Source organism: Microbacterium sp. CFH 31415, assembly GCF_022538185.1.
Classification (GTDB): domain Bacteria; phylum Actinomycetota; class Actinomycetes; order Actinomycetales; family Microbacteriaceae; genus Microbacterium.
In genome coordinates, this window is sequence record NZ_JAKYXC010000017.1 from 56,127 (window position 1) to 111,259 (window position 55,133).

At 70.4% G+C, this 55,133-nt stretch carries 57 protein-coding genes (2 of these 57 cut by a window edge); 20 read left to right on the forward strand and 37 right to left on the reverse strand.

The features are described from left to right. The 5 genes from MK786_RS15230 to MK786_RS15250 all read right to left on the reverse strand — a co-directional run. Nucleotides 1-1,211 carry the 5' portion of a ribonuclease J gene (locus tag MK786_RS15230; protein WP_241113087.1) on the reverse strand. Its footprint begins 466 nt before the window's first position, so only the first 1,211 of its 1,677 coding nucleotides appear in the window; it begins with the start codon at nt 1,209-1,211; its stop codon lies off the left edge, out of view. Between the two features lie 79 nt (nt 1,212-1,290). Continuing rightward, a complete protein-coding gene (gene dapA / locus MK786_RS15235; protein ID WP_191763084.1) occupies nt 1,291-2,268 on the reverse strand; it encodes a 4-hydroxy-tetrahydrodipicolinate synthase in 978 nt (325 codons plus the stop codon). Nucleotides 2,269-2,308: 40 nt separating this feature from the next. Further along, on the reverse strand, nt 2,309-3,073 hold the full coding sequence (locus MK786_RS15240; RefSeq protein WP_241113088.1) for an SDR family oxidoreductase: 765 nt from the start codon (nt 3,071-3,073) through the stop codon (nt 2,309-2,311). 10 nt (nt 3,074-3,083) lie between these two features. Then, complete coding sequence (locus MK786_RS15245; RefSeq protein WP_241113089.1) at nt 3,084-3,596, reverse strand: dihydrofolate reductase; 513 nt, start codon at nt 3,594-3,596, stop codon at nt 3,084-3,086. Further along, entirely contained in the window at nt 3,593-4,402 is an 810-nt protein-coding gene (locus tag MK786_RS15250; RefSeq protein ID WP_241113090.1) for a thymidylate synthase, read from the reverse strand. Before MK786_RS15250 ends, MK786_RS15245 begins: the two co-directional genes overlap by 4 nt. Nucleotides 4,403-4,510: 108 nt before the next feature. Here MK786_RS15250 and MK786_RS15255 point away from each other — a divergent pair, with 108 nt between their 5' ends. The 4 genes from MK786_RS15255 (at nt 4,511) to MK786_RS15270 (ending at nt 6,977) form a co-directional block, all read left to right on the forward strand. Continuing rightward, nucleotides 4,511-4,948, forward strand: coding sequence for a thioredoxin family protein (locus tag MK786_RS15255; protein ID WP_241113091.1), 438 nt, complete (start codon nt 4,511-4,513; stop codon nt 4,946-4,948). Next, complete coding sequence (locus MK786_RS15260; protein WP_241113092.1) at nt 4,941-5,537, forward strand: DUF4395 domain-containing protein; 597 nt, start codon at nt 4,941-4,943, stop codon at nt 5,535-5,537. Before MK786_RS15255 ends, MK786_RS15260 begins: the two co-directional genes overlap by 8 nt. A 92-nt stretch (nt 5,538-5,629) precedes the next feature. Then, complete coding sequence (locus MK786_RS15265) at nt 5,630-6,055, forward strand: OsmC family peroxiredoxin (RefSeq protein ID WP_191763096.1); 426 nt, start codon at nt 5,630-5,632, stop codon at nt 6,053-6,055. Then, nucleotides 6,048-6,977, forward strand: a complete 930-nt coding sequence (locus MK786_RS15270) for a TIGR01777 family oxidoreductase (RefSeq protein ID WP_241113093.1) — start codon at nt 6,048-6,050, stop codon at nt 6,975-6,977. The genes MK786_RS15265 and MK786_RS15270 overlap by 8 nt, the downstream gene beginning before the upstream one ends. A gap of 3 nt (nt 6,978-6,980) precedes the next feature. Here the strand turns inward: MK786_RS15270 and MK786_RS15275 are convergent, their stop codons facing one another. Next, entirely contained in the window at nt 6,981-7,430 is a 450-nt protein-coding gene (locus tag MK786_RS15275; protein WP_241113094.1) for a tetratricopeptide repeat protein, read from the reverse strand. Then, on the reverse strand, nt 7,427-8,245 hold the full coding sequence (dapB, locus tag MK786_RS15280) for a 4-hydroxy-tetrahydrodipicolinate reductase (RefSeq protein ID WP_241113095.1): 819 nt from the start codon (nt 8,243-8,245) through the stop codon (nt 7,427-7,429). The genes MK786_RS15275 and dapB overlap by 4 nt, the downstream gene beginning before the upstream one ends. Before the next feature lie 95 nt (nt 8,246-8,340). On the opposite strand from dapB, the gene MK786_RS15285 reads away from it, so the two are divergent. After that, nucleotides 8,341-8,847, forward strand: coding sequence for a GNAT family N-acetyltransferase (locus MK786_RS15285; protein ID WP_241113096.1), 507 nt, complete (start codon nt 8,341-8,343; stop codon nt 8,845-8,847). Here the strand turns inward: MK786_RS15285 and MK786_RS15290 are convergent. The 3 genes from MK786_RS15290 to MK786_RS15300 all read right to left on the reverse strand — a co-directional run bounded on the left by MK786_RS15290 (nt 8,835) and on the right by MK786_RS15300 (nt 13,132). Next, nucleotides 8,835-9,437 carry a histidine phosphatase family protein gene (locus MK786_RS15290; protein ID WP_241113097.1) on the reverse strand — a complete coding sequence of 201 codons (603 nt, stop codon included), beginning with the start codon at nt 9,435-9,437 and terminating at the stop codon, nt 8,835-8,837. The two genes, MK786_RS15285 and MK786_RS15290, sit on opposite strands and share 13 nt — an antisense overlap. 98 nt (nt 9,438-9,535) lie before the next feature. Then, the gene (locus MK786_RS15295; RefSeq protein WP_241113098.1) at nt 9,536-10,576 is read right to left on the reverse strand and encodes an aldo/keto reductase; all 1,041 of its coding nucleotides are present in this window, start codon (nt 10,574-10,576) and stop codon (nt 9,536-9,538) included. Nucleotides 10,577-10,852: 276 nt separating this feature from the next. Beyond that, complete coding sequence (locus MK786_RS15300) at nt 10,853-13,132, reverse strand: polyribonucleotide nucleotidyltransferase (protein ID WP_241113099.1); 2,280 nt, start codon at nt 13,130-13,132, stop codon at nt 10,853-10,855. A gap of 314 nt (nt 13,133-13,446) precedes the next feature. Here MK786_RS15300 and MK786_RS15305 point away from each other — a divergent pair, with 314 nt between their 5' ends. From MK786_RS15305 to MK786_RS15320, 4 genes are all read left to right on the forward strand, one after another. Continuing rightward, nucleotides 13,447-13,629: a DUF5302 domain-containing protein gene (locus MK786_RS15305; protein ID WP_191763112.1), complete on the forward strand. Its 183-nt coding sequence runs from the start codon at nt 13,447-13,449 to the stop codon at nt 13,627-13,629. A gap of 13 nt (nt 13,630-13,642) precedes the next feature. Then, a complete protein-coding gene (locus MK786_RS15310) occupies nt 13,643-13,828 on the forward strand; it encodes a hypothetical protein (RefSeq protein WP_191763114.1) in 186 nt (61 codons plus the stop codon). After that, a complete protein-coding gene (locus MK786_RS15315) occupies nt 13,825-14,508 on the forward strand; it encodes a YrhK family protein (RefSeq protein ID WP_241113100.1) in 684 nt (227 codons plus the stop codon). Before MK786_RS15310 ends, MK786_RS15315 begins: the two co-directional genes overlap by 4 nt. A 388-nt stretch (nt 14,509-14,896) precedes the next feature. After that, nucleotides 14,897-15,727 carry a DNA/RNA non-specific endonuclease gene (locus MK786_RS15320; RefSeq protein ID WP_241113138.1) on the forward strand — a complete coding sequence of 277 codons (831 nt, stop codon included), beginning with the start codon at nt 14,897-14,899 and terminating at the stop codon, nt 15,725-15,727. Nucleotides 15,728-15,730: 3 nt separating this feature from the next. Here the strand turns inward: MK786_RS15320 and MK786_RS15325 are convergent, their stop codons facing one another. From MK786_RS15325 to MK786_RS15335, 3 genes are all read right to left on the reverse strand, one after another. After that, nucleotides 15,731-16,405: an FMN reductase gene (locus MK786_RS15325; RefSeq protein ID WP_241113101.1), complete on the reverse strand. Its 675-nt coding sequence runs from the start codon at nt 16,403-16,405 to the stop codon at nt 15,731-15,733. A gap of 1 nt (nt 16,406) precedes the next feature. Continuing rightward, nucleotides 16,407-17,606: an LLM class flavin-dependent oxidoreductase gene (locus tag MK786_RS15330; protein WP_241113139.1), complete on the reverse strand. Its 1,200-nt coding sequence runs from the start codon at nt 17,604-17,606 to the stop codon at nt 16,407-16,409. A gap of 156 nt (nt 17,607-17,762) precedes the next feature. Then, a complete protein-coding gene (locus MK786_RS15335) occupies nt 17,763-18,644 on the reverse strand; it encodes an alpha/beta fold hydrolase (protein WP_241113102.1) in 882 nt (293 codons plus the stop codon). A gap of 103 nt (nt 18,645-18,747) precedes the next feature. On the opposite strand from MK786_RS15335, the gene MK786_RS15340 reads away from it, so the two are divergent. From MK786_RS15340 to MK786_RS15350, 3 genes are all read left to right on the forward strand, one after another. After that, nucleotides 18,748-19,947, forward strand: coding sequence for an acyltransferase family protein (locus tag MK786_RS15340; RefSeq protein WP_241113103.1), 1,200 nt, complete (start codon nt 18,748-18,750; stop codon nt 19,945-19,947). Between the two features lie 64 nt (nt 19,948-20,011). Next, complete coding sequence (locus MK786_RS15345; RefSeq protein ID WP_241113104.1) at nt 20,012-22,135, forward strand: RecQ family ATP-dependent DNA helicase; 2,124 nt, start codon at nt 20,012-20,014, stop codon at nt 22,133-22,135. Between the two features lie 133 nt (nt 22,136-22,268). Further along, nucleotides 22,269-23,303, forward strand: a complete 1,035-nt coding sequence (locus MK786_RS15350; protein ID WP_241113140.1) for an isopenicillin N synthase family oxygenase — start codon at nt 22,269-22,271, stop codon at nt 23,301-23,303. A gap of 236 nt (nt 23,304-23,539) precedes the next feature. On the opposite strand, the gene rpsO is transcribed toward MK786_RS15350, so the two are convergent. Beyond that, nucleotides 23,540-23,809 carry a 30S ribosomal protein S15 gene (rpsO, locus tag MK786_RS15355; protein WP_005048780.1) on the reverse strand — a complete coding sequence of 90 codons (270 nt, stop codon included), beginning with the start codon at nt 23,807-23,809 and terminating at the stop codon, nt 23,540-23,542. A 163-nt stretch (nt 23,810-23,972) separates the two neighbouring features. Between rpsO and MK786_RS15360 the strand changes: the two genes are divergently transcribed. The 3 genes from MK786_RS15360 (at nt 23,973) to MK786_RS15370 (ending at nt 26,571) form a co-directional block, all read left to right on the forward strand. Continuing rightward, on the forward strand, nt 23,973-24,194 hold the full coding sequence (locus tag MK786_RS15360) for a DUF167 domain-containing protein (protein WP_241113105.1): 222 nt from the start codon (nt 23,973-23,975) through the stop codon (nt 24,192-24,194). After that, entirely contained in the window at nt 24,191-25,501 is a 1,311-nt protein-coding gene (locus MK786_RS15365; RefSeq protein ID WP_241113106.1) for an MFS transporter, read from the forward strand. The genes MK786_RS15360 and MK786_RS15365 overlap by 4 nt, the downstream gene beginning before the upstream one ends. An 83-nt stretch (nt 25,502-25,584) precedes the next feature. Continuing rightward, nucleotides 25,585-26,571: a DMT family transporter gene (locus MK786_RS15370; RefSeq protein ID WP_374200492.1), complete on the forward strand. Its 987-nt coding sequence runs from the start codon at nt 25,585-25,587 to the stop codon at nt 26,569-26,571. Between the two features lie 33 nt (nt 26,572-26,604). Here MK786_RS15370 and MK786_RS15375 read toward each other — a convergent pair whose 3' ends face one another. From MK786_RS15375 to MK786_RS15385, 3 genes are all read right to left on the reverse strand, one after another. Continuing rightward, the gene (locus tag MK786_RS15375) at nt 26,605-27,171 is read right to left on the reverse strand and encodes a YceI family protein (protein WP_241113107.1); all 567 of its coding nucleotides are present in this window, start codon (nt 27,169-27,171) and stop codon (nt 26,605-26,607) included. 175 nt (nt 27,172-27,346) lie between these two features. Next, entirely contained in the window at nt 27,347-27,715 is a 369-nt protein-coding gene (locus tag MK786_RS15380) for an FKBP-type peptidyl-prolyl cis-trans isomerase (RefSeq protein ID WP_241113108.1), read from the reverse strand. Between the two features lie 199 nt (nt 27,716-27,914). Then, nucleotides 27,915-29,132, reverse strand: a complete 1,218-nt coding sequence (locus tag MK786_RS15385) for a PrsW family intramembrane metalloprotease (RefSeq protein WP_241113109.1) — start codon at nt 29,130-29,132, stop codon at nt 27,915-27,917. A gap of 63 nt (nt 29,133-29,195) precedes the next feature. Between MK786_RS15385 and MK786_RS15390 the strand changes: the two genes are divergently transcribed. Next, nucleotides 29,196-30,059: a fumarylacetoacetate hydrolase family protein gene (locus MK786_RS15390; RefSeq protein ID WP_241113110.1), complete on the forward strand. Its 864-nt coding sequence runs from the start codon at nt 29,196-29,198 to the stop codon at nt 30,057-30,059. An 81-nt stretch (nt 30,060-30,140) separates the two neighbouring features. Here the strand turns inward: MK786_RS15390 and MK786_RS15395 are convergent, their stop codons facing one another. The 5 genes from MK786_RS15395 to MK786_RS15415 form a co-directional block, all read right to left on the reverse strand. Continuing rightward, nucleotides 30,141-30,638, reverse strand: coding sequence for a DUF4190 domain-containing protein (locus MK786_RS15395; RefSeq protein ID WP_241113111.1), 498 nt, complete (start codon nt 30,636-30,638; stop codon nt 30,141-30,143). A 58-nt stretch (nt 30,639-30,696) separates the two neighbouring features. Next, complete coding sequence (locus tag MK786_RS15400) at nt 30,697-32,172, reverse strand: aspartate ammonia-lyase (RefSeq protein ID WP_241113112.1); 1,476 nt, start codon at nt 32,170-32,172, stop codon at nt 30,697-30,699. Between the two features lie 139 nt (nt 32,173-32,311). After that, nucleotides 32,312-33,220: a metallophosphoesterase gene (locus MK786_RS15405; RefSeq protein WP_241113113.1), complete on the reverse strand. Its 909-nt coding sequence runs from the start codon at nt 33,218-33,220 to the stop codon at nt 32,312-32,314. Nucleotides 33,221-33,268: 48 nt separating this feature from the next. Continuing rightward, a complete protein-coding gene (locus tag MK786_RS15410; RefSeq protein ID WP_241113114.1) occupies nt 33,269-33,601 on the reverse strand; it encodes a peptidase in 333 nt (110 codons plus the stop codon). Next, nucleotides 33,598-34,899, reverse strand: coding sequence for an inorganic phosphate transporter (locus MK786_RS15415; protein WP_241113115.1), 1,302 nt, complete (start codon nt 34,897-34,899; stop codon nt 33,598-33,600). The genes MK786_RS15410 and MK786_RS15415 overlap by 4 nt, the downstream gene beginning before the upstream one ends. 188 nt (nt 34,900-35,087) lie before the next feature. Between MK786_RS15415 and MK786_RS15420 the strand changes: the two genes are divergently transcribed. Continuing rightward, the gene (locus MK786_RS15420; protein ID WP_241113116.1) at nt 35,088-37,211 is read left to right on the forward strand and encodes a S9 family peptidase; all 2,124 of its coding nucleotides are present in this window, start codon (nt 35,088-35,090) and stop codon (nt 37,209-37,211) included. 398 nt (nt 37,212-37,609) lie between these two features. Then, on the forward strand, nt 37,610-38,521 hold the full coding sequence (locus MK786_RS16505; protein WP_241113117.1) for an endonuclease domain-containing protein: 912 nt from the start codon (nt 37,610-37,612) through the stop codon (nt 38,519-38,521). Nucleotides 38,522-38,706: 185 nt separating this feature from the next. Here the strand turns inward: MK786_RS16505 and MK786_RS15430 are convergent, their stop codons facing one another. The 6 genes from MK786_RS15430 to coaBC all read right to left on the reverse strand — a co-directional run bounded on the left by MK786_RS15430 (nt 38,707) and on the right by coaBC (nt 46,362). Then, nucleotides 38,707-39,735 carry an ATP-dependent 6-phosphofructokinase gene (locus tag MK786_RS15430; RefSeq protein WP_241113118.1) on the reverse strand — a complete coding sequence of 343 codons (1,029 nt, stop codon included), beginning with the start codon at nt 39,733-39,735 and terminating at the stop codon, nt 38,707-38,709. Nucleotides 39,736-39,814: 79 nt separating this feature from the next. After that, the gene (locus tag MK786_RS15435; RefSeq protein WP_241113119.1) at nt 39,815-40,897 is read right to left on the reverse strand and encodes a hypothetical protein; all 1,083 of its coding nucleotides are present in this window, start codon (nt 40,895-40,897) and stop codon (nt 39,815-39,817) included. Nucleotides 40,898-40,987: 90 nt separating this feature from the next. Beyond that, a complete protein-coding gene (locus MK786_RS15440) occupies nt 40,988-43,141 on the reverse strand; it encodes a DEAD/DEAH box helicase (RefSeq protein ID WP_241113120.1) in 2,154 nt (717 codons plus the stop codon). Nucleotides 43,142-43,341: 200 nt separating this feature from the next. Continuing rightward, the gene (locus MK786_RS15445; protein ID WP_241113121.1) at nt 43,342-43,992 is read right to left on the reverse strand and encodes a hypothetical protein; all 651 of its coding nucleotides are present in this window, start codon (nt 43,990-43,992) and stop codon (nt 43,342-43,344) included. A gap of 164 nt (nt 43,993-44,156) precedes the next feature. Continuing rightward, entirely contained in the window at nt 44,157-45,056 is a 900-nt protein-coding gene (locus MK786_RS15450) for a glycerophosphodiester phosphodiesterase family protein (protein WP_241113122.1), read from the reverse strand. A gap of 79 nt (nt 45,057-45,135) precedes the next feature. Next, the gene (gene coaBC, locus MK786_RS15455) at nt 45,136-46,362 is read right to left on the reverse strand and encodes a bifunctional phosphopantothenoylcysteine decarboxylase/phosphopantothenate--cysteine ligase CoaBC (RefSeq protein WP_241113142.1); all 1,227 of its coding nucleotides are present in this window, start codon (nt 46,360-46,362) and stop codon (nt 45,136-45,138) included. 51 nt (nt 46,363-46,413) lie between these two features. Between coaBC and MK786_RS15460 the strand changes: the two genes are divergently transcribed. After that, a complete protein-coding gene (locus MK786_RS15460) occupies nt 46,414-47,127 on the forward strand; it encodes an NRDE family protein (RefSeq protein WP_241113123.1) in 714 nt (237 codons plus the stop codon). A gap of 103 nt (nt 47,128-47,230) precedes the next feature. Here the strand turns inward: MK786_RS15460 and MK786_RS15465 are convergent, their stop codons facing one another. The 6 genes from MK786_RS15465 to MK786_RS15490 are packed head-to-tail and all read right to left on the reverse strand — an operon-like array spanning nt 47,231 to nt 52,448. After that, a complete protein-coding gene (locus MK786_RS15465) occupies nt 47,231-48,094 on the reverse strand; it encodes an aldehyde dehydrogenase (RefSeq protein WP_241113124.1) in 864 nt (287 codons plus the stop codon). After that, complete coding sequence (locus MK786_RS15470; RefSeq protein ID WP_241113125.1) at nt 48,091-49,533, reverse strand: aldehyde dehydrogenase family protein; 1,443 nt, start codon at nt 49,531-49,533, stop codon at nt 48,091-48,093. The genes MK786_RS15465 and MK786_RS15470 overlap by 4 nt, the downstream gene beginning before the upstream one ends. Before the next feature lie 31 nt (nt 49,534-49,564). Beyond that, complete coding sequence (gene deoC / locus MK786_RS15475) at nt 49,565-50,572, reverse strand: deoxyribose-phosphate aldolase (protein ID WP_241113126.1); 1,008 nt, start codon at nt 50,570-50,572, stop codon at nt 49,565-49,567. Between the two features lie 43 nt (nt 50,573-50,615). After that, nucleotides 50,616-50,996, reverse strand: a complete 381-nt coding sequence (locus tag MK786_RS15480; RefSeq protein ID WP_241113127.1) for a hypothetical protein — start codon at nt 50,994-50,996, stop codon at nt 50,616-50,618. Between the two features lie 46 nt (nt 50,997-51,042). Next, nucleotides 51,043-52,002, reverse strand: coding sequence for a bifunctional riboflavin kinase/FAD synthetase (locus tag MK786_RS15485; protein ID WP_241113128.1), 960 nt, complete (start codon nt 52,000-52,002; stop codon nt 51,043-51,045). Further along, nucleotides 51,999-52,448: a hypothetical protein gene (locus MK786_RS15490; RefSeq protein WP_241113129.1), complete on the reverse strand. Its 450-nt coding sequence runs from the start codon at nt 52,446-52,448 to the stop codon at nt 51,999-52,001. Before MK786_RS15490 ends, MK786_RS15485 begins: the two co-directional genes overlap by 4 nt. A gap of 161 nt (nt 52,449-52,609) precedes the next feature. Between MK786_RS15490 and MK786_RS15495 the strand changes: the two genes are divergently transcribed. After that, the gene (locus tag MK786_RS15495) at nt 52,610-53,695 is read left to right on the forward strand and encodes a peptidoglycan DD-metalloendopeptidase family protein (protein ID WP_241113130.1); all 1,086 of its coding nucleotides are present in this window, start codon (nt 52,610-52,612) and stop codon (nt 53,693-53,695) included. Between the two features lie 12 nt (nt 53,696-53,707). On the opposite strand, the gene MK786_RS15500 is transcribed toward MK786_RS15495, so the two are convergent. The 3 genes in view from MK786_RS15500 to MK786_RS15510 are tightly spaced (each overlapping or abutting the next) and all read right to left on the reverse strand, a layout consistent with a single transcriptional unit that may run on beyond the window. Next, nucleotides 53,708-54,076 (reverse strand): hypothetical protein, encoded by a 369-nt coding sequence (locus tag MK786_RS15500; protein ID WP_241113131.1) that lies wholly within the window; start codon nt 54,074-54,076, stop codon nt 53,708-53,710. Beyond that, the gene (truB, locus tag MK786_RS15505; protein WP_241113132.1) at nt 54,073-54,960 is read right to left on the reverse strand and encodes a tRNA pseudouridine(55) synthase TruB; all 888 of its coding nucleotides are present in this window, start codon (nt 54,958-54,960) and stop codon (nt 54,073-54,075) included. The genes MK786_RS15500 and truB overlap by 4 nt, the downstream gene beginning before the upstream one ends. Further along, nucleotides 54,960-55,133, reverse strand: the 3' end of a protein-coding gene (locus MK786_RS15510; protein WP_241113133.1) for a uridine kinase. The gene runs 513 nt beyond the window's last position; the window shows 174 of its 687 coding nt (coding positions 514-687); its start codon lies beyond the right edge, outside the window; its stop codon occupies nt 54,960-54,962. Before MK786_RS15510 ends, truB begins: the two co-directional genes overlap by 1 nt.

A 55,133-nucleotide genomic window follows, 5' to 3' on the forward strand; every position in this document is an offset into this window, starting at 1 on the left:
GCCATGAGGTGGCGGTACTCGCCGTGGATGGGGAGCACGTTCCTCGGCTTGAGGATGTTGTAGCAGTAGAGCAGCTCGCCGGCGGCGGCATGGCCCGACACGTGCACCTTCGCGTTGCCCTTGTGCACGACGTTCGCGCCGAGCTTGGTCAGCCCGTCGATCACGCGGTAGACGGCGTTCTCATTGCCGGGGATGAGGCTGGAGGCGAGGATCACGGTATCGCCGGGACCGGGCTCGATCGCGTGGTCGAGGTTGGCCATGCGGCTGAGGACGGCCATCGGCTCGCCCTGCGAGCCCGTCGACATGTAGACGATGCGGTCGTCGGGCAGATCGCGCGCCTTCTTGTAGTCGATGAGCACGTTCTCGGGCACGTTCAGGTAGCCCAGGTCTTCCGCGATCGTCATGTTTCGCAGCATGCTGCGGCCGAGGAGCGCCACCCGGCGGCCGTGCGCGGCCGCGGCATCCAGCACCTGCTGCACGCGGTGGACGTGGCTCGAGAAGCTCGCGACGATGACGCGGCGCGGAGAATTGCCGATCACCTGGTCGAGCACCGGACCGATGGAGCGTTCGAGCGGGGTGAAGCCCGGCACATCGGCGTTCGTCGAGTCGACGAGGAACAGGTCGACGCCCTCCTCGCCGAGGCGCGCGAACGCACGAAGATCGGTGAGGCGGCCGTCGAGCGGCAGCTGGTCCATCTTGAAGTCGCCGGTCGCGAGCACGAGGCCCGCCGGGGTGCGGATGGCGACGGCGAGCGCGTCCGGGATCGAGTGGTTGACCGCGATGAACTCGAGGTCGAACGGTCCGAGGTTCTCCCGCTGCCCCTCCGCGACGGTGAGGCTGTACGGCTTGATCCGGTGCTCTTTGAGCTTCGCCTCGGTGAGGGCGAGCGTCAGCCCCGAGCCGACGATCGGGATGTCGGACTTCAGCTTGAGGAGGTATGGCACGGCGCCGATGTGGTCTTCGTGACCGTGGGTGAGCACCACTCCGACGATGTCGTCGAGGCGGCTCTTGATCGGCTCGAAGTCGGGGAGGATCAGGTCCACGCCGGGCTGGTGCTCCTCGGGGAACAGCACACCGCAGTCGACGACGAGCAGCTTGCCGCCGTACTCGAACACGGTCATGTTGCGGCCGACCTCGCCGAGGCCGCCGAGTGGAGTGATCCGGAGGGTGCCCTGCTCGAGTGCGGGCGGGTCGAAGGGGGTGGTGGGCATGGTCAGCCTCCTCAGGGCGCCGAGGCGCCCCTTCGCTTGTGTCGCCGTCGCCCGGATGCGGGCAGGTCGGCGCGCGTGGTCATCTCGTGGTGCCCGACACCTTCGGCAGCGCGCCGCCGGCGGCGGCGTTGCGGTCGGGCCGGAAGTTGGAGAAGTCGGCGCCGGGCACACCGACGACGAGCGCCAGCTCGTCCTCGATCTTCGCGGCCTCCCACTCCTCGGGACCGACAAGCGGCAGCCGCACGCGCGGGCTGCCGATGCGGCCGAGGCCGTGCAGGATGTACTTCGCCGAGACGGTGCCCGGCACGTGCGTCATGACCGCGCGCACGAGCGGCTCGAGTCGCTTGTGCTCGGCGGTGGCGGCCGTGAGGTCGCCCGCGTTCACGGCGTCGACGATCGCGCGGTACGGCGCGGGGGCGATGTTGGCGGTGACGCCGATGAGTCCGGTCGCCCCGATCGAGAGGTGCGGCAGCACGTTGGCGTCGTCGCCGGAGAAGTACAGCAGGTCGGTCTGGTTCAGCACTCGGCTGACCTCGCTGAAGTCTCCCTTGGCGTCTTTGATCGCGAGGATGTTCGGGTGCTTGGCCAGGCGCAGGATCGTCTCGTACTTGATGGGCACGCCGGTGCGACCGGGGATGTCGTAGAGGATGACCGGCAGGTCGGTGGCGTCGGCGACGAGCCGGAAGTGGGTCAGGATGCCCGCCTGGGTGGGCTTGTTGTAGTACGGCGTGACGATCATGATGCCGTCGGCGCCGGCCTTCTCGCTGGCCTTGTAGAGCTCGATGGCGTGCGCTGTCTCGTTGGAGCCGCCGCCCGTGATGATCTTGGCTCGGCCGGCCGCGACATCCTTCCCCACCTCCACCAACCGGATCTTCTCGGCGTCGGTCAGGGTGGAGGTCTCACCCGTGGTGCCCGTGACGACGATGCCGTCGGCTCCTGCGGTGATGACGTCGTCGATGTGCTTCTCGACAGCGGGCCAATCGACTTCGCCGTCCGCCGTCATCGGTGTGACGAGCGCGACGAGAACCTGTCCGAATGGGTTGCCCGTGTGCGTCATGGACCCAGGCTATCGGGATGCCGCCTCCGGCGCCGCGTCGTCAGCGCCCGGTGGCAGCCGCCCGGGCGACCAGGCGGGCGGGTGCGAGGCGGCTCGCCGTCACGAGCAGCTTGTATTTCGCCGACGGCACCGAGACCGCCTTGCCCCGGGCGGCGTCGCGCAGCGAGGCGGCGACGACCGTGCGTGCATCCAGCCACATCCAGTCGGGAACGCCCTCCTTCCCCGGCGGGAGTCCGGCCCGTTCGTGGAAGTTGGTGTGCGTGAAGCCCGGGCAGACGGCGGTCATGGTCACGCCGCGGGCTGCGTACGCGCCGTTGGCCCAGCGGCTGAAGCTGATCAGCCAGCCCTTGCACGCCCCGTACGTCGAGCGGGGGGTGAAACCCGCCACGGACGCGACATTGAGGATGCGGCCGTGACCGCGGGCCAGCATCGGTCCGAGGGCGGCGTGGCTCAGCCGCATGGGCACCTCGACGTGGAGGTCGAGGTGACGCACCTCGTCTTCGATGTCGTTGCGCTCGAACGCCAGCGGAAGGCCGAAGCCCGCGTTGTTCACGAGCATCTCGATCGGCCGGTCGGGGTCCGTGAGGCGCCGCTCCACCTTCTCGCGCTGCCGCGGCGAGAGCAGGTCGGCCGCGAGCACCTCGACGCCGACGCGGTGCCGCGTGCGCAGCGTCCCTGCGAGCTCGTCGAGGGCGGCGCGGTCGCGGGCCACCAGCACGAGGTCGGCGCCCATCGCCGCGAGCTGGCGCGCGTATTCCGCGCCGAGGCCCGAGCTCGCGCCCGTGATCATCGCCGTCTTCGCCATGCGCGACAGCCTAAGACGCGCGCGCGAGACGGAGGAATCGGTAGCGGATGCCGCTGCTCGACGTGTGCCAGCCCTCATCGGGGTCGATCGACTCGACTGCCCAGCCGGCTCGGTCTGGAGCGAACGTGTCGCCGTCGACTTCGGCGTCGAGCTCCGTGACCTCGAGCCGGTCGGCCGACGCGATGCTCTCGCGGAAGAGCTCACCGCCGCCGATGATCCAGATCCACTCGGGGGTCGCGGCATCCGTCACCGCGGCCATCGCATCGTCGAGCGACCCCGCCCGCTGCGCGCCCTCGGCGCTCCAGGCCCCGTTGCGGGTGACGACGATGTTGCGCCGTCCCGGGAGCGGCCGGAACCGCTCGGGCAGCGACTCCCACGTGCGGCGGCCCATCACGACCGGCGCGCCCGAGGTCACCTCTTTGAAGTGCGCGAGGTCTTCGGGCACGTGCCACGGCATGCCGCCGTCGGCCCCGATCACCCCGCCGTGCGCTTCGGCCCAGACCAGGCCGATGCGTGACGTCATACCGCGACCGCCCCGCGGATCGCCGGGTGGTGCTGGTAGTCCTCGATGACGAAGTCCTCGTACGTGTAGTCGAAGATCGTCTCGGGCTTCCGAGCGAAGCGGAAGGTCGGGTAGGGGTAAGGCTCGCGCGTGAGCTGCTCGCGCACCTGCTCGACGTGATTGTCGTAGATGTGGCAGTCGCCGCCGGTCCAGACGAAGTCGCCCGGCTCGAGGCCGGTCTGCTGCGCGACCATGAGGGTGAGCAGGGCGTATGAGGCGATGTTGAACGGCACGCCGAGGAACAGGTCGGCACTGCGCTGGTACAGCTGGCACGACAGGCGACCGTCGGCGACGTAGAACTGGAACATCGCGTGGCACGGCGCGAGGGCCATGTCGGGGATGTCGGCCGGGTTCCACGCCGACACCATCAGCCGACGGGAGTCGGGGTTCGATCGGATCTGCTCGATCACCTGGGAGATCTGGTCGATGTGCGCGCCGCCGGGCGTGGGCCACGAGCGCCACTGCACGCCGTACACGGGACCGAGCTCGCCGTCGGCGTCGGCCCATTCGTCCCAGATGGTCACGCCGTTGTCCTGCAGCCATCGCACGTTGGACTCGCCGCGAAGGAACCACAGCAGCTCGTAGGCGATGGACTTGAAGTGCACCCGCTTGGTCGTGACCAGGGGGAAGCCCTGCGACAGATCGAAGCGGATCTGGCGCCCGAACGCACTGGTCGTCCCCGTTCCGGTGCGGTCGTCCTTGTGGGTGCCATGCTCGAGCACATCGCGCAGGAGGTCCTCGTAAGGGGTGGGGATCGCCGTCGTCACGGCTGCCACGATACCCGCGCCCTCCCCCAGCGGCGTCTGTTACGCCAGGAGCGTCATAATCACGGCATCCGGTATCCATTCAGCTGAACGGGAATACCCTGATCAGTTGTGAACCTCGTCACCGCCTTCGTCGCCATCGCCGCGCTCCTCGCGCTGACGGTGGCCCTGGGCGTCTATCTGCGCTGGCGCCAGTCGCGTCCGCAGCGTCACATCCTCCACGAGGTCGTCGAGCCCGAGCGGCTCGGCGCGGACGGTCTCGGCGAGGTGGCTACGCTGCTGCAGTTCAGCACCGAGCTGTGCGCCCGCTGCCCCGGTGTGCACCGCACGCTGTCGAGCATCGCCGACGCGCACGAGGGCGTCCGCCACCTCGACGTCGACCTCACGCACCGGCCCGACATCGCGAAGCACTTCCACGTCCTGCAGACGCCCACCACGCTCGTCCTCGACAGGGACGGCGTCATCCAGACCCGCTTCGGCGGCACCCCGAGCCGTGACGTGCTCGAGCTCGAACTGAACCGGCTCACGGCGGAGGACGCGCATGTCTGAACCGGCGGATGCCTCGGCCCCGCGCGGCATCGACCCCCGAGGTCCGCGCTTCGCGGCCGGCATCACGTCGGTCCTGCTGCTGATCGCGCTGTTACTCAGCCTCACGGGGCTGTCTGCGGCGTACGGATCGGCGGCATTCGGATGGTTCGCCTACCAGCCGCTGGCCCAGCAGAGCTTCATCCCGCTCGGCTGGGTCGTGTCGACGGCGACGCTCGACGCCCGCCTCCTCGACCCCGGCTTCCTGCTGCTGCTCGCCATCGCGCTGCTGTTCCTGTGGGGGGTCGTGTCGCCGCGCACCGCGCCGTGGGGCGTGCTCTACCGCGCCGTGGTCGCACCGCGCCTCGCGCCGCCGACCGAGCTCGAAGACCCGCGCCCGCCGCGCTTCGCGCAGGGCGTCGGCCTCTTCGTCGTCGGCCTCGGCCTCGTCCTGCACCTCCTCGGCGTGCCCCTGGCCCTCCCGGTCGCCGCGGCCCTCGCGTTCGTCGCCGCGTTCCTCAACGCGGTCTTCGGCGTGTGCCTGGGCTGCATGATGTACCTCCTGCTGCAGCGGCTCGGCGTGATCGGCCGCGCACGGCCCGCCTCCGCCTGACACGCATCACGCACCGTCGCGCCGCGGCGTCACCCGCGGTTAGGCTGACCGCGAGGCGCTCGGTCCGCGGGCGCCGTGAGAGGGAGGCCCCCATGACGGTCACGAGCGAAGCAACCACCGCCTGGAAGGGCGGCCTGTTCGACGGAGCCGGCGAGGTGACGTTCGTCTCGTCCGGGCTCGGCACCTTCGACGTCAACTGGAAGGCGCGCAGCGAGGGCTCGACCTCCACCACGACGCCCGAAGAGCTCATCGCCGCCGCCCACTCGTCGTGCTTCAGCATGGCCTTTTCGCTCGCGCTGGCCGAGAACGGCACTCCGCCCGAGTCGATCGACACGACCGCGTCGGTGACCTTCAAGCCCGGCACCGGCATCACCGGCAGCCATCTCAACGTGAACGCGGTGGTGCCCGGCCTCGACCCCGAGGAGTTCGAGCGCCTGGCGCAGGCGGCGAAGGCGGGATGCCCGGTCTCGCAGGCCCTCGCGGGCGTCGAGATCACCATCGAGGCCACGCTTGCCTGATTCCGATTCACCGCGGCCCGGCGCACGCCGGGTCGTGGTCGCCGGGTCGACGGGACTCATCGGGTCGGCCCTGGTGGACAGTCTGCGCGCCGATGGCGTCGAGGTCACGCGCCTCGTGCGCCGGCCGGCCGAGGCATCCGACGAGGTGGAGTGGCTCACCGGCGCATCCCCGCTCGATCCCGCCGTCCTCGACGGCGCCGAGGCAGTCGTCGGGCTCAACGGGGCGACCATCGGCCGATTCCCGTGGACGGCTCGCTACAAGAACACGCTGCTCTGGTCCCGCGTGACGCCGACCCAGGCCATCGCGCGCGCGCTCCGCGAACTGGGGACGGATGCCCCGGCCTTCGTGTGCGCGTCGGCCGTCGGGTACTACGGCTCGGCGCCGCGTCGCCGGCTCGACGAGACATCGCCGCGCGGCGAGACGTTCCTCGCGGACCTCTGCGGCGAATGGGAGACCGCTGCACGTGCGGCGGGTGATCAGACGCGGGTCGCCCTGCTGCGCACGGCTCCGATCGTTCATGCCGACGGCGTGCTCAAGCCCCTCATGCTGCTGACCAGGCTCGGCGTGAGCGGTCCGATCGGCCGCGGCACGCAGGTCTGGCCGTGGATCTCGCTCGACGACGAAGTACGCGCCATCCGCCACGTCATCGACTCCGGCCTCGGCGGGCCGGTCAACCTGGTGGGCCCCACGCGCGCCACCGCGAACGACCTGGGCTTCGCGCTGGCGGTGCGGATGAACCGCCCGTTCCTAGTCCGAGCGCCGGTGTGGGCCGTGCGAACGGTGCTCGGAGCCGACGCGACCGAGGCTGTGCTGACGTCCGACCTGGATGTCGCGCCCGCTGTGCTCGAGGCATCCGGATTCTCGTTCCGCCACCCCACGGTCGAAGACGCGATCGCCTCCGCCGTGCCTGCGGCGGGCTGAACCTCAGGACCGGCGCTCGGCCCTTTCGAGCCGGAGGGCGCGGCGCACGGCTTCGCGCGCGCGACGACGGTCGCCGGAGGCGTCATACGCGAGGCCCAGACGGTACCAGGCTCGCCAGTCGTCCGGGTTCTGCTCGGCGGCGGTGCGGTACACCGGGAACAGCGCGTCGGCCTCCGACCGGATCGCGCGTCCGCTGGGGCGAACCGCCACTTCCTCGGCGGGAAGCGCGTCTTCGGACGACAGCCGCCGGCCGAGATGCTCGGCGCGCACGCCGAACCACAGCTCCCGCCCCACGCCCCACACCGCGAGGAGCGGCAGCACGATGAGCGCCGCGCCCATGGCCACGGCGATCGTCTCTCCGCTCGTGAGCAGCAGCCACGCACGCTGCCCTACGAGCACGATGTACAGGGCGAGGAGCACCGCCATGACGGCGACCCCGATGCGTGCGCTCATGCGCCCGTCGTCCGGGCGACCTGGCCGGGCACGCCGCCCTCGTCGAGTGGACGACCGGGCGTCGTCGACGCACCGGGGGTTCGCAGACGGAGGTCGAGGAAGCTGTCGAGGCCGACGGTGACGCCCTTGGCGTCGCGCGCGGCGGCGAGGGCGAGCCGGATGCCGGGCCCGTATGCGCTGGCCGGTTCGATGGTGTCGTGGACGATCGTGAGCGACTCCCCCGCACCCGCCAGGATCGTCTCCTGCCGCGCGATGACGCCGGGACGCCGCAGCGAGTGGATCGGCACGCTCGCGACCTGCTGACCGCGGGCGCGCTGGTCGACGTGGGGTGACTCGACCGGGCCGACCTCGGCGCGCGCGGCGGCGATGAGCTCGGCCGTACGCACGGCGGTGCCGCTGGGCGAGTCGATCTTCGTCTCGCGGTGCGCCTCCACGATCTCGATCGAGGGGAAGAACGGCGCGGCTGCGGCGGCGATCGCCGAGCCGATCACCGAGCCGAGCGAGAAGTTCGGGATGAACACGACGCCGACATCGGAGGCGTCCACAAGCGGGCGGACGAGGGCGATGCGCTCGGCCGACCACCCGGATGTGCCCACCAGCACGTTGATGCCGCGCTCGACGGCGGCGCGGACGACGTCGATCGACACCGCCGGAGTGGACGCGTCGACGACCAGATCGGCGCCGTCGAGCTCATCGAGCTGCGAGCGCGACGACAGGGTCGCGTGCACGTCGAAGCCGTCCTCCTGCTCGACCACGTCGCGGATGATCCCGCCGAGCTTGCCGGTGCCGCCCACGATGGCCACGCGCGTCGTCATGCGTTCCATCCTAGGCGGGAGGGATGCCGCGACCCTGCCGCATGACGTCCCGCCGGCGGGCCTCCTGGCCCACCCCGGACGCATACGCTGGAAGGGTGGTGACCCTTCGCGAATCCCCTGTCGACGCCCCTGACGCCCACGAACTCCTTGCCGAGTACTTCCGTGCCCGTACAGCCGGCTTCGCCGAACAGGACGTGGTCTACACGACCACCTTTCCGCAGCCTGCGGCGTTCGTGCGTCCGGCGGGTGTCTTCGTGATCCTCGACGACGACGAGGGCCGGCCGGTCGGGTGCGGCGGCATCCGCCTCATCGACGACGGGCCGCACGGAACCCGCTACGAGGTCAAGCATCTCTACCTCCGGCCCGAGACCCGCGGCCGGGGCTGGGGCCGTGTGCTCGTGGACGCCCTCGAGTCGCGGGCACGGGAACTCGGTGCGCGCGAGCTGGTGCTCGACACCCACCATTCGCTGGAAGCCGCCGGCGCCCTCTACGCCCGCACCGGCTTCACAACGATCGCCCCCTACAACGACAACCCGAATGCGAGCCGCTGGTACAGCAAGGTGGTCGCGGGACCGGTGAGTTCCGAGGGTCAGACGGGGTAGACCTCGGGCAGGCCGGTGCGCAGCTCGACCGGCAGGTGCGCCATGTCGTTGTGCGAGAGCAGCGTCCAGGGGCGGCCCTGCTTCTGAGCGATCACCGTCAGTCCGCAGTGCGCCTGATTGAGCGTCATCCAGCGCCAGTCGGGCGCCTGCAGCACCTCCCGCACGAACCAGGCGATGACGAAGTTGTGCGTGATGAGCAGCTCGTGCACCTCGCCGCGCTTGCGCACGAGGTACTCGCTCACGGCGTCGGCCATCTGCGCGCGCCCGGCGTCGATCTCGGCCTCGGTGACGGATCCGAAGAACGGCTCGAACGCCGTCGGCGTCTCCTCGGTCATGCCTGTCGGCACGCAGTCGAACAGCAGCGCCGAGGGCTCGGGCTGGAGGGACGGCATGCGCTCCTTGACGGCCTGCGCGGTCTGGCTCGCGCGCTCGAGCGGCGAATGCCACACCGCGTCGAACGGCACGCCCGACAGCCGATCGGCCAGCAGCGCGGCCTGGCGCCGGCCGCGCGGCGACAGGCGTCCGTCGACCAGGCCGTGCTCGGCATCCTGGTGCTCGCCATGTCGCACGAGGTAGATGTAGTGCGTCACGCAGCTCACTCCGTCGGGGGTCGCGTGCCCCGACGGGACACCTCTTCCACCCTACGACACGGACCAGACAGCGCCCGGTCGCGCCGTGGCCGAGCGACTTACTCGGACGCCCGGGCGATGTCGGACAGCTGGGCGCGGCTCAGGCGCACGCCCACCCCCTGCACGAGCTCCTCGACCTGTGCAGAAGCGAACGCGTTGATGATGGGCGCCGTCACGAGCTTCTGCGCGAGCAGCCACGCCACCGCGACAGCCGCGTCGGGCACGCCGAGCTCCGTGCCGACCGCGTCGAGCGCGCGCAGTGTGCGGCTGCCGCGCCGGTTGAGGTTCGCCGCGAGCTGGGCGCCGCGCACCGACAGTGCGCCGCGCAGGCGCGTGCGCTGTCGACCGGCCAGGAAACCGTGCTCGAGCGCGTGCGACGGCGTCACCGCCATGCCCTGCGCTCCGGCGACGAGTCGCAGGTCTGCGTCGAACTCGTGCCGTCGGAGCACGTTGAACGGCACGTCGAGCACGGTGATGCGCGGGAACCCTGCGGACGAGTAGATGCGCGCCTCGACGAGCTGGGCTGCGGTGTAGCCGATGGCGCCGAGCGCGCGGACCTTGCCGCTGTCGACCAGCCACTCCGCCGTGGCCAGCGTGTCTTCGAGGGCAGTCGTCGAGTCGCTGGTGGCGTCGAGGTACAGCACGTCGATGCGGTCGGTGCGCAGACGGGTGAGGGATGCCTCGACCGCACGCACCAGGTTCACCGAGCCGAGCCCCGGGTTGTCGGCGTGCCCGCCGATGCGCACCATGAGGGCGACGTCGTCGCGGAGGCCGCGCGAATGCAGCCACTGGCCGATGATGTGCTCACTGCGCCCGGCGGCGAAGCTGTCGGAGGTGTGCACGGCGTTGCCGCCGAGCTCGACGTAGGTGTCGAGGATGTCGTGGCTGGACTCGAGGTCGACGTTCCAGCCGAACTCCGCGCCTCCGAGGATCAGGGGAAAGATGTCGAGGCCGCTCTCGCCGAGCGGAGTGCGCACGTTCTGACCCACGGGCGGCCCCTGAACCGGGATCGGCGCGGACGGGTGCACGCCGGGCACGGGGGTGGAGAGCGCCTCGGGGCTCGATGACGAGAGCGTCGAGTCAACGCCGAAGAAAGCCATGTGACACCCCCTCACGTCGACTCCCGATGGAGACTTCGTGATCGCCTGTTCCGCGCCCCCCGGCGCGTTACCTAAGAGGGTATGGCAGTCCGGACAATCCCCTGACCGTTGCGGTGTGTCGGGGGTAAACATTACATAACGCTTTGGTCACGCTGAGGGGGTCCTGCGCCGCGTGTCCCCCATGTGGCCGACAGGCTCGCGCTTCGTGCGCGGAGACGACGGATGCCCGCCCCTTCCGCTCGGGAAGGGACGGGCATCCGGACAAGGCTGTCTGGCTCAGCCTTCGGCGGGAGCCTCCGGGCCCTCGCTCGCAGCGTCGCGACCCTCCTGGTCGGCCGCCTCCTCGAGAACGGGCTCGAGGGAGAGCTTGCCGCGGTCGTCGATCTTGGTGATCCGGACGAGCAGCTTCTGGCCGACACCGAGCACGTCTTCGACGTTCTCGACGCGCTTGCCGCCGGCGAGCTTGCGGACCTCGCTGACGTGCAGCAGGCCGTCCTTGCCGGGCAGGAGCGAGATGAACGCGCCGAACGTCGCGATCTTCACGACCGTGCCGAGGAACTGCTCGCCGACCTCCGGGTTGGTGGGGTTGGCGATCGCGTTGACCTGGGCACGGGCGGCCTCGGCCGACGGGCCGTCGGTCGCGCCGATGTAGACGGTGCCGTCTTCCTCGATGGAGATCTGCGCGCCGGTCTCGTCCTGGATCGCGTTGATCGTCTTGCCCTTCGGGCCGATGAGCTCGCCGATCTTGTCAACCGGGATCTGCACGCTGATCACGCGCGGGGCGGTCGGAGCCATCTCGTCCGGGCCGTCGATCGCGGCGTTGAGGACATTGAGGATCGTGAGTCGAGCCTCCTTGGCCTGCGTCAGCGCGGCGGCGAGGACCGACGACGGGATGCCGTCGAGCTTCGTGTCGAGCTGGATCGCCGTGACGAACTCGCTCGTGCCGGCGACCTTGAAGTCCATGTCACCGAGGGCGTCTTCGGCGCCGAGGATGTCGGTCAGCGCCGCGTAGCGGGTCTGGCCGTCGACCTCGTCGGACACGAGGCCCATCGCGATGCCGGCGACCGGGGCGCGCAGGGGCACACCGGCGTTGAGCAGCGACAGCGTCGAGGCGCAGACCGAACCCATCGACGTCGAGCCGTTCGAGCTCAGCGCCTCGGAGACCTGGCGGATGGCGTACGGGAACTCCTCGCGGCTGGGCAGCACCGGCATGAGCGCGCGCTCGGCGAGGAAGCCGTGCCCGATCTCGCGACGCTTGGGGCTGCCGACACGGCCGGTCTCACCGGTCGAGTAGGGCGGGAAGTTGTAGTGGTGCATGTAGCGCTTGCTCGTGGTGGGCGACAGCGAGTCGATCTGCTGCTCCATCTTGAGCATGTTCAGCGTCGTGACACCCAGGATCTGGGTCTCACCGCGCTGGAAGATCGCCGAGCCGTGCACGCGCGGGATGACCTGCACCTCTGCGTCGAGCGGACGGATGTCGGCCAGGCCGCGACCGTCGATGCGGACGCCCTCGGAGAGGATGCGACCGCGCACGATCTTCTTGGTGACCGACTTGTACGCACCGCCGAACTCGGCTGCGACCGACGCCGGAAGATCGCCGGCCTCGATCGCCGCGGTGAGCTCCGCCTTGACGCGGTCCTTGATCGCGTCGTCGGCGCTCTGGCGCTCCTGCTTGTCGGCGATCTGATACACGCCGACGAGCTCGCTGTACGCGCGCGAGTTCACGAACTCGAACGTCTCGTCGGTGTAGGGCGGGAACACCGGGTACACGCCGGGCTCGCGCGAGGAGCTCGCAGCCATCTGGGCCTGTGCCTCGACGAGCTGCTTGAGGAACGGCTTGGCGGCCTCGAGGCCCTGCGCCACGATCTCCTCGTTCGGCTTCACGGCGCCGCCCTTGATGAGGTTCCAGCTGTTCTCCGTGGCCTCGGCCTCGACCATCATGATCGCGACGTCGCCGTCGGGCAGGACGCGACCGGCGACCATGAGGTCGAAGACGGCCTCCTCGACCTGGGCCTGGTTCGGGAACGCGACCCACTGGTCGGCGTGCTCGCCGTGGCCGGGGACGAGCGCGAGGCGCACGCCGGCGATCGGGCCCGAGAACGGCAGACCCGAGATCTGCGTCGACGCCGACGCGGCGTTGATCGCGAGCGCGTCGTAGTACTCGCCCGGTGCGATCGAGAGCACCGTCACGACGATCTGCACCTCGTTGCGGAGGCCGTCGACGAACGACGGACGCAGCGGGCGGTCGATGAGGCGGCAGACGAGGATCGCCTCGGTGGAGGGGCGGCCCTCACGGCGGAAGAACGAGCCGGGGATCTTGCCCGCGGCGTACGAGCGCTCTTCGACGTCGACGGTCAGCGGGAAGAAGTCGAAGCCTTCGCGCGGGTGCTTGCCGGCGCTGGTGGCCGAGAGGAGCATCGTCTCCTCGTCGAGGTACGCGGCGACGGCACCCTGTGCCTGCTGCGCGAGGCGTCCGGTCTCGAACCGGACGGTGCGGGTGCCGAAGCGGCCGTTGTCGAGGACGGCTTCGGCGGCGGTGATTTCAGGACCTTCCAAGAGGTCTCTCCTTCTTTGTTTAGCCTCGTCCGGCCGTGTGCCGGGCGAGGATCAATCGAAGGAGCAGGAACAGGCAGATCTCGGCGCGCGGCGATCGCCGCGGATGTCGCCAGCACTGGCCACCAGTAGAAATCCACCCGGCGCGAAGCGACGAGGAGACCACCACAGGGGACCAGCTAGCTGCCGGCCTGCTCCGTGAGCTCATGTTGAATTGAGCGGATGCCGCGAGGGCAACCTTCCCGATCCTACCAGTGAGCGCCCGTTCCGGCGGAAATGCCTGGCGCCCGACCGGCCCCCGTGCCTAGGGTGGGGTCATGAGCACCGACGAGAAGCCGGCGGGCGCGGCATCCGATGAGATGAAGCGCAAGTTCAAGGAAGCACTCGACAAGAAGAACTCCCAGCACCGCGAAGGCGAGCAGCACCTCGACGGCGATTCCGCCGTTCACGGCACGCATGGCGCCGTGACCAAGCGGGAGTTCCGCCGCAAGAGCGGGTGACCGGGGAGTCAGCATGAGTGATTTCCGGGAGCGGATCCCCGACGACGAGCGCGACGTGCCGCTCGACGACGACACGGAGTTCGAGCTGCCGCCCGCCACGCTCGACCCGATGGAGTCCGTCGAGGACCAGATGGACGAACTCGACCTCGAGGAGCGCGAATCAGCGATCGAGTCAGGCGAACTCGATCCGGGGGCGTGAGCAGCGCCACCGACCGGGTCACGCGCCTGCGGCGTGAGGCCTGGGGCTTCGCGATCGGCTCGCTGTGCTTCCTCGCCGGCTCGCTGCCCTTCTACGCGGACTGGGCGGGGACCGTCTGGACCAACGTCACCTTCTTCGTCGGATCGATCTTCTTCACGCTCGCCGCGCTGATCCAGCTTGTGCTGAGCGGTCGCCGTCCGCCGCGGGGCGACACTGATCGCGCCGACCGCGCCGACTGGTGGGCTGCGGCGATCCAATTCGCCGGCACCCTGCTGTTCAACGTCTCCACCATGGGCGCCCTGCTGGCGGCGATCGCCCGGCCTGACGCCGTCGGAGTGGGGTGGCGACCCGATGCATGGGGATCGGCGGCGTTCCTGATCTCGAGCGCACTCGCGGTGGCGGCAACGCGGGAGCGCGAGCGGCTGTGGGACCGCGATGCGCGCACCTGGCACGGCACGGGCCTCAACATGCTCGGCTCGATCGCCTTCGGCGTGTCGGCGGTGGCGGCGTACGTGGTGCCCACCACCGGCGACCTGGTCAGCGAGCGATGGACGAACCTCGGCACGGCGATCGGGGCGATCTGCTTCTTCGCCGCAGCGGTGCTCTCTCGCCGGGAGATCCCGGCGACGGACTCCGCGCGCCGACTCGCGGGTCACCGCAAGACCTCCGGACGGCGGTGAGCCCGTCTGCGCACGCGCGCAGACGGGCCCATCGGTCGCTCAGCGGCTGAGCAGCTCGCGCTGTCGCGACCGCTCCTCCTTCGCCCCGGCTTCGGCGACGGCGGCCTCCTCCAGGTGACGACGTACCCCGAGTGCTTCGGCGCCAGGCCGTCGCCCGCCGTGCGGCCGCGGAGCCGCCGCGACCGCGTGGGCCGCCTATCAGGCGCTCATCGGCGCCGCGGTCGCCCGTCTGGTGCCGGGCGGACCGGCCGTCGCCGTCGTCGTGTCGATCGTGGTCGCCGTCGCCGCCGGCCTGCTGCTGGACGCCGTGCTCGCGCGGTCGTGGCGGCGGCGCGGATCCGGGCGAGTGACTCTCGCCGACGTCGGCGGCGACCGACAGGATGGTGCCGTGGCAGACGCGACCTGGACCGGATACGACGACCGCTTCCTCGGCACCCCCGTGCCGCTTCCCCGGTCGCAGGGCGACAACGCCGTGCGCGAGCTGGCCTACCCGCGTTTCACGGTGCTGCTCGATCCCGGGCGGCGCCTCGCGATGATGACGGGTGTGAACATCGACGGCTCGGCGCTCCGCGACCTGCCCCGCACGGGTGAGTGGCGGCTTGACCCGCGCGTGCCCGCGTCGGAGCAGGCGGGCCCCGCGGTCTACGCCGGCAACGACCTCGACCGCGGCCATCTCGTGCGTCGGCGCGACCCGGGATGGGGCACGGCCGCCGAAGCGCGGGCGGCGACCGAGGCGACGTTCGCGTATCCCAATGCCGCCCCTCAGGCGGGTGCGTTCAACCAGTCCAAGGAGCTGTGGCTGGGGCTCGAAGACCACGTGCTGGCATACGCCGACACCACCGATCGGCGGGTCAGCGTGTTCACTGCGCCGGTGCTGGCGCATGACGATCCCGAGTACCGCGGGGTGCAGATCCCCCGGCGGTTCTTCAAGGTCGCGGCCTGGGCGTCGTTCCGCGGCGCCGACGCCGGCCTGCCCCGCCTCGAGGCGGCGGGATTCGTACTCGACCAGTCCGACCTGATCGACACGTCGCAAGGAGTCCTCGCCGTGCCGGGACTCGGCGGCTTCCGCACCTTCCAGGTTCCGATAGCCGACATCGAGGTCCTGACCGGCGTCGCCTTCGGACCGCTCGTCGACGCGGACGTGCTCCAGCCGGTCGCGGTGCGCGGAGAGAGCGCGTGGCGCCCCCTCCGCGCAGCCGACGACGTCGTGCTGGGCTGAGGACTACTCCCCGGCCAGGCCGCCGAGGAGGTGCCCGAAGGATCGACCCTCGCCGAGGTAGTTCGCCGGGTCGAACGGGTCCGCGTTCCCGGCAGGCTCGCGGCGCGCGATGGCGTCTGCCAGCTCTCGCGCGCCGCGGTCCACGCGCTCGCCCAGCGGGGCGACCTGATCGCCTGCGGCGCCCCAGTCGCCCGACGCGGCGAACACACCCGTCGAGACCGGCTCGGCGTGGAGGTACGTGAACAGCGGCCGGATGGCGTAGTCGATCGCGAGTGAGTGCCGGGCGGTGCCGGCGTTCGCGCCGATGAGCACCGGCTTGCCGGTGAGCGCGTCCGGGTCGAGCACGTCGATGAACGACTTGAACAGGCCGGAGTAGCTCGTCGAGAAGATCGGCGTCACGGCGATGACCGCATCGGCCGAGACGACGGCGTTCACCATCGACTCGAGCGCGGGCGGCGCGAAGCCGGTGAGCAGGTTGTTGGTGATGTCGTGCGCGTAGTCGCGCAGCTCGAACACGTCCACCTCGGCCGCGATGTCTCGCGCGGCGAGCTCCTTCACGGTCGCGGACGACAGGCGGTCGGCCAGCAGCCGGGTCGAGGACGGGTTGGACAGGCCGGCCGAGACGACGGCGATGCGGCGGGCCGCGCGCGGCGCGCCCGCTCCAGCACCGGAGGTCATGTCACGCCTCCTTCCGGCCGAGGCCGAACGCGGCGCCCGCGGGCGCCGGGGTGTCCTGGTACGGGCTGTCGCCGACCAGGTTGTCGCCGCGGTTCGCACCGGGCACCGCCTGGCGCGGCGCCGCGCCGCCGTACGCGGCCGTGACCAGACCGGCGTGGGTCGGGGCATCCGGAACCTCCGCCGGACGGTTCTGCGCGAGCTCCTTGCGGAGCACCGGCACGACGTCCCCGCCGAGGATGTCGAGCTGCTCGAGCACCGTCTTCAGCGGAAGGCCGGCGTGGTCGATGAGGAACAGCTGGCGCTGGTAGTCGCCGTAGTAGTCGCGCATGGCCGCGTAGCGGTCGATGACCTGCTGCGGCGAGCCGACGGTGAGCGGGGTCATCTCGCTGAAGTCCTCGAGCGACGGCCCGTGGCCGTACACCGGCGCGTTGTCGAAGTACGGGCGGAACTGCGACACGGCGTCCTGCGACTTCGCCGCCATGAACACCTGGCCGCCGAGACCGACGATCGCCTGCTCGGGCGTGCCGTGCCCGTAGTGGGCGTAGCGCTGGCGGTACAGCGCGATGAGGCGCTGGTAGTGCTCCTTGGGCCAGAAGATGTTGTTCGCGAAGAAGCCGTCGCCGTAGTAGGCGGCCTGCTCGGCGATCTCAGGGGTGCGGATCGAGCCGTGCCACACGAACGGCGCGACGCCATCGAGTGGACGCGGCGTCGAGGTGAAGCCCTGCAGCGGCGTGCGGAACTGGCCCTCCCAGTCCACGACGTCCTCGCGCCACAAGCGGTGGAGCAGGTTGTAGTTCTCGATCGCGAGCGGCAGCCCCTGGCGGATGTCCTTGCCGAACCACGGGTAGACGGGGCCCGTGTTGCCGCGGCCGAGCATGAGGTCGACGCGTCCGCCCGACACGTGCTGGAGCATCGCGAAGTCCTCGGCGATCTTCACCGGGTCGTTCGTCGTGATCAGCGTCGTGGCGGTCGAGAGCACGAGGCGCTCGGTCTGCGCGGCGATGTACGCGAGGGTCGTGGTCGGCGACGACGACCAGAACGGCGGGTTGTGGTGCTCGCCCAGCGCGAAGACGTCGAGGCCGACCTCCTCCGCGTGCTTGGCCACGGTGATGGTGTTGCGGATCTTCTCCGCCTCGCTGGGGGTGGTCCCGTTCGTCGGGTCCTCGGTGATGTCGCTCACCGTGAAGATGCCGAACTGCATCCCCGGCCACGTGGTGCTCTCGCTCACGATCTCTCCGCTTCTGCGCCCTGCCGGGATCTCCGGCGCCGGACGTTTCTATGCAAATGAATGTATCTCGTGCAACGTGTGCGCCTCCAGGTTATTCCCGGCGATGCCGCGGCCTCGGCCGATCACAGGTCAGGAACTCGTGAACAGCGCGAGCATGTCCCGCACGAGCTGATGCGGCGCGGTCTCGCACGGCGCATGGCCGGTCGGGTACACCGCCATCCGCGCTCCGATGCGCTCTGCGTAGGCGGCGTGCTGCTCGGTGGGCCAGAGATCCTGCTCGCCCACCGCGATCAGCTTCGGGATGCCGACGCCTGCCACGTCGTCGGCGATGTCGGGCATCGTCATCATGAGCGCGACGACGTCGTCGATCACCGGCCGGCCGGTCACGGTCATCCGCTCCCGCACGAACTGGATGCGCAGCGGCGGCGTGCGGTTGAGGTTGTAGCGGATGCCCCACAGGATGAGGCCGGCGGCGCGGTGGGGCGGCATGTCGGAGATGGGTCCGATGTGCTTCACGCCGCGGAACACCTGCCCCGTCGCCGGTGGCGCCGCCATGAGCGTGAGGCTGGCGAACAGCTCGGGGCGCTCGGTGAGCGCGAGCTCGGCGAGCAGGCCCGCGAAGCTGTAGCCGAGCACGTGCACCGGGGCGGGTCCGTCCTCGAGCACGGCGATGAGGTCGTCGAGGAAGAGCCGATAGTCGTAGTGGTCGCGCGGCGGATCGAGGTTCTGGGGACCCGCGCCGGCCGATTGATAGTGTCCGGCGAGATCGTACGACTCGACTCGGTACCCGGCGGCCGCGAAGAGCGGGAACAGCCGGACGAAGTCCTCCTTCGACCCCGCGACGCCCGAGACGAGCAGCACGCGAGGCGCATCGGCGGGGCCGAGGCGCACACGGGCGAGCCCGCCGCTGGGCGCGGCGAAGGTGTCGCGCTCGGTGCCGTCGGGGAACACCCGCCAGTCGATGTCGGGGATGGCGCGGTCCTGGTCGCGCGCCTCGTCGATGGTGGTCATCGCGGGGCAGACTACCGCTCCGGAAGGCCCGCGAGCTCGTCCTGACGCGGCGCGTAGTCGATGTGCCCGCCATCGGCCTCGAAGGATAGGGTGGCAACGCGCCATGACCGACCCAGCGAACGCCTCCGACGCGGCCTCCACCGCTCCCCCGCTGACCGGGAGCACCGCCGTCGCGCGCGCCAAGCGCCGGACGCCGTTCTGGGACAACGCCCGCTTCGCCTGCATCGTGCTGGTCGTGCTCGGTCACGCCGTGCAACGGCTGACCTACGACTCCGACGTCGCGCTCGGCCTGTACCTGCTGATCTACGCGTTCCACATGCCGGCGTTCGCGATCATCTCGGGCTACTTCTCGAAGTCGGACCCGCCCAACCGCCGCCAGATGGCGCGTGTCGTCACCGACATCCTGCTGCCCTACTTCATCTTCGAGGGCCTGTGGACGCTCACGAAGTGGATCGTCGAGGGCAGCGCGAACCCGAACCTCACCCAGCCGTCGTGGACGCTGTGGTTCCTGCTGGCCCTCGGCATCTTCCGCCTCGTGCTGCCGTACCTCGCGCTGCTGCGCTGGCCGCTGCTGTGGACCGTGGCGATCTCGATCGGCGCCGGGTACCTGCCGAACATCGACTCGACGTTCTCGCTCTCGCGCACGCTCGGCCTGCTCCCGTTCTTCACCCTCGGCTGGTGGCTGCGCGAGCGCGACGTCGTGGAGCGCTTCGGGCTGCTCGCGCGACGCCGATGGAGCGTCACGATCGCAGCGGTGGCGGTGTTCGCGGTGGCGGGATGGTCGGCCTGGTTCTTCGTCGACGGCTGGCGGGCCATGAACCTGCGCGAGTGGCTCTTCTACGACGACAACTACGCGGCGCTCGGCGGCACCGAGTGGTGGGCCGGCGGCGTGCGACTCGCGCTCATGGCGGCCGCGATCGTGCTCAGCGCCGCGTTCTTCGCGCTGCTCCCGCGCGGGACCCACTGGTGGACGCACTTCGGCCAGTACACGATGTACGTCTATCTGCTGCACTCGTTCGTGCTCTACCCGTTCCGCGAGTCGGGCGTGCTGCGAGACCTCGAGCCGACGTGGCTGTGGCTGCCGATCGTCGTCGTCGCCTCGGTGCTCATCGCGCTCGGCCTGGCGACCCGGCCGGTGCGGCGCGTGTTCCGACCGCTGGTCGAGCCGCGCCCCACGTGGCTGTTCGCCGATCGCGCCCTCGCCGGACTCGAGGGGCGCCGCAGCGACCCGACCGGATCTCGCCGCCCGCGGGAGGATCCGAAGCCCGTGCGCCCGCGTCCCGATCCCCGCCAGAACGGGTGACACCCATCCGCGTGCGGCGGCCACCGATACGGGCGACGTCCGTCCTGCCGGGTACGGTCGCGGGGTGAGCGACGACACGACGGACCATCTGCACGCCGAGGCGCTGGCGGCCCTGCGCCGGCTCGTCGCCCGCGACGACGCGACCTTCCACGACGGCCAGTTCGAGGCGATCGAGGCGCTCGTGCGCGGCCGCTCGCGGGCGCTCGTCGTGCAGCGCACCGGGTGGGGCAAGTCCGCGGTGTACTTCGTCGCGACGCTGCTGCTGCGCCGCCGAGGCGCCGGGCCCACGATCCTCGTCTCGCCGCTGCTCGCCCTCATGCGGGACCAGGTCGCCGCGGCCGAGCGCGCGGGAGTGCGCGCCGCGAGCATCAACTCCGCGAACCCGATGGAGTGGGATGACGTGCTGTCGCGGCTGCGCGCCGACGAGCTCGACGTGCTGCTCGTCAGCCCCGAGCGCCTCAACAACCCGCGCTTCCGAGACGAGCAGCTGCCGGCCCTGCTGGCGCGCATCGGACTGCTCGTCGTCGACGAGGCGCACTGCATCTCGGACTGGGGCCACGACTTCCGTCCCGACTACCGTCGGCTCCGCGACCTCATCGCCGGCATGCCCGCCGACGTGCCGGTGCTCGCCACAACAGCCACGGCCAACGAGCGGGTCGTGCACGACGTGGAGGAGCAGCTCGGCGCCGGGGGCGTGGGCGTGCTCACGATCCGCGGTCCGCTGGCACGCGCGTCGCTCCGGCTGGGTGTGCTGACACTTCCGGATGCCGCGGCCCGCCTCGCCTGGCTGCTCAGCCACCTCGGCGACCTGCCAGGCAGCGGCATCATCTACACGCTCACGGTGTCGGCCGCGGAAGACACCGCCCGGTTGCTGCGCGAGGCCGGCCACGAGGTGCGTGCGTACACCGGCCAGACGGATCCCGCGGAACGCGAGGAGTCGGAGCGCCTGCTGAAGGAGAACCGGCTCAAGGCGCTGGTCGCCACGAGCGCCCTCGGCATGGGCTTCGACAAGCCCGACCTCGGCTTCGTCATCCACGTGGGCGCGCCGTCGACGCCCGTCGCTTACTACCAGCAGGTCGGCCGCGCCGGCCGCGCCACCGAGCGAGCCGACGTGCTGCTCCTCCCCGGGCCCGAGGATGCCGCGATCTGGCAGTACTTCGCGACGGCCTCCATGCCCGACCAGGTGAAGGCGTCCGCCGTGCTCGACGAGCTCGCCCATGAGGGTGGTCCGCTCTCGACGGTCGCGCTCGAGGCGCGCGTCGACATCCGCCGCAGCCGGCTCGAGCTGCTCCTCAAGGTGCTCGATGTGGACGGCGCGGTCGACCGCGTGCAGGGTGGCTGGGTGTCGTCCGGTGCACCGTGGACCTACGACGCCGAGCGGTACGAACGGATCGCCGACGCGCGCACGCGGGAGCAGCAGTCGATGATCGAGTACGAGGCGACCTCGGAGTGCCGCATGGAGTTCCTCCAGCGCGCCCTCGACGACTCCGCCGCCGCACCGTGCGGGCGGTGCGACAACTGCACGTCGCCCTGGTACCCGACCGATGTGGACCCGGCCGCCACAGTCACCGCCGGCGCCGCCATGGGTCGCGTGGGCGTACTGGTCGAGCCGCGCGCGCAGTGGCCGAGCGGCATGCCCAGACTCGGGCTCGAGCTGCGCGGCAACATCGCGCGCGACGAGCGTCTCGAGCCGGGCCGGGCACTCGCGCGCTTGACCGACCTCGGCTGGGGTGGGCCGTTGCGCGCGCTCTTCACCCCCGGAGCGCCCGACACCGAGGTCTCTCGGGCGATGGCGGACGCCTGCGTGCGCGTGCTGGCGGAGTGGGACTGGGAGACCCGGCCGGCAGCGGTGGTGGCTATGCCGTCGCGCACGCGCCCCCGTCTGGTGAGCTCGCTCGCCCGCATGATCGCCGAGGTGGGCAGGCTGCCGCTGCTCGGCTCGCTGGAGCTCACCGGGTCGGGTCCCGGCGGGAATGGCGGCAACAGCGCCTACCGCCTCGCCGGAGTGGCGGAGAGCTTCGTCGTCGGTCCCGCGCTGAGGTCGGCGATCGCCGGCCTGGAGGGCGCGCCGATCCTGCTCGTCGATGATCTCGTCGACAGCCGCTGGTCGCTCACCGCCGCCGGTCGCCTGCTCCGTCGGGCCGGTGCCGGGCCGGTGCTGCCGTTCGTGCTCGCCGCGCGCGCCTGACGCTCAGCCGCCGGGGTGCGCGGGCACGAGCATCGGCGTGCCTCGTCGGCGCGATGCCGGGTCGTCGATCGGGCGCATGGTCATCGACTGCAACAAAGAAGCGGATGCCGCGGCATCCGCCTACTCTCGGCACATGAGCGACCTGAACCTGCCGATCCTCGATCTGTCCCAGCTCGACGAGGGCCCAGAGGCAGCCGCCCGATTCCGCGACGAGCTGCGGGCGGCGACGCACGACGTCGGGTTCTTCTACCTCACGGGCACGGGAATCACGCCACAGCTGGAGGGGCGCCTGCACCAGGCGGCGCGCGCCTTCTTCGCACTCCCCGAAGCCGACAAGCTCGCCATCGAGAACGTGAAGAGCCCGCACTTCCGCGGGTACACGCGCATCGGCGGCGAGCGCACGCAGGGCGAGGTCGACTGGCGCGAGCAGATCGACATCGGCCCCGAGCGCGAGGCGGTCGCCGACCCGGGCGCGGCCGACTTCTTCCGTCTCGTCGGGCCGAACCTCTGGCCCGAGGCCCAGCCCGAGCTGCGCGAGGTCGTGTCGGAATGGCACGACCATCTGTCCGGTGTCGCCCGCAAGCTCCTTCGGGCCTGGGCGCTGTCGCTCGGCGCGCCCGAGAGCTACTTCGACGAGCACTTCGGCGAGCCCTCGACGCTGATCAAGATCGTGCGCTACCCCGGCAAGGAGGACCCGACGCCCCAACAAGGTGTCGGCGCTCATAAGGACTCCGGCGTGCTGACGCTGCTGTGGGTCGAACCGGGCAAGGGCGGCCTGCAGGTGCAGCGCGATGGCGAATGGGTCGACGCTCCGCCGGTGCCGGGTGCGTTCGTCGTGAACATCGGCGAGCTGCTGGAGTACGCGACCCAGGGCTACCTCGTCGCGACGAACCACCGGGTGATCTCGCCGGCCCACCCCGACGACCGCATCTCGGTTCCGTTCTTCTTCAACCCGGCCCTCGACAAGCGCCTGCCGCTGATCGACCTGCCGCCTGCGCTCGCGGCGGAGGCGCGCGGGGTCACCCAGGACCCGGCGAACCCCATCCACGCGCTCTACGGCGAGAACGCGCTCAAGTCGCGTCTGCGGGCGCACCCCGACGTGGCGGAGATACACCACGCCGACCTGCTCGCCGCCCGCGCCGCGGCGTCCGGTGCAGCCCCGGCGTGACAGCATCCGCTCGCCTGTCACGATCTGCCGCCTGTTCGGGCACATCGTGACAGGTGAGCCGTGAGCGACGTCGGAAGGTTCGCTCACCTGTCACGATCTGCCGCCCATTCAGGCACATCGTGACAGGTGAGGCGAGAACCATCCGGGAATGATGAAGGCCTCCCCACACCGTGGGGAGGCCTTCCAAGAATGTTCTGCGCGATTGAACGCTGGGCGCGATACCCGATCGACTGCGCTTAGCGGCGCAGACCGAGGCGCTCGATGAGCGAGCGGTAACGGTTGATGTCGATGTCCTGGAGGTAACCCAGGAGACGGCGGCGCTGACCGACGAGCAGGAACAGCCCACGACGCGAGTGGTGGTCGTGCTTGTGCTCCTTGAGGTGCTCGGTGAGGTCCTTGATGCGCTGCGTCAGCATCGCGACCTGCACCTCGGGGGATCCGGTGTCACCGGGGTGCGTCGCGTACTCTTCGATGATCGCCTTCTTGACGTCTGCTTCCAGTGCCATAAAGTGATCCCCTTTCTCGTCGTTGCGCGGTGCCCGACGCCTGATGCGTGAGCTCTCTTTTTCCGCGGCCGATCAAACGGCAACCTCAAGAGTCTACCAGCCGGAATGACCCGGACGGTACGAGCATGGACGCGCGCTCCGCCGGCCGGGTTAGCCTCGAAGGATGCAGTACACCGTCCGCGTCAAACCCGGCAGCCGGCGCGGACCGCTGGTCGAGGCATCCGACGACGCTCTCGTCGTCTACGTGCGCGAGCGCGCCGTCGACGGCGCCGCCAACGACGGCGTCGTACGGGCGCTCGCCGCGCACTTCGGCGTTCCGCGCAGCGGCGTGACGATCCTGCGCGGCCACACCGCGCGCATCAAGCGCGTCGAGGTCGACGAGTGAGCGCCACGGAGCGCCGCAGCCACCTCATCGATCTGAGCCCGTTCCGCGAGAGCCCCGCGTTCACGCGCATGTGGATCGGCTCCACGCTCGCGGGCCTCGGCAGCCAGCTCACGATCGTGGCGATCATGCTGCAGATGTACGACCTCACCGGGTCGACCTTCGCCGTGGCCATGATCGCCGTCGCCGGACTCGTGCCGATGATCTTCGCGGGCATCTACGGCGGCATGCTCGCCGACGCGTTCGACCGCCGCGCCGTCGCGCTGATCGCGGCGACCATCACGTTCGGCTCCACGGCGCTGCTTGCAGGACTCACCTGGGCGCAGCTCGAGACGGTCTGGTGGCTCTACGCCTTGAGCATCGTCAACTCCTCTGCCAACTCGATCGTCATGGCGACGCGCCAGGCGATCGTGCCGCGCCTCCTCCCCCGGCGGCTCCTGCCCGCGGCGTCCGCTCTCGGCGGCATCACGGTCGGCATCATGGTCATGGCCGGCCCCGCGCTGGCGGGCGTCCTCGTGGCGCTGACCGGGTACGCGTGGACCTACACGCTCGACGTGGTGCTCATGCTGTCGCTGTTCCTCGGACTCTGGACGCTCCCGAAGCTGCGCCCGGAAGGCGAGACGGTGCGCCCGGGCATCGAGTCGCTGCGGGACGGCTGGCGGTTCCTGCGGCGGGCGTCGAACATCCGCCTGCAGTTCGTCCTCGACGTCATCGCCATGACATTCGGGCAGCCGCTCGCGCTCTTCCCCGCCATCGGCGCCGTGCTGCTGGGCGGCGGTCCGATCACGACCGGCGTGCTCACGGCATCCGTCGCCGTCGGTGCGTTCGGCTCGAGCCTGTTCTCCGGTCGCGTCGGCGCAGTACGACACCAGGGGCTCGGCATCGAGCGGGCGATCCTGGTGTACGGCACGTCCATCGTCGCCCTCGGTCTCGTGCTCGGTGCGGCGGCGCTCGGCTGGTTCGCACCCGACGGCGTCGACGCCCAGACACCGAACCTCGTGCTCATCGTGCTGGCGTGCCTCGTGCTCGCGGTATCGGGCGCCTCCGACAACGTCAGCTCGATCTTCCGCAACACGATGGTGCAGGCCGCTGTGCCCGACGCCATCCGCGGCCGCCTGCAGGGCGTCTTCATCGTCGTCGTCGCGGGAGGACCGCGCCTGGGCGCCCTGTACGCCGGCACCCTCGCCACGCTCACCGCGCTGTGGTTCCCGCCGCTCCTCGGCGGCTTCGTCATCGTCGGCCTGGTCGCGACGCTGGTGCGGCTCAGCCCGAGGTTCCGCGCCTACGACGCCGAGAACCCGGTGCCGTAGCCGAACGGCCGCACATCGGCGGATTTCGGACGTGGCACCCGCACAGCGCGTTCTCCGTCGGCGTGCGAGCGTACCGTGAAGCCGTGACCACGACACAGACGATGCCCACGGTGCGGGAGAGCAGCCTGCCGTCGGCACGCTGGATCACCGTCCAGTTCGTGCTCGCGGGCATCGTGTGGGGAGCCAGCTTCCTGTTCATGAAGGTGGCGCTGACAGGCATCTCACCCGCCCAGGTCGCGTGGACGCGCATCCTGCTCGGTGCGCTCACCCTGGGCGCGCTCGTGCTGCTGCGGCGTGAGGCGCTCTCGCGCAGCCTGCGCGTATGGGGTCATCTCACCGTTCTCGGGCTGACGTTCTGCGTCGTCCCGTTCCTGCTCTTCTCGTGGGCGCAGCAGCACGTGAGCTCGGGCGTCGCGAGCATCTTCAATGCGACGACCCCGATCATGACGGCGATCATGGCGTGGCTCGTCTTCCGCGTCGAGAAGCTCAGGCTGCTGCAGGTCCTCGGCATCGGCGTCGGCATCGCGGGCGTCATCGTCATCATCGCGCCGTGGCAGGGAATCTCGCTCGACGGAAGCCTGGTGGCCGAGCTGGCGATCCTCGGCGCGACGGCGAGCTACGGCTTCAGCTTCGCCTACATGCGCCGGTTCGTGTCGAACACCGGGATGTCGGCGCTGGCCTTCACGTTCGGCTACATCGCCATGGCGGGCGTCGTGATGACCCTGCTCACGCCGTTCCTCGTGCTCACGCCGGTGCAGCTCGATCTGCCGATCATCGTCAGTCTCGTGCTGCTCGGATGCCTGGGCACCGGCATCGCCTACGTCTGGAACCAGAACACCGTCCGCGCGTGGGGTCCGACGCGGGCATCGACCGTGACCTACATCACTCCCGTGGTCGGCGTCATCCTCGGCATCCTGATCCTCGGCGAGACCGTCTCATGGAACGAGCCGCTCGGCGCGCTCGTGGTGTTCCTCGGCATCCTGCTCGCCCAGGATCGGCTGCGTGTCGGGCGACGCGGACACGCCGAAGGGGCGACGGCCGCAGCCCCCGCCCCTTCGATCTCACGCTGAGTGGCTCCGGCCTCGAGCGGCCGGGCGTCGAGCTCAGTCCTGCTGGAGCGCGCCCTGCAGGTCGAGCGTGATCGTGATGTCCTTGCCGACGAGCACGCCGCCGGTCTCGAGCGCGGCGTTCCAGGTCAGGCCGAACTCCTCGCGGTTGACGACGGCCTTGGCGGTGGCGCCGGCCTTGTAGTTGCCCCAGGGGTCGGTGCCGAAGCCGCCGAACTCGAAGTCGAACGTGACGGGCTTGGTGATGCCTCGGATGGTCAGGTCGCCGTCGACGAGGAAGTCGCCGTTCTCGACGCGGGCACCGGTCGAGCGGAACTCCATGGTCGGGTGGTTCTCGACGTCGAAGAAGTCGGCCGAGCGCAGGTGGTTGTCGCGTCCCTCGTCCTTCGTGTCGACCGAGCTCACGTCCACGCTCGCCTCGACCTTCGCCTCGAGCGGGTTCGCGGGAGCGACCAGCGTCGCGCTCTTCATGCCGAACGTGCCGCGCACCTTCGAGATCATCATGTGGCGCACGCTGAACGTGACCTCGCTGTGCGCGGGGTCCAGCACCCAGGTGCCGGTCTTGTAGCCGGCGATGTCGAGGGTCGAGGCGGTGTCGGTCATGGTGATCCTTCGTGTCGGTGGGTCGCAGTCTGCGACGGGCATACGGGGTCCAACGCCACGGTGGGGTTATCTATTCCGATGAATACAGATTTTCCTCCGCGGGGTGCCGCCCGCGGGTACACAAGAGGGGCGGATGCCGCAGCATCCGCCCCCCTGTCGCTTGTCGCCGTGCGGCTCAGCCGACCGCGATGAGATCGATGATGAAGACCAGGGTCTTGCCGCCGAGGAAGTGCCCACCGGCGGGGCCGTACGCGAGGTGCGGCGGGATCACGAGCTCGCGGCGGCCGCCGACCTTCATGCCCGGGATGCCGTCCTGCCAGCCCTGGATGAGGCCGCGGAGCGGGAATTGGATGCTCTCGCCGCGGTTCCACGACGAGTCGAACTCCTCGCCGGACTCGTACTCGACACCGGCGTAGTGGACGGTGACGGTGTCGCCGGGCTTGGCCTCGGCTCCGTCGCCCACGATGAGGTCGCGGATGACGAGCTCGGTGGGGGCGGGGCCTTCGGGGGCGTCGAACTCGGGCTTGGTGCGGTCGTCAGTCATGTGTCCATCCAACCCGAGCGGGTCCGCCGGGTCAACGCGAGCGCCCGGCGGGGGGGGGGGCGGGGGGGCGCCCCGCTCAAGACTCAGCGCTCGGTGTCGCGGCGATGCCTGCGTAACGACCGAGCGCTGAGTTGATCTGCCCCCAGGATGCAGGGGGCCCCGCGAACATGTCAAGACCCCGCTCCGGGATACGCCGGTTCTACGGCGCGAACAAGGCCGCGCGCGCCGCCGTCGCGCGGTGCAGCAGCAGCCGCTCGTCTTCCGCGGCGTGCGGATCGCGGCCGCTGATGGCGCGCTGGCGGGCTGCGGCGAGCGCGGTGGCGTCGGCGATGAACTCCTTCATGAGGCGCGTGCGGTCGCCCCGCAGCGTCCCCGCCCAGGCGAGCCCGGCCTTACGGCCCGCTCCGGTCGCGAGCATGTCGGCCTCCTGCACGGTGAACCAGCCGGCGTCGGCGTACTCGCCGAGCCGCCGCCGGGTGAGGCGCGACTCCTCGCGGCGCAGGGCGATGATCCCGAGGATGAAGCCCACGAACAGCGGCACCTGCAGGGTGACGTACAGCACCCAGAAGTCGCCCAGCACGGCCGAGCCGTTCCACAGCGCGTGCAGCACGGTCGCGCCCATCATGCCGGCGATCCACGGCCCGATCGCGCGTCCCGCGCTCGCACCGCGGCGGGCAGCCAGGCCGAGCGCGAAACCCGTGACGCTCGTGAACATCACGTGCGCGAAAGGCGAGAGGATGCCGCGCATGAAGAACGTCACGGTCGTGTCAGCCGCCCCGCCCTCGAGGAAGCTCACGGCGAAGTACTGGATGTTCTCGGTGAAGGCGAACCCCGCGCCGATGAGCGCGCCGTAGACGATTCCGTCGACGGGACCGTCGAACGCCCGCCGGGCGGTCACGAAGATGATGTAGACGCCGAGGCCCTTGCCGAACTCCTCGACGATCGGTGCCTGCACGATGGCGGACAGCGCATCGGCCGCAGGTGTCGAGGCGGGGCCGAACACCATCGACAGGACCAGGTCCACGCCGAGGGCGATGGCCACTGCCGCGATCGCACCCCAGGCGACGGCGAAGACGACGAGTCCGGCGGGCTCGGGCTCCCACCGGTCGGCGATCCGCACCGCGAGCAGCACGCCGGCGAGCGGGACGAGGGCGAGGATCATTCCGATGAGGGATGCCGCGGGCCCGAGCGCGTTGAGGAAGTATGCGATCAGGGCGACGAGCAGGACCACGAGCAGGCCGCCGATCCAGATCGGCGCCGTGCGGCCCCGGCGCGGCGGCACCGGAACCGCGGTGGGCGAGCCCGTCGCCGCGGGGATCAGCGCCGGCGCCGCGTGCCACGGCTGGGCGAGGGCGGACGGGAAGTCCGGCGGCGTCAGTCCGGGTCGCTGGGGCGCATGGCCGTGGTCGTGCGTCATGCGCACAGCCTAGGGCGCGCGCGGACCGGGGATCGGCACCGCCCGGCGGGGTAGGTTGGAGGGATGCGTTTCGCCCATGTGCTCCCGCCTGGGTCGGACGACCCTCGGCTCGTACTCGTGGACGGCGAAGACGCCGTGCTCGTCGAGGAGCTCTTCGACGGCGCGCCGCGCTACCTCGAAGAGCTGATCGCCGGCGGCGACGGCCTCCTCGCGCGGGTGCGGGACTCGGCGCCGGGTGGCACCCGCCTCCCCCTCGCCGGTCAGCGCTACGCCTCGGCGGTGCTCACTCCCCCGGTCATCCTCGCGATCGGCCTCAACTACGCGGCGCACTCGAGCGAGCTGGGGCTCAAGACCGACTCGAACCCGACCGTCTTCGTGCTCTGGCCCAACTCCCTGACCGGCCACGACGGCACCACCACCTGGCCGCGATCGCTCAGCGAGTCCATCGACTACGAGGCCGAGCTGGGCGTCATCATCGGCACCCCGGCGAAGGACGTCTCGGCCGACGAGGCCCTCGACCACGTGTGGGGATACACCGTCGTCAACGACATCACCGCGCGCGACATCCAGTACTCCGAGGCGCAGTGGTCGCGCTGCAAGTCGTTCGACGGCTTCACCCCCACCGGCCCGTTCGTCGTGACGGCCGACGAGATCCCCGACCCGCAGGACCTCCACATCTGGACCGTGCTCGACGGCCATACGATGCAGGACGCGTCGACGGGGCAGATGGTGCGGACCGTCGCGACCCTCATCGCGCATCTGTCGAAGTCGGTGACGCTGCTGCCCGGAACCCTGATCTCGACGGGGTCGCCCGGCGGCGCGGGCTACTCGCGCGATCCGCAGGTGTTCCTCCGCGACCGTTCGACCGTCACGGTCGGCATCGACGGCGTCGGCGCGCTCACCACGCACTGCCGCATCCTCGACTGACCGACATCCGCGACCGACGCGCATCCCGCGACGACGGTGCCCCCTCCCGTGCGCGGGAGGGGGCACCGTCGTGGAACAGGTCTAGCGGTTGATGTTGGAGCACTCGACGGGGAGACCGCGCACGGTCACGGTGCCCTCGAAGCCGACCGCCTGGCACGCTTGGAACGCCTCGGTGCCGAACGTGATCAACGGGATGAAGATCGCGAAGAGCAGGATCACGCCGACCACCATCAGCACCGCGCTGATGATGATCGCGGCAAGCGCCCAGCCGTTCTTGTGGCCGGCCTTGCGGCTCTGGACGAGCGCGACGATGCCCAGGATCAGCGCGATCAGCTGCACGAAGAACGACAGGATGAACGCGACGATGCCCATCGTGCGGCCCGGGATCGTGGCGGACGCGGGGGCGCCGTAGGGCGCCTGCGGCGCGGGTGCGTACTGCGGCTGCCCGTACGCCTCCTGCGGCTGCCCGTAGGACGGCGGCTGCCCGTAGGCGGGGGCGGGCGGAGGATTGGTCGAGTAGCCCGGGGGCGGGGGCGGGACGCTGCCGTCGCCCGGTGCGGGGCTCTGCGGATCGGTCATGTCATTCCTCTCGTGGGGACTCGGGATGACGGTACCGGTCGGTGGACCGATGCGGCAATCAGATCTGCGGGTCGTCGACGATGACCTCGGAGGTCTTGTCCACGACCGGGATGGCTGCGGTGATCGTCTCGAGACCCGACAGGCGCGCCGGCGACAGCTGCTTCGTCACCTCTTCGCGCGACATCAGCTCGGCCTCGACGACGAGGTCGGCGACGTTGCGCCCTGTGAGGAGGGCGGTCTTCGCGAGCGCCGCGGCCGCCGCGTAGCCGATGAAGGGCGTGAGCGCGGTGATGACGCCGACCGAGGCGCCGACCATCGCGCCGAGACGCTCATGGTTGACCGTGATCCCGTCGACGCAGTTGACCCGCAGCGTGTGCATGCCGCGTCGCATCCACGTGATCGACTGGAAGATCGAGTGCGCGATGACCGGCTCGAACGCGTTGAGCTGCAGCTGCCCGCCCTCGACGGCCATCGTCACCGTGAGGTCGGCGCCGGCCACCGCGAAGGCGATCTGGTTGACCACCTCGGGGATGACCGGGTTGACCTTGCCGGGCATGATGCTCGAGCCCGCCTGTCGCGCCGGCAGATTGATCTCGCCGAGACCCGCCTGCGGACCCGACGACAGCAGACGCAGGTCGTTGCAGATCTTCGAGAGCTTGATCGCGTTGCGCTTGAGCGACGACGAGAACGACATGAAGGCACCGGTGTCGCTCGTGGATTCGACGAGGTCGGTCGCGAGGTCGAGGTCGAGTCCGCTGATCAGGCGCAGGTGGCCGAGGACGGCTTTGCCGTAGTCGGGGTGCGTCGTGATGCCCGTGCCGATGGCCGTGGCGCCCATGTTGATCTCGTAGAGGAGGTACGCGTTCTCCTTGAGGCGGCTGTAGTCCTCACCGAGTGTCGTGGCGAATCCGTGGAACTCCTGGCCGAGGGTCATCGGCACGGCATCCTGCAGCTGCGTGCGGCCGACCTTGAGCACGTCGTGGAACTCGACGGCCTTGGCGAGGAACGCGCGGCGCAGCAGATCGAGCTCTTCCAGCAGCGTCTGCAAGTCGAGGCCGAGGCCGACCTTGATCGCCGTCGGGTAGACGTCGTTGGTGGACTGGCTGCGGTTGGTGTCGTCGATCGGCGAGAGGAAGGCATAGTCGCCCTTCTCGCGTCCGGCGAGCTCGAGCGCGATGTTGGTGATGACCTCGTTCGCGTTCATGTTGGTCGACGTGCCCGCGCCGCCCTGGATCACGCCCACGACGAACTGGTCGTGGTACTGACCGTCGATCACGAGCTGCGCAGCACGGTCGATCAGGTCGGCCTTCTCCGGGGAGAGCACGCCGATGTCGCGGTTCGCGCGGGCCGAGGCCTGCTTGACCATCGCGAGCGCTTTCACGAGGTCGCGGTAGACCGAGATCGGCCGCTTCGAGATCGGGAAGTTCTCGAGCGCCCGGGCAGTGTGGATGCCCCAGTAGGCGTCGGCGGGGATCTCAAGGGATCCGAGGGAGTCGGTCTCGGTGCGAGTGCGCGTCATTGCGTCCAGAGCCATGGTGATGTGAATCCTTGTGGGTCGGTCACGGCGGTGTGTGAGGGATGCCTTCACCCTACGCTCGCCCGGTGTGAGACGCGTGTGTACTCGGGGTACACCGGTCACCGTGCGGTATACACCGCGTCTAGCGCGACGGAGCTCAGCTCGGCTTGCGCGAGAAGGCCTCGAGCCGCTCTTCAGGGGTCAGCCGCGACATCCGCTCGACCCACTCCGCCGAGAAGTAGTCGCCCGTGGGGGCATCGACGACCGGCACGACGGCGTGCGTGATCGTGTCGTCGTAGACGTGGACGAGGTGGAACGACTGACCGGCGTCCATACCGTTCACGTCGACGGCCGGGCGGGCCAGGTTCATCGTGTAGCAGGTGGCCGCGGCGACGCTCACGGGGACGCCCGCGAAGGTCCCGCTCGTCGAGTAGTGCAGGTGCCCCGCGAGGATGGCCCGGACGTCGGTGCCCGCGATGACCTCGGCGAGCCGGCCCTGATCGCGGAGCTCGAGGATGTCGAACAGCGGGACGTGCGACGGCAGCGGCGGATGGTGCAGGGCGAGGATCGTGCCGAGTGGCGCCGGTGTGGACAGCACCTCGCGCAGCCAGGTGAGCTGCGCGGTGTCGAGGTCGCCGTGATGCCAGCCCGGCACGGTGGAGTCGAGCGCGACGAGGCGCAGGCCGCCGAGGTCCCACACGCCGGTCACCGGCTCCTCGGTGGGCTCGAGGTCGAGCAGCTCGCGCCGCAACGCGGGGCGCTCGTCGTGATTGCCGGCCACCCAGACCACCGGCGCGTCCAGGCGCGCCGCCACGGGTGCGACGGCCGCGCGCAGCGCCGCATAGGCCTCGGGCTCGCCCAGGTCGGTCAGGTCACCCGTGAAGACGATGGCATCGGGACGGATGCCGGTGGCCTCGGCCGCCTCGAGTGCGCGCCGGAGATTCGCCGCAGTGTCGAAGCGTCCGCCGAGCGCCCGATCGCCGGCGAGCAGGTGCGTGTCGCTGATGTGCAGCAGCGTGCGCCGCGCGGGAGGATACTGGCCGAACTGGACGGGGGCGGCTGGCATGCCTCTCAGCCTAGGCCGCGCCCTCGACGTGACGCGGGGAACGTCGCCTCAGTGGTTGAAGACGATCAGCAGCAGTCCGCCGAGCACCACGGCACCCGCGACGCCGAAGGAGAGGTACGCGCCGACGAGGGCGACGCGCTTCTGGCCGTCGGTGAGAGGACTCTTCTTGGCGGCCTTGGCGGCGGCCTTCTCGGCGCGACGCGCTTCCTTCTCGGTGATCACCGTGATCGCGTCGGTGAACTCCGCCGGGGCGACCACCGGGGCGCGACCGGCACGCACGAGCAGTCGCAGGCCGACCGCGTACGCGCTCACCACGATCGTGGCCGCGAGGAACGCCGCGATGAACACCTGCACGAACGCGATCCAGTTGATGACGATCATGCGCCGGCTCCGTCCCTCGGCCCGCGGGAAGATCGCTCGGCGGCCTTGGCGGCCTTGGCGGCCTTCTTGGCCTCGGCGGCCTGCGCGGCCCGCTGGCGCGCCTCGTCGCGCGCGATCGCACGCTGACGGCGCGTGGGCGGGGGGTTGCGCTTGACCTTGACGGCCTTGCCGGAGTGCGCGACTTCACTCATGGCGTTGCCGGCATTGACCTCGTCGCGGCGGGAGCGCAGGAACAGCCCGGCGATGATCGCCACGGCGAGCACCGCGTCGACGGCGATGCCCCACACGCCGAACCACACGACCAGCAGGGCGGCGAGTGCGCCGACCCCGCCGGCTGCGGGGAGCGTGAGGATCCAGCCGATCATGATGCGGCCCGCGGTGCGCCACCGCACCTTCGAGCCGCGGCGCCCGAGGCCCGAGCCGATCACGGAGCCCGAGGCGACCTGCGTGGTCGACAGCGCGAAGCCCAGGGCGCTCGACGCGAGGATCGTGGCGGCGGTGGAGCTCTCCGCCGAGAAGCCCTGTGCGGGCTTGACGTCGGTCAGTCCCTTGCCGAGGGTGCGGATGATGCGCCAGCCCCCCATGTAGGTGCCGAGGGCGATGGTCACGGCGCAGGCGACGATGACCCACAGCTCGGGCTCGTCGCTGGTCTGCCAGCCGACCGTGATGAGGAGGAGCGTGATGACGCCCATCGTCTTCTGCGCGTCGTTCGTGCCGTGAGCGAGCGCCACCAGCGACGACGTGAAGATCTGGCCCACCCGGAAGCCGTCGCGACCGTCGGGCTTGCTGTCGTAGCGGCGCGTGATCGCGTAGGCGAGCTTGGTCGCCGTGAACGCGATGATCCCGGCGGTGAGCGGGGCGATGACGGCCGGCAGGACGACCTTCGAGACCACCACGCTGAAGTTCACGGCCGTCGCGCCGACGCCGACGATCGTCGCTCCGATGAGTCCGCCGAAGAGAGCGTGCGACGAACTGGACGGCAGACCCAGCAGCCAGGTGATCATGTTCCACGTGATCGCGCCTATCAGGCCCGCGAAGATCACCGCCGGGAGGATCGACGACGATATGTCCTCCTCATGGATGATCCCGCCCGAGATCGTCTTCGCCACCTCCGTCGACAGGAACGCACCCACCAGGTTGAGCACCGCGGCCAGCAGCACGGCGACCTTCGGCTTGAGGGCACCCGTGGCGATGGGCGTCGCCATCGCGTTCGCGGTGTCGTGGAATCCGTTCGTGAAATCGAAGAACAGCGCCAGCGCGATCGTCAGCACGACGATGATGAGGGTTGCGGTTTCCACCGTTCGCTTTCCGAAGAGGGGGTGTGGAGAGGAGTGCCGACGGGATCGGCGTGACGAACGAACAGTTCACCGTGAGTTCAGGTACCGGCAACCGGCCAGAAGAATCCTTACACCGCCCTCGCCTCCGGTCAACTTGACAGGGCCTCTCACAGGTACAGCGCAGGCCGGCGGGGTCTAGCGTGGATGCCGTGACCGTCCACGACATCCCTGCCGCAGCATCCGCCCCCGTCGCCGACTCGCGCCCGATCGTGCGCACCCACCACGGCGACGACGTCGAAGACCGCTACGAGTGGTTCCGGGCCAAGGACGACTCGGCCGTCATCGCGCACCTCGAGGCCGAGAACGCCTACACCGACTCCCGTACGTCGCACCTGGCCGGATTGCGCGAGCGCATCTTCGAGGAGATCAAGGGTCGCACCCTCGAGACCGACCTGTCCGTGCCGACGCGGCGCGGGGACTGGTGGTACTACGGTCGCACCGTCGAGGGCGAGCAGTACGGCATCCAGTGCCGAGCTCCGCTCTCCTCGCCCGACGACTGGACGCCGCCGGAGCTCTCCCCCGATGTCGACGTTCCGGGAGAGCAGGTGCTGCTCGACAGCAACGTCGAGGCCGAGGGCCACGAGTTCTTCTCCCTCGGGAGTTTCGAGGTCTCGACCGACGGCCGGCTGATGCTCTACGGCGTCGACGTAGCCGGCGACGAGCGGTACACGCTGCGCGTGCGCGACCTCGCGACGGGCGAGCAGCTGCCCGACGTGATCGAAGGCACCTTCGCCGGCGCGACGTTCTCGCCCGACGGCCGCTTCATCGTGTACACGACCGTCGACGATGCGTGGCGCCCCGACACGGTCCGGCTGCACGAGCTCGGCACCCCGGTCGACAGCGACGAGAAGCTCTATCACGAGCCCGACGAGCGGTACTGGGTCGGCGCCGGCTTCACGCGCAGCGACCGCTACCTCGTGATCGAGATCGGCTCGTCCATCACGTCCGAGGAGTGGCTGCTCGACGCCGACGACCTGCGCGGCGAGCCTCGCGTCGTGTGGCCGCGGGCGGAGGGCGTCGAGTACGAGTCCGCGCATGCCGTGATCGACGGCGAGGACGTGCTGTTCATCCTCCACAACGACGGGGCACTCGACTTCGAGCTGGTCCGGGTCGCGGCATCCGATCCCGCCGGTGATCGCTCCGTCGTGATCCCCCACCAGCCCGGCCATCGCCTCCTGGGCGTCTCGACGTTCCGCGACTGGGGCGTGGTCGGCTACCGCCGCGGCGGACTCCCCCGCCTCGGCATGCTCGACTACGCGAGCGGCGCGGTGAGCGAGATCGAGTTCGACGAGCCGCTGTACTCCGTCGGCACAGGAGGCAACCCCGAATGGGCGCCGCCGCTTCTGCGCCTCGGCTACGGCTCGTTCGTCACGCCGGGGACTGTGTTCGACTACGACGTCGCCACGGGCGAGCGGCTGCTGCGCAAGCGCCAGCCGGTGCTCGGCGGGTACGACCCCGACGACTACGCGCAGGCACGGGTGTGGGCGACCGCCCAGGACGGGACCCAGATCCCGATCTCGCTCGTCTGGAAGCGTTCCTTCGGCGACGCCGGCGCCGCGACCCGCCCGGTGCACCTCTACGGGTACGGCTCGTACGAGCACTCGATCGAGCCCGGCCTGTCGATCGCGCGGCTCTCCGAGCTCGACCGCGGCGTGCTGTTCGCCGTGGCGCACGTCCGCGGCGGCGGCGAGATGGGCCGCCAGTGGTACGAGGATGGCAAGCTCCTCAGCAAGCGCAACACCTTCACCGACTTCGTCGACTGCGCCCGCCACCTGATCGACAACGGGTACACGACGCCGACGCAGCTGGTCGCCGAGGGCGGATCGGCCGGCGGCCTGCTGATGGGCGCCGTCGCGAACCTCGCCCCCGAGCTGTTCGCCGGGATCCTCGCCGTCGTGCCGTTCGTCGACGCCCTCACCACGGTGCTCGACCCGTCGCTGCCGCTGACGGTGATCGAGTGGGACGAGTGGGGCGACCCGCTGCACAACCCCGACGTGTACGCGTACATGAAGTCGTACTCGCCGTACGAGAACGTGCGGACGGATGCCTCGTACCCGAAGATCCTCGCCGTGACCTCGCTCAACGACACGCGTGTGCTCTACGTCGAGCCGGCGAAGTGGGTTGCGCGCCTGCGCGAGGTCGGCGCCGACGCGCTCCTCAAGTGCGAGATGGTCGCCGGCCACGGCGGCGTCTCCGGGCGCTACAACTCCTGGCGCGAGCGGGCGTTCGAACTGGCCTGGCTGCTCGACACGCTCGGCGTCGCCGACGCCTGACCCGGGGTCGGGTCAGGTTCGGGGAGCGGATGCCGCGGCATCCGCTCCCCTTCGTTCTTGTCAGCGCAACCCGTTGGTATGGCGACGCCACTTGCCCGCAACAGGTGTTCTGGCGAGTGCAGGTCGATTCGCCGCCAGTTCGCCTACCTTCGCCGGAACACCTGTCCTCGGCAAGGAGCCGGGCGCTGCCCTTCGCGCGAGCCCGTCGCCCGGTGCAGGTGATCTGGCGCATGCAGGTCGGATTGACGCCCATCGCCCTCCCTTCGCCAGAGCACCTGTTCTGGGGAGGGTGGAGCCGAAGGTCGGCGACTCCTCCACCGAGGAAGGGAACGGAACGTCTTCCCCCGATCATCGGGACAGAATGCCTGACGCCGCTCTTCGGAGACAGGCTGGGCAACGTGGCTCAGATCGTCGAACCCGCCATCGTCGCCCGGCGCCGAGCGCTCATTGCATGGACGCACCGGCGACACGGCGTGAGCCACACGTCGGATGCGCGCGCAGCGGGCTTCAGCCGGTACGAGATGGCCGACGCCGTGTCCACCGGCGGGCTCGTGCGTGTCCGTCGGTCGTGGCTCGTCACGCCGGACTGCGATCCTCGGCGCGTCATCGCCGCCTCCCACGGCGGCCGCGTCACGTGTGTGAGCGCCGCCGGACTGCTCGGGCTGTGGGTCCCGCCGACCGAAGACGATGCCGGCGGCATTGCTCAGCCCATTCACGTCGCCGTTCCCGGCACCTCCTCACGACATCCGAGCGACGACACCGTGCTCCACTGGGCGACCGGACCGGCGCCGGTCGGCCGCAACATGACCGATGAGCCGATCCTCAACGTGCTGTTCCATGTCGCCCACTGCCTGCCGCGATCGGACGCGCTCGCGGTGTGGGAGTCGGCGATTCGGAAGAAGCTCACCGACCCGGCGGTGCTTCGTCATGTTGCTTGGCGGCGAGCGGAGGCGATCGCCTTGGCCGACCTCGCGTCGTCACTGTCCGACTCAGGTCTCGAGACGCGCTTCGTCGACGGAATGCGGCAGGCTGGAGTGTCGGTTCGGCAGCAGATCTGGATCGACGGTCATCCGCTGGATGGACTCATCGGCGACTCGCTCGCCGTTCAGCTCGACGGCTTCGAGCACCACGGCAACCCGAGCGCCCGGCGCCGGGATCTCGCCGCCGACGCACGTCTGGTCACGCGCGGCTTCGTGGTCCTCAGGTTCGACTACCAGCAGGTGCTGTTCGGGTGGGACATCGTGCGGGAGACGGTACTGACGGCGATGGCCCAGGGCGCACACGAGCGACCCGTCGCCCGGTACAGGTGATCTGGCGACCGCAGGACACCTCGGGCAGGTGCCGCCCTGCGCTCGGCAGAACACCTGTTCTCGGCGAGTGGCGAGGTGGAGGTGGAGGTGGAGGTCGAGGTGGAGGTGGCGAGGTCGTGGTGGAGGTGGGGGTGCCGGTGACGGATGCCGCGGGACGGCGATCCGCGGAACCCCCGCCGCCAGGCTCAGCCGAAGAGCGCGGCGGCCTCTTCGTAGCGATACAGCGGCACGGTGTTGAGCTCGCCGAGGGCGTCGGCGAACGGCACGCGCACGATGTCGGTGCCGCGCATGGCGACCATCTGGCCCCAGGCGCCGTCGACGACCGCGTCGGCGGCGTGGAGGCCGAGGCGGGTCGCGAGCACGCGGTCGAAGCCCGAGGGCGAGCCGCCTCGCTGGATGTGGCCCAGCACGGTCGAGCGCGTCTCGATGCCGGTGATGCGCTCGATCTCGGGCGCGATGATCTCGCTGATGCCACCGAGGCGCGGACGATTGAAGGCGTCGAGGCCCTTGTCGCTGTAGGCCTCGTCCATGCCCTTGAGGGTGAAGCCCTCCGATACGACGATCAGCGGCGCACGGCCGCGGTCGTGGGCGCGCGAGACGAGGGCCGCGATCTCGTCGATCGACATCGGCACCTCGGGGATGCAGATCGCGTGGGCACCGGCGGCCATGCCCGCGTGCAGGGCGATCCAGCCGACGTGGCGGCCCATGACCTCGGCGACCATGCAGCGCTGGTGCGAGTCTCCGGTGGTGCGCAGGCGGTCCATCGCGTCGGTGGCGATGTTCACGGCGGTGTCGAAGCCGAAGGAGTAGTCGGTCGCCCGCAGGTCGTTGTCGATCGTCTTCGGAACGCCGAGTACGTTGATGCCGTCGTTCGAGAGGCGATTCGCCGCCGCGAGGGTCCCCTCGCCGCCGATCGCGATGATGCCGTCGAGGCGGTGGCCGTACATGGTCTTCGCGATGTTCTCGGCGCCGCCGCGGGGCCCCTCGTACGGGTTCGTGCGGGAGGTGCCGAGGATCGTGCCGCCGACCTTCGAGAGGCCCTTGACCTCGTGACGCGTCAGCGGGAAGAAGTCGCCGTCGACGACCCCGCGCCAGCCGTCGCGGATGCCGACGAACTCCAGGTCGTACGTCGTCGTCCCCTTGAGCACGACGCCGCGGATGACCGCGTTGAGTCCGGGGCAGTCACCGCCGCTGGTCAGGATGCCGATCTTCATAGCTGTGTTCCTCGCTGTCGGGAGAAGAGGGTCGGCGACGCTGCCTCCCCCGACATTAGCCGCACTGCCACCCGCCCTGCTACACGGGTGAGGCCGCTCGCCACTCATCCTCGTGCCGCTCCCACCGGACCGCCTCCGCGGGCCGATCCAGCGTCCCGCGGAACCAGAAGGTCTCGTCGGGATTCCAGCCTGCGAGCACCGTCGCCCGTTCATCGTCGAGCTCGATCGGGCGCGTGGCCGTCGTCAGATAGCCGAGCACGGTCAGATGCACCGCGTCGGCTTCGACGGCGACGCTTCGCCAGTCCGGAATCGTCCACGCCCCCACCCGACCGGTCACTCGGAACCAATCGTGACGGCGTGCCGCCGAAACGTCGAGCGGATGCCTCCGGCAGAGGTCCGCCCAGTCCTCGGGGCCCGTGATCTCGATCACTCGCGCCGGGTAAGCCTCGACGGGCGTTGCGACGGCGGAGTCGTCGCCGAAGGAGTCCTCTTCGAACCAGAGTCGCGCGGGTCCTTGCCGGCCGAGCGATCGGGTGGTGCGCACGAGGTCGTGTGGCGGAATCGACCACCATATCCCTGACCAGTTCGCGTTCGGGTCGGAGGCGCGCTCGCGGGCGGCATGCTCCTCGTCCTCCATCGTGCGTCGGTGCCACTCGTTCAGCGACCCGGTGAGGTCGTCGGGTGCGCGTCCTGCGCCATCCCACGGCGCGGCCCACTGATCGTCGACAGCCACCGGGGTCGTCCACCACTGCGCGCCGGGCGACGCGGCGATGAGCTCAGCGATCGGCCGCAGCGCCTCGGATACCTCGGGGGTGGCCGCGAGCAGATCCTCACCGTCCGGCCGCTGCCAGTACATGGCGCGGTCGACACTGGCCCCGAGGGCCTCGCGCAACCGCTCTTGCGTGGGCAGCGGGAGCGTGACCGAGCGCAGCGCCGCGGCCGCCTCTCGCGGCCCTGCCGGCGGTGGCTCGGGCGCCGCACCGTCGCCGATCGTGAGGAGCGTGCCTCGGTCCGCGGGATCGGATGCCAGGTGCGCTGCCCAGAACAGCGCTGCCGAGGCATCCCTGCCCGCCTGCGTGTCGTCCGCGCACGCACGCGCGTACTCGAAGCACAGGCGGCGGCCGCGCGGTCCGGAGAGCAGCAGTTCGGCGTCGAAGGGCATTCCGCCACCGTATCGGGCACAGCGAAGGCGCCCGCCGGCATGCAGCGGGACGGGCCTAACGGGAATCGAAGCCGGACCCGAACCCGACCCTCAGTCCGCGCCGAGCGCCTGACGTGTCAGGTGCATGAGCGCAGACAGCTGCACGGAGTCGCTCGACTGCGGGTCGACGGCCTCGCCGTCGAGCGCGCGGGCGGCGAGGCCCTGCTTCGAGTCGATGAGCTCGGCGATCTTCGTGTCGATCGTGTGCGCGGCGATGATCCGCCAGGCGGTCACGGGCTCATCCTGACCGATGCGGTGCACGCGGTCGATCGCCTGGGTCTGCTCGGCGGCCGTCCACGACAGCTCGGCGAGCACGACGTTCGACGACGCCTGCATGTTGACGCCGACGCCCGCCGCGGTGAGCGAGCAGACCGCGATGCCGACGTCCGGGTCGCTGTTGAAGGCATCGATCGCCTGCTGCCGAGCGGTCGTAGCCTGGTCGCCGCGCAGTGACACGGTCTTGAGACCGGCTGCGGCGAAATGCGCCTCGGCGGCGTCCATCACGTCGATGTGCTTCGCGAAGAAGACCACCTTGCCCACCGAGCGCTGCAGCTGCACCGCGTAGTCGGCCGCGAGGAGCGCCTTGGCCTGACCGATCTTGCGCACCATCGTGAACACGTTCTCGGAACCCGTGCCGGCGGCCTTGGACTCCTCGAGCTCGTTCTGCGCGACGAGCCGCACGATGTCGCCGTCGACCTCGCCCGGGGCCAGGCCGCGGTCGCCGCGCGCCTCGATGATGCGGCGGTAGCGGGCGGCGAGCCGCTCGCCGAGCTCGCGCTCGGCCTGGCGGATCGACCGGCCGTACTCGTCGTCGAGTTCGACGGGGAGGTCGGCGATGAGCTTGTCGGGCAGGTCGGCCGCGACATCCTTCTTCTTCCGCCGCACGATGCCCATCGAGATCACGGCGTCGCGGGCCTCGGGGTAGAACGCCTTGTCGGCGGGGGTCAGCCCCGTCTCGTCGAGCTTCTCCATCAGCACCGGACCGGGCTTCTCACCTGTCGTCCAGCCGAGGAAGCGCCAGATCGCGTCGAAGTCCTCGACGTCGTTGATCAGCGGCGTTCCCGTGAGCGCCAGCAGCAGCGGGTTGCGCACCTGCTCGCGGATGCGCGAGGCGAGGGCGAGCACATTCTGCGAGCGCTGCGACGTGAGGTTCTTGATGAAGTGCGCCTCGTCGACGACCATGCCCTTGAGTCCGAGATCGCCGAGCCACGACAGGTGGCGGTCGAGGATCTCGTAGTTGACGATGAACACGTCGGCGAACGCGTCGATGTTCTCGCCGTCGCCGTGGATCACGGTCGCGCGGCGCTGCGGGGTCCAGCGCTCGACCTCGCGTGCCCAGTTCATCTTGACGACATTGGGGACGACGGCGAGCAGCGGGTAGGCATTGGCGACGGATGCTGCGAGCACCGACTCCGCCGTCTTGCCGAGGCCCGGCTCGTCGGCGAGCAGGAAGCTGCGGTGCCCGTGGCGCACGGCCTCGAGGAACCGCGACTGGTGCGGCATGACCTCGAGGTTCTTCGGCGACAGGCGGTCGAACTCGGGGACGGGCGGCAGGTCCATCGTCGCGCTTCCGCCGCCGGCGCCGGTCTCGAAGGCCTTGTAGAGCGGGCCCATGAGCTCCCAGCCGTCCAGACGGCGGCGCGGGGTCTCCTTCGGCGCACGGGCAGTGAGGTCGGGGGCAAGGAACGGGTTCGCCTCGCGGCGCGCCTCGACCTGCGGCGGGACGACCTGGCGCTCGGCGAGCGCTGCGGGCACCACCGTTGCGGCGACAGGGGCGACGTCGGTGATGATGAGCTCGTCGGGCGGCAGCTCGGCCCCGGACTCGAGCAGCCAGTCGCGCCGCATGCGGCGTGCGACGGGCGACGTGGCCTGGTCGACCTCGAGCAGCTGGATGAGCGACGTGTCGCGCGCTGCGGTCTTGGCGAGGATGGTCGCCACCCCGTCGAGCCGCTTGAGCAGCTCGGCGCGGGCGGCGTCGGTCACCGAGGTGTCGGACTTCACTCGGGCGCGCTCCTCGCGCACCAGGAACGCGATCACCTGGAACTTGACGCGGTTGGTCGGCCCGAGCTTGCCTCGCTGGGCCTTGGCCTCGACCTCGCGCACCTTGCGGGCGAGGATCGGGATGATGGGCGCCTCGTCATCGCGACGCGAGGAAGACGACTTCCGGCGTCGCTGAGACGTCTGGGCGGGTGCCGTGGGCGGCATGCTCCTCCTGAGCGTGAGTGCCGGGGATGCCGGCGATGATCGGTGCGAGACCGAAGTTCTGCGATGCTCCCGCGGGCGGCGCAAGCGCCGTCGCGAACGCGGGACGGGTGGTTCTCGCCGACGGCCACGGGCACTCGCTTCAGCGAGCTGTGGCGTCCCCAGCGGATTCCCTGCGGCCCAGTCTAGCGGAATCGGGGGTCTCAGCCCCAGAGCGTGTCGACGATGTCTTCGGTGTAGCCGTCGGGGTGGAAGTTGATCCACGCCGTCGACACCCAGCCACCACCGCCGACGTAGTGCGTCTCGCCGCTGGTGTACTCCTCGTCGTCGAGCGTCACACCCTTCTGCTCCATCGAGCAGATGGTGCCGTCGCCGAGCGTGGTGCAGTCGAACCCGCCGGAGCGGAGCTGCTCGTCGACGAACGCCGTCTGGTCGGCGTCGACGGCGGTCACGTTGGTGGCGAGGCCGAACTCGCTCGGCTGGCCCCACGAGCAGCGCAGCGTGGGAAGCCCGCTGTCGATGACTTCGAGCAGGTCGACGTCCTGCGTCGAGAGCATCGTGACGCCGGGGTCGTTCAGCGGCGGGTTCTCGTCCTCGAGTGTCGCGAGCATCCCCGCCGAGTAGATCTCCTCGCACGTGGCCGGAACGACGAACGCGGCAGTGGTGGGAGTAGGCGTGGCAGTGGGAGTGACCGTCGGGGTCGCCGTCGCTGTCGTGGTCGGCGTCGCCGAAGAGGTCGGCGACGCCGACGGCTCGGGCTCGGGCCGGCAGCCCACGAGCGACGCCGCGATGGCGATCAGCGCGACGGCTCCGACCAGCGTGCGGCTCGCGTCTCGGCGACGGCCCTGCGACATGACATCCCCCTGGATCCTCTGTGGTGCGCCTTCGACCCTACGCCGTGACGAGCCGTCAGTGTGTCGGCGCACGCCGCGAACGCGCGCGCCGCACACGCCGCGCCGCCACACGCGCACGGCGAGCGCACCACCGCATCCGCTCCCGGTGGAAGGGGGCTCCGGCCTCAGCGCTTCCCCGCCGACGCGCTCTGCCACTCCGACAGGGTGTGCGGGTCGTCGGTGACGATGCCGTCGACGCCGAGCGCGGTGACAGCGTCCCACTGGGCGTCCTTGTTCAGCGTGTACACCACCACCCGGGTGCCCTCGGCATGGAGCGCATCGACGACCTCGGGGCGGGCGAGCACCGCCCTTCGGTCGACGATGATTCCCCGGGCACCGGCCTGCTGGGTCGCGGTCACGACGTCCTTCGGCAGGTGCTTGAGGATGAGCAGTCGCGGCACGACGTCGGAGGCCGCGGCCGACAGGGCCAGGCTGCGCGCGTCGAAGCTCGCGATCGCGACGCGCGACGCGAGGTCGCGAGAGGTCACCTCGGCCAGTGCGCGGCCGGCGGCCGCGGCATCCCACTCCCCCTTCAACTCGATGATGGCGCGACCCCCGGACTGCGCGAGCAGGTCGAGGAACTCGACCAGCGTCGGCACGCGCGTGCCGGCGAAGCTCGGATCGAACCACGACCCCGCGTCGAGCGCGCGCACCTCGGCGAGGGTGAGGGAGTCGAGGCGTCCGGTGCCGTTCGTCGTGCGGTCCACTCTGGCGTCGTGCATCAGCACCGGATGCCCGTCAGCCGTGAGCGCGACGTCGACCTCGACGTACTCGAACCCGCCCGCGAGCGCGGCGGAGACGGCGGCCAGCGTGTTCTCGGGCGCCGTCGCGCCGCCGCCGCGGTGGCTCGCGATGAACGCGGCATCGCCCGGGGTTCGTGGATCGCCGAGCAGTTCGGTCGCGCTGACTCTGGCGGGACTCGCGCCGAGGAAGGCGATCACAAGGCTCGCGACAGCGAGCACGCACACGACGAGCAGGGCGTGGATCCGGTCGCGTGGGCGATCGGAAGCCGCGGAGTAGGGCATCGGGCATGTCCTCCGGGTCTTTCACCACGTCTCCGTCGACGTGGGTGCGGACCACTCTACATGCGCCGTTACCTTTTCGTTACTTAGTTTTCGCGCGGGTTCTCCGCACGGCGTCCCAGAGGGCGTCGGCGACCTCGCGCTTCGAGCCGCGTGCGTCGGCGATGACCTCGCCGCCCGCACCGAGCAGCACTACTTCGTTGTCGTCGGACTCGAATCCCCGCGACCACCCGACGTGGTTGACAGCGAGCAGATCGGCGCCCTTGCGTGCCGCCTTGCGGCGTCCGCGGTCGAGCAGCGTCTCGCCGTCGCTCGGCGTCTCGGCCGCGAAGCCGACCACCGTCTGACCGTCGCGGCGCGCGCGCACGAGACCCGCCAGGATGTCGTCGTTCTCGATCAGGTGCAGCGTGATCCCCGGGCCCGTGGCCGCTTCCTTCGCCAGCTTCGCGTCGGACACCTCCGCCACGCGGTAGTCGGCGACCGCCGCGGCCATGACGATCACGTCGGCGCCGGGTGCGGCATCCGTCACCGCATCCCGGAGTTCGATCGCGGTTCCCGAGCGCAGGACCGTCAGACGAGGATGAGCGGATGCCTCGGCCAGCACGCCCTCGTCGACGTGGGCGGCGATGAGCACGACGTCAGCACCGCGGTCGGCGGCCGAGAGCGCGACGGCGACCCCCTGCTTGCCGCTCGAACGATTGCCGATGAAGCGCACGGGATCGATCGGCTCGCGCGTGCCGCCCGCGGTGACGACCACGCGCAGGCCGGTGAGGTCACCGGTCGGTGCGGCGACGGCGGCGAGCGCCTGCTCGAAGATCTGCTCGGGCTCCGACATGCGTCCCGGCCCGCTGTCGCCGCCGGTGAGCTCGCCGTCGGCGGGTCCGACCATGAGCACGCCCCGCGACCGCAGCGTGGCGATGTTCGCGACCGTCGCGGGGTGCCGCCACATCTCGGTGTGCATCGCCGGTGCCACGACGACCGGTGCCGTGGTCGCGAGTAGGGTCGTTCCCAGGAGATCATCCGCCAGGCCGGTGGCCATCTTCGCCAGGGTGTTCGCGGTGGCGGGCGCCACGATCACGAGATCGGCCGACTGGCCGAGCGCGACGTGGCGGACGCGCGCGACGTCATCGTGGACGGAGGTCGTCACGGGGTGACGGCTGATCGCCTCCCACGTCGGCAGTCCGACGAAGCGCACGGCATCGTCGGTCGGCACGACGTGCACCTCATGGCCCTCCTTCACGAGGAGGCGCACGAGGTGCACCGTCTTGTAGGCGGCGATCCCGCCCGTGACTCCGACGACGACGAACACCATCCGATCTTGGCACGACCTCGATCCCCGCAGACAGGAGAAGCCCGCGCGATGTGCACCGTGGTCATCCGCGTTCCCGATTCTGCCGACGAGCCGACGCGCGTGCTGGCGATCCGCGACGAGGATCCCGAGCGCCCCTGGAACGCTCTCGGCCCCTGGTGGCCCGAGAGCGAGGGCGTCGTGGGTGTGCGCGATGCGCGCGCCGGCGGCGCGTGGCTGGCGGCGGATCCGGAGACGCGGCGGCTGTCGGTGCTGCTGAACCGTGCGGATGTCGCGACCCGGCCGGAGTCGGAGCTCATCTCGCGCGGCGGCATCGTGCTCGAGTCGGTGCTCGACCGATCGCCCGAGGGCGAGCCGCCGACCCACGGCTTCAACCTCGTCGAGGTGCGGGCCGGCGGCTCGCGCGTGCTGACCTGGGACGGCGACGTGCTGCGCACGACCGACCTCGCACCGGGCACGCACATGATCGCCCACGACGACGTCGACGACCCCGCGACCCCGCGCATCGCGCGCTGGCTCGACGACTTCCGGGCCGCGCCCGCCGGCGGCGGAGAGCGGTGGTGGGATGCCTGGCTCGGCGTGCTCCGGCGTTCGGCCGAGCTCGAGCCGACGGACGATCGCGCGATCATCCGCGACAACCGGCCGCTCGGCTACCCGACGCTCTCGCTGCTGGCGTGCGTCGCGTCGGTGTCGCCGGACGGTCTCGAGGTCGCCTACGGCGAACTGGCCGAGCCCGGTCACTGGGACGAGCTCGACCTGGCCTGAGCGCGCGTACGCTGCGGGCTTCGCGCGGCCGAAACCTGCACGCGCGGCCGTCAGCGGCGGGCGCGGATGCAGATTTCGAGAGCGCGGACGAACCCGCCCGCGGTCAGATCAGGCTCTTGGTGTGCCAGACCGTCTTCGTCTCGGTGAACGCGGCGATGCGCTCGAGGCTCGGGGACGCGGCATCCTTCCCCTGCTCGGGCGGGAGCACCCGCGTGAGCGTCTCGGCGGCCGCGATCTGGAGGTCGATCCAGTCGAGGTCGCCGGCGCCGACCAGGTCGAGGCCATGCACGTCGGGGTGCGACGCGAGCCACGGCGCGATCTCGGCGGGCGATCCCGTGAGCACGTTGACCACTCCGCCGGGCACGTCGCTCGTCGCGAGCACCTCGGCGAGGCTGATCGCCGACAGCGGGAAGCGCTGGGATGCGATGACGACGACCGAGTTGCCCGATACGAGCGCGGGCGCGATGGCCGACACGAGCCCGACGAGCGCGGTGTCCTGCGGCGCGACGACCGCGACGACGCCGGTGGGCTCGGGCACCGAGATGTTGAAGTACGGCCCGGCGACCGGGTTGCCGTTGCCGGCGACCTGGCCGAACTTGTCGCACCAGCCGGCGTACCAGACCCAGCGATCGATCGCCTCGTCGACCTCGGCGGTGGCGCCGGCCGACGAGACGCCGGTCTGCTGCACGATCTCGTCGGTGAACTGCGCCTTGCGGCCCTCGAGGATCTCGGCGACGCGGTACAGCACCTGGCCGCGGTTGTAGGCGGTCGCTCCCGACCAGCCCTTCACCGCCCCTCGGGCGGCGGTGACGGCGTCGCGGGCGTCCTTGCGCGACGCGAGCGCGGCGTTCGCGAGGAAGTCGCCCTTGGCCGAGGCGACCTCGTAGGTGCGCCCCGACTCGCTGCGCGGGAAGGCGCCGCCGATGTAGAGCTTGTACGTCTTCGGCACGGTCAGTCGCTTGGTCATGACGCCGCTCCCTTCAGGTAGGCGAGCAGGCCGTGCCTGCCGCCCTCTCGGCCGTAACCCGACTCCTTGTAGCCGCCGAACGGCGAGGACGGGTCGAAGCGGTTGAACGTGTTCGCCCAGATGACACCGGCGCGCAGCCGGTCGGCGACCGCGAGGATGCGCGAGCCCTTGTCGGTCCAGATCCCGGCCGAGAGGCCGTAGGGCGTGTTGTTCGCCTTCTCGATGGCCTCGCCCGGAGTGCGGAACGTCAGCACCGAGAGCACCGGGCCGAAGATCTCGTCGCGTGCGATGCGATGGCTCGCCTGCACGTTGGTGAAGATCGTCGGTGCGAACCAGAACCCGTTCTCGGGGATCACGCAGTCTGCGCTCCAGCGCACCGCCCCCTCCTCCTCGCCGATGCGGCTGAGCTCCCGGATGCGGTCGAGCTGCTCACGCGAGTTGATCGCGCCGATGTCGGTGTTCTTGTCGAGCGGGTCGCCCAGCCGCAGCGTCGACAGACGCTGCTTCAGCCGATCCACGACCTCGTCGTGCACCGACTCCTGCACCAGCAGGCGGCTGCCCGCGCAGCACACGTGGCCTTGGTTGAAGAAGATGCCGTTGACGATGCCCTCGATAGCCTGATCGATGGGGGCGTCTTCGAACACGATGTTCGCGGCCTTGCCGCCCAGCTCGAGTGTGAGCTTCTTGTCGGTGCCGGCGACGGCCTTCGCGATCTCGCGCCCGACCGGCGTCGAGCCGGTGAAGGCGACCTTGTTGACATCGGGATGCCTCACCAGCGCTGCGCCGGTCGCGCCCGCGCCGGTCACGATGTTCACGACACCTCGCGGCAGGTCGGCCTGCTGCAGGATCTCGGCGAAGATGAGGGCCGACAGCGGCGTGGTCTCGGCGGGCTTGATCACGACGGTGTTGCCTGCGGCGAGCGCCGGGGCGATCTTCCACGCGAGCATGAGCAGCGGGAAGTTCCACGGGATGACCTGACCGGCCACGCCGAGCGAGCGGGGGTTCGCACCGAGGCCCGCGTAGTCGAGCTTGTCGGCCCAGCCGGCGTAGTAGAAGAACCAGGCGGCGACGAGCGGAACGTCGACGTCGCGGCTCTCCTTGATCGGCTTTCCGTTGTCGAGGCTCTCGGCCACGGCGAGCTCCCTCGCGCGCTCCTGCACGAGACGGGCGATGCGGAAGAGGTACTTCCCGCGGTCACGGCCGCTCAGCTTGGACCACGTCTTGTCGTACGCGCGGCGGGCGGCCGCGACGGCGGCGTCGACATCGGCGTCGGTCGCCGTGGCGATCGTGGCGATGTGCTTCTCGTCGGCGGGCGAGATCGAGGCGAACGACTCGCCGCCGCCGGGCCGGAACTCGCCGTCGATGAACAGCCCGTACTCGTCGCGCAGATTGAGGATCGCCCGCGATTCGGGGGCGGGTGCGTATTCGAGGAAACTCATGATTCTCCTGGTTGCTGAGCTCGTGCGAGCGTCAGTCGATCGTCACGTAGTCGGTGCCGGAGTAGTGCCCGCTGGAGAGCTTCTGACGCTGCAGCAGCACGTCGTTGAGCAGGCTGGAGGCGCCATATCGGAAGAGGTGCGGCTGCAGCCACTCCTCACCCACTGTCTCGGCGACGGTCACGAGGTACTTGATGGCGTCCTTGGAGGTGCGGATGCCGCCGGCCGGCTTGACTCCGACCTTCTCGCCGGTCGCGCGGTGCCAGTCGCGCACGACCTCGAGCATGAGCAGGGTCACCGGCAAGGTGGCCGCAGGCTGCACCTTTCCGGTGGACGTCTTGATGAAGTCGCCGCCGGCGAGGATCGACAGCCACGACGCGCGCTTGACGTTGTCGTAGGTGTTGAGCTCGCCGGTCTCGAGGATGACCTTCAGCGAGGCGTAGGTGCCGTCCTCCCGACGGCAGGCTTCCTTCACGCGCGCGATCTGGTCGAACACCAGGCCGTAGCGCCCGGCGAGGAAGGCACCGCGGTCGATGACCATGTCGATCTCGTCGGCGCCCGCGGCGACGGCGTCGGCCGTGTCGGCGAGCTTGATCTCGAGCGACGACCGGCCGCTCGGGAACGCGGTCGCGACCGCCGCCACGCTCACCCCGCCCTCGTCGGGGTCGCCGTGCGCGGCGCCGAGCGCCTCGACCGCATAGGGCACCATGTCGCCGTAGACGCACACCGCTGCCACGCGCGGGCACGTCGGGTCGGAGGCATCCGGATTCAGGGCCTTCGCAACCAGCGACCGCACCTTGCCGGGGGTGTCGGCGCCTTCGAGCGTCGTGAGGTCGATGAGCTCGATGATCTTGTCGAGCGCCCACGCCTTGGACGTGGTCTTGATGGAGCGGGTGCCGAGGCCGGCCGCGCGCTGTTCGAGGCCGACGGCGTCGACGCCGGGAAGGCCGTGGAGGTAGCGCCGCAGCGTCGTGTCGTCTGGCTCTCCACCGAGCAGCGCGACAGCCCGCTCGGGCAGTGTCTGCAGGTCGGTCCGGCTCATGGTGCTCCCTCTGTCGTGTGGCGTGGGCGAGGGCGAGGCCGCCTCACCCGCTCGCGCGCGTCGCTGTCCGCTCATCCGCAATCATCCTCGAGTGCCTCAGCAGGACGATCACGCCGATTCCGACGACCACCACGAACGCGATGGTCAGGCTCGTGAAAGCGAACCAGTTGTCGTCGAGGGCCAGGACGATCCCTGCCGCGATGACCGCGATCGCCGCGGCCGCCAGCTTGGACGCGAACTTCAAGCCTACCCCGGGTGTGAGGCGCCCGGCGGGCGCGTCCCCCCTCGCGAGGATGAGGTCGGCGAACGCATCGAGCGTGGCGAGCAGCGAGGCGGAATAGGCCACGGCGCACCCCAGCGCACCCCAGAGGTTCACGGGGTTCGCGGCAGCATCCGCAGCGGCGAGGATGTCGAGGCCTGGCACGCCTCGATCGTAGGCCCGCGCGCGCGGCGAGGTCTATGGGCGCCGCTCAGCTGAGCGCCGTGCGCACCTCGGTGACGTCATGGGTCATCTGGCGGATGAGTGCGTCGATGCCGTCGAACGCGACCATTCCGCGGATGCGTCTCGCGAACTGGATCTCGACGCGGTGCCCGTACAGGTCGAGGCCCGTCTCGTCGAGCACGTAGGCCTCGACCTGGCGCACCGGCACGTCGTCGAAGGTCGGGTTGGTCCCGATGCTGATGGCGGCCGGATAGCGGATGCCGCGGCGCAGACCATCGGGTGAGCCCTCGTCGATCAGCCACCCGGCGTAGACGCCGTCGGCCGGCACGAATCCCTCGCACTCGGAGGAGAGGTTGGCAGTGGGGAAGCCGAGCTCCCGGCCCCGCTTGAGTCCGTGGACGACCTCGCCCCACACCGACGGCACGCGGCCGAGCAGCTTGGCGGCCGTCTCGACGTCGCCTTCGGCGAGGAGTTCGCGGATCCAGGTCGACGACACGCGACGGCCGGCGTCGATCGCGCGGACGTCGTCGACGACGTCGACGGTGAAGCCGAACTCGCGACCGAGCTCGGCGAGGAGCCCGGGGTCGCCCGCTCCCCCGCGTCCGAACCGGAAGTCGCGGCCGACGAGGACGGTGCGCACGCCCAGTGCGCCGACCAGGACGTGCTCGACGAACGCCCGCGCAGGAAGGTCGGCGAGGTCGCGGTCGAAGCGCAGGAGAAGCGTCGCGTCGATCCCCGTCTCGGCCAGCAGCTGCAGCTTCTGGTGCACGCCGATCAGGTCGGCGGGGCAGATCTCCGGCCGCAGAAGCGCGAGCGGGTTGCGGTCGAATGTCACAGCCACGACACGTGCGCCGCCGGTGGCGGCGTCGACGCGGGCTCGATCGATCACCGCACGGTGACCGGTGTGGACGCCGTCGAACTTGCCGATAGCCACCACCGACGGGCCGAACCGTGCGGGAATCTCCGCCGGGTCGTGGAAGACGATCATGCTCCGACCGTCGCCGGTTCGGGCGCGACGCCGTTCGCCACCGGGCGGTGGGTGATGAGCCACCACAGCCCGAAGAACGGCAGCACGAGCGGCACGAACAGGTACCCGAGCCCGAACCACGACCACACGGTCGGGTGGGCGAAGAGATCGGGCAGGAGGAACGAGAGGGCGCCCACGATGAGGACGCCCGCGAGCTCGAAGACGATCGCGATCCACGCGACGAGGTACCACGCGCGCGATCCGGCGAACACGAGCGCCAGCGTCGCGATGATGTAGACGACTGCCGAGATCGCGGAGAGCGTGTAGGCGAGCGGCGCCTCGTCGAAGCTCTGGACGATCTGGACGAACGATCGTCCTGTGGCGGCGAGCGCCATGATCGCGTACACGATGACGAGGACGCGGCCGATTCCGGTCATGCGGCGGCGGGGACGGGCAGGGGAGGTCATGTCGCGTCAATCCTAGTTGCGCCCGCGGTACGCGCTGCGCCCGTTGGCCACATACGCCTCATTCGCCACTCGAATGGACAGACACACCGTTAAGTGACAATATTCACAGCACGGAACCCGACCGCACCACCTGTCCGTCCTCGATGCCGATAGAGAACACCATGCGATCGATCCGTCCTGCCCTGCTCGCGGGCACAGCCGCCCTGGCCCTGGCCCTCGGGGGCATCGCGCCCGCTGCCGTCGCCGCCCCGCACCCCGCCGCCGCGCATCCCGCCGCGGCGGTCACCGCGACCGCGGCGACGACCTTCCGGCAGCCGATCGCCGCGAAGACCTACACCGTGTCGTCGTTCTTCGGACCGAGGTGCATCCCCGTGCCCGGGGCATCCACGTTCCACAACGGAGTGGACCTCGCAGCGAAGTCCGGCACGCCGATCTACGCCATCGCCGCAGGGGTCGTGACCGCCACGGTGAGCGGCACGGCCTCCCGCGTGGGGTACATCTCGGTGCGCCACGTGATCAGCGGCGTGGAGTACACGTCGAAGTACCTGCACATCTGGTCGGCGACGACCCGCGTCAAGGTGGGCCAGAAGGTCACCGCCGGCCAGCGCATCAGCGAGGTCGGCAACAGCGGCATCTCGTCGGGAAGCCACCTGCACCTCGAGCTCTGGCGCGCCACGCCGACCGGCTCCGTGGCCGAGAACGCCGCCGCGTTCCTGCAGGCGCGGGGCGTCGACCTGTACAAGTCCGCGACCGCCGTCTACGCCGGCAACGCGCCGGCCACCTGCACCTACTACACGACGACGGGCGTCAACTTCCGCTCCGGCCCGTCGACCTCGTCCTCGGTCCTGCGTCTGCTGCCCAAGGCCACGGCGATGGTGCACGTGCCCGGGCGGATCACCTCGGGCTTCATCCCGGTGAAGATCGGCACGCAGACGGGCTGGGTCTCGTCGAGCTACGTATCGCCGGTGAAGCCCGCCGTCCCCGCGCCGGCCGTCGTCCCGCCCACCGCACCGCCTCCGGTCGTCGTTCCGCCCACCACACCGCCGCCGGTCGTCGCAGCGGGCACGTACGCCGCCACGGCGGCGCTGAACCTTCGCGCGAGCCCGTCCACGTCCGCAGCGCGTGTGCTCCTGATTCCGAAGGGCGCGAACGTCGGCAAGATCCTCGAGTCCCGCACGGTGTGGCGCAAGGTCAGCTACGCCGGCAAGACCGGGTGGGTGCACTCGGCGTACCTCGCCAAGCGCTGACCTGACGCCGGCTCAGGCGAGCTGGACGGTCCAGATCGTGTACATGCGCCACACCATGACGGCGACCGCGAGCGCGGCGATGCCCATGATCACGGTGCTCCAGCGACTGCGCTCGAGCAGCGCCCAGCCCACCCCGGCGATCGGCAGGAGCGCTGCCGAGACGAGGTAGACCCAGAACTCCAGCAGGCTGCCCGTGGGCGAGTTCCCCACGAGGGGGGCCACGATCCCCATGACGATCTGCACGATCAGCAGCAGTTCGAGCAACGCGAGCGCGCCGACGGTGAAATCGCTCGGACGACGGCCGGCGAGTCCGGCGATGACACAGAACAATCCGGCGATCACGGCGACCGCCACCTGCACGATCGTGAACCACAGGATCATCGGGGGGCCTCCTCGGGCATGTTCATCGAACTCTTGACGTCGCCTGCGCGCTTCTCGACGACGCCGACCAGCGCGCCGTCGGGATCGATCGCCGCCGCGGGCTGAGAGCCGAGGCGCACCGCGGCGCCGGCCAGCCGCTTGCCGTGACGCAGATCGCGCGCCTCCTCGGCCGTCACGTCGAAGCGGCTCAGCACCGCGGTCGCGGCAGCAGCGGGCGCGACGAGCGGAGCGCCGTCGATCGCCTCGGCGGACGCAGCCTGCGCAACCTCGAACGGCCCGATCCGCGTGCGGCGCAGCGCGGTGAGGTGCCCGCCGACGCCGAGCACCGCACCCAGATCACGTGCGAGCGAGCGGATGTAGGTGCCGCTCGAGCAGTCCACGACCACGTCGAGGTCGACCACTGCGCCCTCGCGCCGCTCCGACAGGACGTCGAAGCGGGACACCGTGACATCGCGCGCCTTCAGCTCGACCTGCTCCCCCGCCCGGGCGAGGTCGTAGGCGCGTCGCCCATCGACCTTGATCGCGGAGTAGGTGCTCGGCACCTGCGAGATGCGGCCAGTGAGTGCGGCGATCTCCTCGGTGATGCGCGAGGAGGCGAGGGAGGAGGCATCCGTCACCGCCACGGTCTCGCCGTCGGCGTCGTCGGTGCCGGTCGCGACGCCGAGCCGGATGGTGGCCTCATAGGTCTTGTCGAGCCCGACCATGAAGGTGAGCAGGCGCGTCGCGCCTTCGACGCCGAGCACGAGCAGTCCCGTCGCCATCGGATCGAGCGTGCCGGCGTGGCCGATCTTGCGCGTTCCCAGCGCGCGCCGGGCGCGCGCGACGACGTCGTGCGAGGTCATCCCGCCGGGCTTGTCGACGAGGAGGATGCCGGATGCCGCCATCAGCAGAAGCCCCTGTACGCGCGGCGCGGGTGAGCGAGATCGCTGTTGTCGACGATGGCGGATGCCGCGAGCTGGGGCTTCGCTTCACGGAGATACAGCTCCTGGCCATGGCGATACCGCGCGTTCGCCGGCGCCGCGGGATCGGGGTCGCTGCCGTCGCGGATCGCCATGCG

What these genes read in the sequence shown, in the direction of transcription:
- MK786_RS15380 (WP_241113108.1), bottom strand. Translation starts at nt 27,715, where the DNA reads ATGACTGACGACCGCACCAAGCCCGAGTTCGACGCCCCCGAAGGCCCC.
- MK786_RS15500 (WP_241113131.1), bottom strand. Translation starts at nt 54,076, where the DNA reads ATGATCCTGTGGTTCACGATCGTGCAGGTGGCGGTCGCCGTGATCGCC.
- MK786_RS15350 (WP_241113140.1), top strand. Translation starts at nt 22,269, where the DNA reads ATGAGCGACCTGAACCTGCCGATCCTCGATCTGTCCCAGCTCGACGAG.
- MK786_RS15435 (WP_241113119.1), bottom strand. Translation starts at nt 40,897, where the DNA reads ATGCCCTTCGACGCCGAACTGCTGCTCTCCGGACCGCGCGGCCGCCGC.
- MK786_RS15400 (WP_241113112.1), bottom strand. Translation starts at nt 32,172, where the DNA reads ATGGCTCTGGACGCAATGACGCGCACTCGCACCGAGACCGACTCCCTC.
- MK786_RS15465 (WP_241113124.1), bottom strand. Translation starts at nt 48,094, where the DNA reads ATGACCAAGCGACTGACCGTGCCGAAGACGTACAAGCTCTACATCGGC.
- deoC (WP_241113126.1), bottom strand. Translation starts at nt 50,572, where the DNA reads ATGAGCCGGACCGACCTGCAGACACTGCCCGAGCGGGCTGTCGCGCTG.
- MK786_RS15340 (WP_241113103.1), top strand. Translation starts at nt 18,748, where the DNA reads ATGACCGACCCAGCGAACGCCTCCGACGCGGCCTCCACCGCTCCCCCG.
- MK786_RS15325 (WP_241113101.1), bottom strand. Translation starts at nt 16,405, where the DNA reads ATGACCTCCGGTGCTGGAGCGGGCGCGCCGCGCGCGGCCCGCCGCATC.
- MK786_RS15260 (WP_241113092.1), top strand. Translation starts at nt 4,941, where the DNA reads ATGTCTGAACCGGCGGATGCCTCGGCCCCGCGCGGCATCGACCCCCGA.
- MK786_RS15360 (WP_241113105.1), top strand. Translation starts at nt 23,973, where the DNA reads ATGCAGTACACCGTCCGCGTCAAACCCGGCAGCCGGCGCGGACCGCTG.
- MK786_RS15330 (WP_241113139.1), bottom strand. Translation starts at nt 17,606, where the DNA reads ATGCAGTTCGGCATCTTCACGGTGAGCGACATCACCGAGGACCCGACG.
- MK786_RS15310 (WP_191763114.1), top strand. Translation starts at nt 13,643, where the DNA reads ATGAGTGATTTCCGGGAGCGGATCCCCGACGACGAGCGCGACGTGCCG.
- MK786_RS15395 (WP_241113111.1), bottom strand. Translation starts at nt 30,638, where the DNA reads ATGACCGATCCGCAGAGCCCCGCACCGGGCGACGGCAGCGTCCCGCCC.
- MK786_RS15390 (WP_241113110.1), top strand. Translation starts at nt 29,196, where the DNA reads ATGCGTTTCGCCCATGTGCTCCCGCCTGGGTCGGACGACCCTCGGCTC.
- MK786_RS15450 (WP_241113122.1), bottom strand. Translation starts at nt 45,056, where the DNA reads ATGCCCTACTCCGCGGCTTCCGATCGCCCACGCGACCGGATCCACGCC.
- MK786_RS15485 (WP_241113128.1), bottom strand. Translation starts at nt 52,002, where the DNA reads ATGATCGTCTTCCACGACCCGGCGGAGATTCCCGCACGGTTCGGCCCG.
- MK786_RS15305 (WP_191763112.1), top strand. Translation starts at nt 13,447, where the DNA reads ATGAGCACCGACGAGAAGCCGGCGGGCGCGGCATCCGATGAGATGAAG.
- MK786_RS15275 (WP_241113094.1), bottom strand. Translation starts at nt 7,430, where the DNA reads ATGAGCGCACGCATCGGGGTCGCCGTCATGGCGGTGCTCCTCGCCCTG.
- MK786_RS15240 (WP_241113088.1), bottom strand. Translation starts at nt 3,073, where the DNA reads ATGGCGAAGACGGCGATGATCACGGGCGCGAGCTCGGGCCTCGGCGCG.
- truB (WP_241113132.1), bottom strand. Translation starts at nt 54,960, where the DNA reads ATGGCGGCATCCGGCATCCTCCTCGTCGACAAGCCCGGCGGGATGACC.
- MK786_RS15335 (WP_241113102.1), bottom strand. Translation starts at nt 18,644, where the DNA reads ATGACCACCATCGACGAGGCGCGCGACCAGGACCGCGCCATCCCCGAC.
- MK786_RS15490 (WP_241113129.1), bottom strand. Translation starts at nt 52,448, where the DNA reads ATGACCTCCCCTGCCCGTCCCCGCCGCCGCATGACCGGAATCGGCCGC.
- dapB (WP_241113095.1), bottom strand. Translation starts at nt 8,245, where the DNA reads ATGACGACGCGCGTGGCCATCGTGGGCGGCACCGGCAAGCTCGGCGGG.
- MK786_RS15440 (WP_241113120.1), bottom strand. Translation starts at nt 43,141, where the DNA reads ATGCCGCCCACGGCACCCGCCCAGACGTCTCAGCGACGCCGGAAGTCG.
- MK786_RS15245 (WP_241113089.1), bottom strand. Translation starts at nt 3,596, where the DNA reads ATGACGTCACGCATCGGCCTGGTCTGGGCCGAAGCGCACGGCGGGGTG.
- MK786_RS15265 (WP_191763096.1), top strand. Translation starts at nt 5,630, where the DNA reads ATGACGGTCACGAGCGAAGCAACCACCGCCTGGAAGGGCGGCCTGTTC.
- MK786_RS15410 (WP_241113114.1), bottom strand. Translation starts at nt 33,601, where the DNA reads ATGATCGTCATCAACTGGATCGCGTTCGTGCAGGTGTTCATCGCGGCG.
- MK786_RS15470 (WP_241113125.1), bottom strand. Translation starts at nt 49,533, where the DNA reads ATGAGTTTCCTCGAATACGCACCCGCCCCCGAATCGCGGGCGATCCTC.
- MK786_RS15405 (WP_241113113.1), bottom strand. Translation starts at nt 33,220, where the DNA reads ATGCCAGCCGCCCCCGTCCAGTTCGGCCAGTATCCTCCCGCGCGGCGC.
- MK786_RS15375 (WP_241113107.1), bottom strand. Translation starts at nt 27,171, where the DNA reads ATGACCGACACCGCCTCGACCCTCGACATCGCCGGCTACAAGACCGGC.
- MK786_RS15385 (WP_241113109.1), bottom strand. Translation starts at nt 29,132, where the DNA reads ATGACGCACGACCACGGCCATGCGCCCCAGCGACCCGGACTGACGCCG.
- dapA (WP_191763084.1), bottom strand. Translation starts at nt 2,268, where the DNA reads ATGACGCACACGGGCAACCCATTCGGACAGGTTCTCGTCGCGCTCGTC.
- MK786_RS15495 (WP_241113130.1), top strand. Translation starts at nt 52,610, where the DNA reads ATGCGATCGATCCGTCCTGCCCTGCTCGCGGGCACAGCCGCCCTGGCC.
- MK786_RS15430 (WP_241113118.1), bottom strand. Translation starts at nt 39,735, where the DNA reads ATGAAGATCGGCATCCTGACCAGCGGCGGTGACTGCCCCGGACTCAAC.
- MK786_RS15460 (WP_241113123.1), top strand. Translation starts at nt 46,414, where the DNA reads ATGTGCACCGTGGTCATCCGCGTTCCCGATTCTGCCGACGAGCCGACG.
- MK786_RS15295 (WP_241113098.1), bottom strand. Translation starts at nt 10,576, where the DNA reads ATGGCTTTCTTCGGCGTTGACTCGACGCTCTCGTCATCGAGCCCCGAG.
- MK786_RS15445 (WP_241113121.1), bottom strand. Translation starts at nt 43,992, where the DNA reads ATGTCGCAGGGCCGTCGCCGAGACGCGAGCCGCACGCTGGTCGGAGCC.
- rpsO (WP_005048780.1), bottom strand. Translation starts at nt 23,809, where the DNA reads ATGGCACTGGAAGCAGACGTCAAGAAGGCGATCATCGAAGAGTACGCG.